This is a genomic window from Novosphingobium sp. BW1, from assembly GCF_008107685.1.
Lineage (GTDB): Bacteria > Pseudomonadota > Alphaproteobacteria > Sphingomonadales > Sphingomonadaceae > Novosphingobium.
In genome coordinates this window covers 1-55462 of sequence record NZ_VIRF01000089.1, presented here as the reverse complement: position 1 = coordinate 55462, position 55462 = coordinate 1, and the positions used below count along the sequence as shown (strand labels likewise).

The 55462-nt window shown below is 66.2% G+C and carries 56 protein-coding genes (1 of these 56 cut by a window edge); 35 read left to right on the top strand and 21 right to left on the bottom strand.

Annotation, left to right across the window (positions count from 1 at the left end):
* Positions 1 to 331: the start of a triacylglycerol lipase gene (locus FMM79_RS17170; protein WP_148628744.1), read on the bottom strand. Its footprint begins 410 nt before the window's first position; only the first 331 of its 741 coding nucleotides appear in the window; its start codon is at positions 329 to 331; its stop codon lies off the left edge, out of view.
* Positions 332 to 408: 77 nt separating this feature from the next.
* On the bottom strand, positions 409 to 990 hold the full coding sequence (locus FMM79_RS17165) for a DUF3617 domain-containing protein (RefSeq protein ID WP_162528538.1): 582 nt from the start codon (positions 988 to 990) through the stop codon (positions 409 to 411).
* Positions 991 to 1159: 169 nt separating this feature from the next.
* On the opposite strand from FMM79_RS17165, the gene uvrB reads away from it, so the two are divergent.
* From uvrB to FMM79_RS17140, 5 genes are all read left to right on the top strand, one after another.
* Positions 1160 to 3349: an excinuclease ABC subunit UvrB gene (gene uvrB, locus FMM79_RS17160; protein WP_148628661.1), complete on the top strand. Its 2190-nt coding sequence runs from the start codon at positions 1160 to 1162 to the stop codon at positions 3347 to 3349.
* Positions 3350 to 3478: 129 nt separating this feature from the next.
* Complete coding sequence (locus FMM79_RS17155; RefSeq protein ID WP_148628660.1) at positions 3479 to 4228, top strand: SDR family NAD(P)-dependent oxidoreductase; 750 nt, start codon at positions 3479 to 3481, stop codon at positions 4226 to 4228.
* Positions 4229 to 4399: 171 nt separating this feature from the next.
* Entirely contained in the window at positions 4400 to 5578 is a 1179-nt protein-coding gene (locus FMM79_RS17150; protein WP_148628659.1) for a helix-turn-helix transcriptional regulator, read from the top strand.
* A 130-nt stretch (positions 5579 to 5708) separates the two neighbouring features.
* Positions 5709 to 7214, top strand: coding sequence for an acetyl-CoA hydrolase/transferase family protein (locus FMM79_RS17145; protein WP_148628658.1), 1506 nt, complete (start codon positions 5709 to 5711; stop codon positions 7212 to 7214).
* Between the two features lie 119 nt (positions 7215 to 7333).
* Positions 7334 to 8866: a S10 family peptidase gene (locus FMM79_RS17140; RefSeq protein ID WP_148628657.1), complete on the top strand. Its 1533-nt coding sequence runs from the start codon at positions 7334 to 7336 to the stop codon at positions 8864 to 8866.
* 212 nt (positions 8867 to 9078) lie between these two features.
* Here the strand turns inward: FMM79_RS17140 and FMM79_RS17135 are convergent, their stop codons facing one another.
* The 6 genes from FMM79_RS17135 to tsaD form a co-directional block, all read right to left on the bottom strand.
* Positions 9079 to 9801: a hypothetical protein gene (locus tag FMM79_RS17135; protein ID WP_148628743.1), complete on the bottom strand. Its 723-nt coding sequence runs from the start codon at positions 9799 to 9801 to the stop codon at positions 9079 to 9081.
* A gap of 230 nt (positions 9802 to 10031) precedes the next feature.
* Positions 10032 to 10763 carry an OmpA family protein gene (locus FMM79_RS17130; protein ID WP_148628656.1) on the bottom strand — a complete coding sequence of 244 codons (732 nt, stop codon included), beginning with the start codon at positions 10761 to 10763 and terminating at the stop codon, positions 10032 to 10034.
* A 48-nt stretch (positions 10764 to 10811) separates the two neighbouring features.
* Positions 10812 to 12452: a von Willebrand factor type A domain-containing protein gene (locus FMM79_RS17125; protein ID WP_148628655.1), complete on the bottom strand. Its 1641-nt coding sequence runs from the start codon at positions 12450 to 12452 to the stop codon at positions 10812 to 10814.
* 104 nt (positions 12453 to 12556) lie between these two features.
* Positions 12557 to 14077, bottom strand: a complete 1521-nt coding sequence (locus tag FMM79_RS17120; protein ID WP_148628654.1) for a lipopolysaccharide biosynthesis protein — start codon at positions 14075 to 14077, stop codon at positions 12557 to 12559.
* Positions 14074 to 15093, bottom strand: a complete 1020-nt coding sequence (locus FMM79_RS17115) for an NAD(P)H-dependent glycerol-3-phosphate dehydrogenase (RefSeq protein WP_371710952.1) — start codon at positions 15091 to 15093, stop codon at positions 14074 to 14076. The genes FMM79_RS17120 and FMM79_RS17115 overlap by 4 nt, the downstream gene beginning before the upstream one ends.
* Positions 15090 to 16130 (bottom strand): tRNA (adenosine(37)-N6)-threonylcarbamoyltransferase complex transferase subunit TsaD, encoded by a 1041-nt coding sequence (tsaD, locus tag FMM79_RS17110; RefSeq protein WP_148628653.1) that lies wholly within the window; start codon positions 16128 to 16130, stop codon positions 15090 to 15092. The genes FMM79_RS17115 and tsaD overlap by 4 nt, the downstream gene beginning before the upstream one ends.
* Before the next feature lie 74 nt (positions 16131 to 16204).
* Between tsaD and hemC the strand changes: the two genes are divergently transcribed.
* Genes hemC through FMM79_RS17090 form a run of 4 tightly spaced genes read left to right on the top strand, consistent with a single transcriptional unit; the run spans position 16205 to position 20037 of the window.
* Positions 16205 to 17152, top strand: a complete 948-nt coding sequence (gene hemC / locus FMM79_RS17105; protein ID WP_148628652.1) for a hydroxymethylbilane synthase — start codon at positions 16205 to 16207, stop codon at positions 17150 to 17152.
* Positions 17149 to 17901, top strand: coding sequence for a uroporphyrinogen-III synthase (locus tag FMM79_RS17100; RefSeq protein ID WP_240339280.1), 753 nt, complete (start codon positions 17149 to 17151; stop codon positions 17899 to 17901). The genes hemC and FMM79_RS17100 overlap by 4 nt, the downstream gene beginning before the upstream one ends.
* Positions 17901 to 18875, top strand: a complete 975-nt coding sequence (locus FMM79_RS17095) for a hypothetical protein (RefSeq protein ID WP_148628651.1) — start codon at positions 17901 to 17903, stop codon at positions 18873 to 18875. Before FMM79_RS17100 ends, FMM79_RS17095 begins: the two co-directional genes overlap by 1 nt.
* 19 nt (positions 18876 to 18894) lie before the next feature.
* The gene (locus tag FMM79_RS17090) at positions 18895 to 20037 is read left to right on the top strand and encodes a sensor histidine kinase (RefSeq protein ID WP_162528537.1); all 1143 of its coding nucleotides are present in this window, start codon (positions 18895 to 18897) and stop codon (positions 20035 to 20037) included.
* Between the two features lie 230 nt (positions 20038 to 20267).
* On the opposite strand, the gene FMM79_RS17085 is transcribed toward FMM79_RS17090, so the two are convergent.
* Both FMM79_RS17085 and FMM79_RS17080 read right to left on the bottom strand, forming a co-directional pair.
* A complete protein-coding gene (locus tag FMM79_RS17085) occupies positions 20268 to 21515 on the bottom strand; it encodes a UbiH/UbiF/VisC/COQ6 family ubiquinone biosynthesis hydroxylase (protein ID WP_148628649.1) in 1248 nt (415 codons plus the stop codon).
* On the bottom strand, positions 21512 to 23170 hold the full coding sequence (locus FMM79_RS17080; RefSeq protein WP_148628648.1) for an alkaline phosphatase family protein: 1659 nt from the start codon (positions 23168 to 23170) through the stop codon (positions 21512 to 21514). Before FMM79_RS17080 ends, FMM79_RS17085 begins: the two co-directional genes overlap by 4 nt.
* 107 nt (positions 23171 to 23277) lie before the next feature.
* Between FMM79_RS17080 and FMM79_RS17075 the strand changes: the two genes are divergently transcribed.
* Positions 23278 to 25329: a protein-disulfide reductase DsbD gene (locus tag FMM79_RS17075; RefSeq protein ID WP_148628647.1), complete on the top strand. Its 2052-nt coding sequence runs from the start codon at positions 23278 to 23280 to the stop codon at positions 25327 to 25329.
* A gap of 148 nt (positions 25330 to 25477) precedes the next feature.
* On the top strand, positions 25478 to 26086 hold the full coding sequence (locus FMM79_RS17070; protein WP_148628646.1) for a hypothetical protein: 609 nt from the start codon (positions 25478 to 25480) through the stop codon (positions 26084 to 26086).
* A gap of 101 nt (positions 26087 to 26187) precedes the next feature.
* Here FMM79_RS17070 and FMM79_RS17065 read toward each other — a convergent pair whose 3' ends face one another.
* On the bottom strand, positions 26188 to 26808 hold the full coding sequence (locus FMM79_RS17065; protein ID WP_148628645.1) for a YceI family protein: 621 nt from the start codon (positions 26806 to 26808) through the stop codon (positions 26188 to 26190).
* A gap of 37 nt (positions 26809 to 26845) precedes the next feature.
* Entirely contained in the window at positions 26846 to 27448 is a 603-nt protein-coding gene (locus FMM79_RS17060; RefSeq protein ID WP_148628644.1) for an FMN-dependent NADH-azoreductase, read from the bottom strand.
* A 188-nt stretch (positions 27449 to 27636) separates the two neighbouring features.
* Here FMM79_RS17060 and FMM79_RS17055 point away from each other — a divergent pair, with 188 nt between their 5' ends.
* The gene (locus FMM79_RS17055; protein WP_162528536.1) at positions 27637 to 28518 is read left to right on the top strand and encodes a LysR family transcriptional regulator; all 882 of its coding nucleotides are present in this window, start codon (positions 27637 to 27639) and stop codon (positions 28516 to 28518) included.
* A 55-nt stretch (positions 28519 to 28573) separates the two neighbouring features.
* Positions 28574 to 29029, top strand: a complete 456-nt coding sequence (gene trxC / locus FMM79_RS17050) for a thioredoxin TrxC (RefSeq protein ID WP_148628642.1) — start codon at positions 28574 to 28576, stop codon at positions 29027 to 29029.
* 532 nt (positions 29030 to 29561) lie between these two features.
* Here trxC and FMM79_RS17045 read toward each other — a convergent pair.
* The 8 genes from FMM79_RS17045 to FMM79_RS17010 form a co-directional block, all read right to left on the bottom strand.
* Positions 29562 to 30326, bottom strand: a complete 765-nt coding sequence (locus FMM79_RS17045; protein WP_148628641.1) for a sigma-70 family RNA polymerase sigma factor — start codon at positions 30324 to 30326, stop codon at positions 29562 to 29564.
* Entirely contained in the window at positions 30323 to 32452 is a 2130-nt protein-coding gene (locus FMM79_RS17040; RefSeq protein WP_148628640.1) for a flagellar biosynthesis protein FlhA, read from the bottom strand. Before FMM79_RS17040 ends, FMM79_RS17045 begins: the two co-directional genes overlap by 4 nt.
* The gene (locus FMM79_RS17035; RefSeq protein WP_240339279.1) at positions 32449 to 33387 is read right to left on the bottom strand and encodes a lytic transglycosylase domain-containing protein; all 939 of its coding nucleotides are present in this window, start codon (positions 33385 to 33387) and stop codon (positions 32449 to 32451) included. The genes FMM79_RS17040 and FMM79_RS17035 overlap by 4 nt, the downstream gene beginning before the upstream one ends.
* A gap of 73 nt (positions 33388 to 33460) precedes the next feature.
* Entirely contained in the window at positions 33461 to 33793 is a 333-nt protein-coding gene (locus FMM79_RS17030) for a flagellar protein FlgN (RefSeq protein WP_240339278.1), read from the bottom strand.
* A gap of 1 nt (position 33794) precedes the next feature.
* Complete coding sequence (locus FMM79_RS17025) at positions 33795 to 34109, bottom strand: flagellar biosynthesis anti-sigma factor FlgM (RefSeq protein WP_148628639.1); 315 nt, start codon at positions 34107 to 34109, stop codon at positions 33795 to 33797.
* 124 nt (positions 34110 to 34233) lie between these two features.
* Positions 34234 to 34737: a flagella basal body P-ring formation protein FlgA gene (locus tag FMM79_RS17020; protein WP_148628638.1), complete on the bottom strand. Its 504-nt coding sequence runs from the start codon at positions 34735 to 34737 to the stop codon at positions 34234 to 34236.
* A gap of 85 nt (positions 34738 to 34822) precedes the next feature.
* Complete coding sequence (locus FMM79_RS17015; RefSeq protein WP_148628637.1) at positions 34823 to 35257, bottom strand: hypothetical protein; 435 nt, start codon at positions 35255 to 35257, stop codon at positions 34823 to 34825.
* Positions 35254 to 35931 (bottom strand): MotA/TolQ/ExbB proton channel family protein, encoded by a 678-nt coding sequence (locus tag FMM79_RS17010; protein WP_240339277.1) that lies wholly within the window; start codon positions 35929 to 35931, stop codon positions 35254 to 35256. The genes FMM79_RS17015 and FMM79_RS17010 overlap by 4 nt, the downstream gene beginning before the upstream one ends.
* Positions 35932 to 36196: 265 nt before the next feature.
* Here FMM79_RS17010 and flgB point away from each other — a divergent pair, with 265 nt between their 5' ends.
* From flgB to FMM79_RS16940, 14 genes are all read left to right on the top strand, one after another.
* Positions 36197 to 36544: a flagellar basal body rod protein FlgB gene (gene flgB, locus FMM79_RS17005; RefSeq protein WP_148628635.1), complete on the top strand. Its 348-nt coding sequence runs from the start codon at positions 36197 to 36199 to the stop codon at positions 36542 to 36544.
* Positions 36545 to 36546: 2 nt separating this feature from the next.
* Complete coding sequence (gene flgC, locus FMM79_RS17000; protein WP_148628634.1) at positions 36547 to 36954, top strand: flagellar basal body rod protein FlgC; 408 nt, start codon at positions 36547 to 36549, stop codon at positions 36952 to 36954.
* On the top strand, positions 36951 to 37316 hold the full coding sequence (locus tag FMM79_RS16995; RefSeq protein WP_148628633.1) for a flagellar hook assembly protein FlgD: 366 nt from the start codon (positions 36951 to 36953) through the stop codon (positions 37314 to 37316). Before flgC ends, FMM79_RS16995 begins: the two co-directional genes overlap by 4 nt.
* Before the next feature lie 25 nt (positions 37317 to 37341).
* A complete protein-coding gene (locus FMM79_RS16990; protein WP_148628632.1) occupies positions 37342 to 38157 on the top strand; it encodes a flagellar hook-basal body complex protein in 816 nt (271 codons plus the stop codon).
* Positions 38158 to 38182: 25 nt separating this feature from the next.
* Positions 38183 to 38950, top strand: coding sequence for a flagellar basal body rod protein FlgF (locus FMM79_RS16985; RefSeq protein ID WP_148628631.1), 768 nt, complete (start codon positions 38183 to 38185; stop codon positions 38948 to 38950).
* A 33-nt stretch (positions 38951 to 38983) separates the two neighbouring features.
* Positions 38984 to 39772, top strand: coding sequence for a flagellar basal-body rod protein FlgG (gene flgG, locus FMM79_RS16980; protein WP_148628630.1), 789 nt, complete (start codon positions 38984 to 38986; stop codon positions 39770 to 39772).
* Positions 39772 to 40449, top strand: coding sequence for a flagellar basal body L-ring protein FlgH (locus FMM79_RS16975; RefSeq protein ID WP_371710951.1), 678 nt, complete (start codon positions 39772 to 39774; stop codon positions 40447 to 40449). The genes flgG and FMM79_RS16975 overlap by 1 nt, the downstream gene beginning before the upstream one ends.
* A 32-nt stretch (positions 40450 to 40481) precedes the next feature.
* Positions 40482 to 41573, top strand: coding sequence for a flagellar basal body P-ring protein FlgI (locus FMM79_RS16970; protein WP_240339288.1), 1092 nt, complete (start codon positions 40482 to 40484; stop codon positions 41571 to 41573).
* Entirely contained in the window at positions 41570 to 41932 is a 363-nt protein-coding gene (locus FMM79_RS16965) for a rod-binding protein (RefSeq protein ID WP_240339276.1), read from the top strand. The genes FMM79_RS16970 and FMM79_RS16965 overlap by 4 nt, the downstream gene beginning before the upstream one ends.
* Before the next feature lie 3 nt (positions 41933 to 41935).
* Positions 41936 to 43276 carry a flagellar hook-associated protein FlgK gene (gene flgK, locus FMM79_RS16960; protein ID WP_148628628.1) on the top strand — a complete coding sequence of 447 codons (1341 nt, stop codon included), beginning with the start codon at positions 41936 to 41938 and terminating at the stop codon, positions 43274 to 43276.
* 11 nt (positions 43277 to 43287) lie between these two features.
* Positions 43288 to 44208 carry a flagellar biosynthesis protein FlgL gene (locus FMM79_RS16955; RefSeq protein ID WP_148628627.1) on the top strand — a complete coding sequence of 307 codons (921 nt, stop codon included), beginning with the start codon at positions 43288 to 43290 and terminating at the stop codon, positions 44206 to 44208.
* 67 nt (positions 44209 to 44275) lie between these two features.
* Positions 44276 to 45139 (top strand): flagellar motor stator protein MotA, encoded by an 864-nt coding sequence (gene motA / locus FMM79_RS16950; RefSeq protein WP_148628626.1) that lies wholly within the window; start codon positions 44276 to 44278, stop codon positions 45137 to 45139.
* A 2-nt stretch (positions 45140 to 45141) separates the two neighbouring features.
* Positions 45142 to 45975: a flagellar motor protein MotB gene (locus FMM79_RS16945; RefSeq protein WP_148628625.1), complete on the top strand. Its 834-nt coding sequence runs from the start codon at positions 45142 to 45144 to the stop codon at positions 45973 to 45975.
* Between the two features lie 206 nt (positions 45976 to 46181).
* Positions 46182 to 46805 (top strand): YceI family protein, encoded by a 624-nt coding sequence (locus tag FMM79_RS16940; RefSeq protein ID WP_148628624.1) that lies wholly within the window; start codon positions 46182 to 46184, stop codon positions 46803 to 46805.
* A gap of 495 nt (positions 46806 to 47300) precedes the next feature.
* Here FMM79_RS16940 and FMM79_RS16935 read toward each other — a convergent pair whose 3' ends face one another.
* Positions 47301 to 48122 (bottom strand): flagellin, encoded by an 822-nt coding sequence (locus tag FMM79_RS16935; RefSeq protein WP_148628623.1) that lies wholly within the window; start codon positions 48120 to 48122, stop codon positions 47301 to 47303.
* A gap of 271 nt (positions 48123 to 48393) precedes the next feature.
* On the opposite strand from FMM79_RS16935, the gene FMM79_RS16930 reads away from it, so the two are divergent.
* From FMM79_RS16930 to FMM79_RS21645, 8 genes are all read left to right on the top strand, one after another.
* Positions 48394 to 49689, top strand: a complete 1296-nt coding sequence (locus FMM79_RS16930; protein WP_148628622.1) for a sigma-54-dependent Fis family transcriptional regulator — start codon at positions 48394 to 48396, stop codon at positions 49687 to 49689.
* Entirely contained in the window at positions 49686 to 50078 is a 393-nt protein-coding gene (gene fliE, locus FMM79_RS16925; protein ID WP_148628621.1) for a flagellar hook-basal body complex protein FliE, read from the top strand. Before FMM79_RS16930 ends, fliE begins: the two co-directional genes overlap by 4 nt.
* Positions 50079 to 50087: 9 nt before the next feature.
* Positions 50088 to 51818, top strand: coding sequence for a flagellar basal-body MS-ring/collar protein FliF (gene fliF / locus FMM79_RS16920; RefSeq protein ID WP_148628620.1), 1731 nt, complete (start codon positions 50088 to 50090; stop codon positions 51816 to 51818).
* The gene (fliG, locus tag FMM79_RS16915; protein ID WP_148628619.1) at positions 51818 to 52828 is read left to right on the top strand and encodes a flagellar motor switch protein FliG; all 1011 of its coding nucleotides are present in this window, start codon (positions 51818 to 51820) and stop codon (positions 52826 to 52828) included. The genes fliF and fliG overlap by 1 nt, the downstream gene beginning before the upstream one ends.
* Positions 52821 to 53462, top strand: coding sequence for a FliH/SctL family protein (locus FMM79_RS16910; RefSeq protein WP_240339275.1), 642 nt, complete (start codon positions 52821 to 52823; stop codon positions 53460 to 53462). The genes fliG and FMM79_RS16910 overlap by 8 nt, the downstream gene beginning before the upstream one ends.
* A gap of 8 nt (positions 53463 to 53470) precedes the next feature.
* A complete protein-coding gene (locus FMM79_RS16905) occupies positions 53471 to 54811 on the top strand; it encodes a FliI/YscN family ATPase (RefSeq protein ID WP_148628618.1) in 1341 nt (446 codons plus the stop codon).
* Positions 54812 to 54814: 3 nt separating this feature from the next.
* On the top strand, positions 54815 to 55240 hold the full coding sequence (locus FMM79_RS16900) for a hypothetical protein (protein WP_148628617.1): 426 nt from the start codon (positions 54815 to 54817) through the stop codon (positions 55238 to 55240).
* 34 nt (positions 55241 to 55274) lie between these two features.
* Positions 55275 to 55462 (top strand): hypothetical protein (locus FMM79_RS21645; RefSeq protein ID WP_205466709.1); only part of this gene is annotated, 188 nt, incomplete at its 3' end.

The window sequence follows — 55462 nt, the reverse complement described above, 5'->3', positions numbered from 1 at the left end:
TCCGCGCCAGCCCTCCCACCCGCTTCATCAGGAAGGAAAAGTTCTCCGGTGTCGGTCCGAAATTGACGCCAAGTCCCCATTCGTGGACCTCGTGTCCCGCCGCGCCCAGCGCATCGGCCATCGGCTTCATCCGCTTGGGATGTGCGCCGAAACCGGGAAGCAGCATCACCGGCTGGGGATGGCGCGCCGGAGCGACCCGGGGGTCAGCCCCGCGCCCGCGTCCCCATAGCGACGCGAACTCCCGCGCGAAGAGGCCAAGCGCGGGCTTACGCACTCCGGGGGGATGCGGCTGGCGGGCCAGCGCCGCACGGCGCAGCACTTCCCCGCGCATATCCCCCCATGTGTCCCACGTCGGCTGCTTCACTTTCGCGTTATCCTTTCCTGCCTTGCGCGTTCAGATCCGGCGGTTCAATCGGCGCAATCCCCGGTCCGCTCGGAGACCATCCGCATCGTCATGTTCATCTCGGACATCGGCGCCTGACCGCCCGTCACCTTCATTTCCATCAGGATATTGGATGTGGTGGCACTGGCCGATCCGCGCAACGTCATGACCGCCGTTCCCTGACTGGGATGTGCACAGGTCATCTGCGCATCGAGCGCCTCGCCCGAGACGGCAAAGCGGTCGTAGGAGCAGTTGGAGGTCTCCCCGACGTTGTCGAACATGTCGCGAAAACCCTCCTCGGCCTCCGCCTTGGTCAGGCAAAAATTCTCGGTCCGGTCCTTGGCCATCATGCCCTTCACCTGCCCGGCGATCTCGGCAGGCAGACCCGGCGCCTCGAAGTTCTCGATCGTGATCGTGCGCGCATAGAGGCCGGGTTCGGGCTTCACCAGATCTCTTGCGGCCTCCTTCATCTTGGCCAGCGAAGGCGGCTCGCCGCGCCTGGCCGCGTCCGCCGAACCTGCGTTATCATCACCGCTCGAACTGCAGGCCGCCAGTGCCAAGCTCGCCAGCGTCAAACATGCGTAAAAACGAACTCTGCCCTGTGCCATCGTCCTGTCCTCCTCGCTCGAAACGCCCCGCGCGCCGCGCCGAACCCGCGCCTTGCGGGACTGCGCGGCTAGCACCCCGGGGCGCCTCTCTCCAACCATTACAGTTCAATGACACACTCTTGTCAGCAAGAGATTGAACGGCCGCTCTCCCGTCTCCATATGTTCCGCCATGACCGAACTCATCATCCGTCGCGGACTGGACGAGCCGGATACCTCGGGCTCGTTCACCCCGCACAAGCCCCAGCGCCCCGAAAAATCCCTCCCCGGCAAAACCTTCCGGATTGAATCCGAGTACGAGCCGGCAGGCGACCAGCCCACCGCGATCGCCGAACTGGTGGAAGGCGCAAGGGCCGAGGACAAGACCCAGGTTCTTCTGGGCGTGACCGGTTCGGGTAAGACCTTCACCATGGCCAAGGTCATCGAGGAGCTGCAGCGTCCAGCCCTAATTCTCGCGCCCAACAAGATTCTCGCCGCCCAGCTCTACGCCGAGATGAAGGACTTCTTCCCCGAAAACGCGGTTGAATACTTCGTATCCTACTACGACTATTACCAGCCGGAAGCCTACGTCCCGCGTTCGGACACCTACATCGAGAAGGAAAGCTCGGTGAACGAGGCAATCGATCGGATGCGCCACTCGGCCACCCGCGCCCTGCTGGAGCGCGACGACGTCATCATCGTCGCCTCGGTCTCGTGTCTCTACGGTATCGGCTCGGTCGAAACCTATTCGGCGATGACCTTCGATGTCGTCTCGGGCACCGAGGTCGACCAACGCGAACTGATCCGAAAGCTCGTCTCGCTCCAGTACAAGCGCAACGATGTCTCCTTTGCGCGCGGCTCGTTCCGGGTGCGCGGCGACAACCTGGAAATCTTCCCCTCGCACTATGAGGACACCGCCTGGCGCGTGTCGTTCTTCGGCGATGAAATCGAGGAAATCTGCGAGTTTGACCCCCTCACCGGCAAGAAGGGGCCGACCCTCGACAAGGTGCGCGTCTTCGCCAACTCGCACTACGTGACGCCCGGCCCGACGATGAAACAGGCAAGCGAGGCGATCCGTTTCGAACTCGACGAAAGGCTCAAGGAACTCCACGCCGAAGGCAAGCTGCTGGAGGCCCAGCGCCTGGAGCAGCGCACCAACTTCGACCTGGAGATGATCGCGGCAACCGGCTCGTGCAACGGTATCGAGAACTACTCGCGCTTCCTCACCGGGCGCCTGCCCGGCGAGCCCCCGCCAACGCTTTTCGAGTACCTCCCCGACAACGCGCTCCTCTTCGTCGATGAGAGCCACCAGACCGTGCCGCAAATCGGCGCGATGGCGCGGGGTGACCACCGCCGCAAGATTACGCTTGCCGAATATGGCTTCCGCCTGCCCTCGTGCATCGACAACCGCCCGCTGCGCTTCAACGAATGGGACGCAATGCGCCCGCAGACCTTCGCGGTCTCGGCCACGCCGGGCGGCTGGGAGATGGAGCAGACCGGCGGCGTCTTTGCCGAACAGGTCATCCGCCCGACCGGCCTGATCGACCCGCCAGTCGAGATCCGCCCGACTGAGGACCAGGTCCAGGACTGCATCGCCGAATGCAAGGCCACCGCCGAAAAGGGCTTCCGCACGCTCGTCACCACGCTGACCAAGCGCATGGCCGAGGATCTGACCGAGTTCATGCACGAGGCAGGCGTGCGCGTTCGCTACATGCACTCCGATGTCGAGACGCTGGAGCGCATCGAGTTGATCCGCGACCTGCGCATGGGCGTTTACGACGTGCTGGTGGGCATCAACCTCCTGCGCGAAGGCCTCGACATTCCCGAGTGCGGGCTCGTCACCATTCTTGATGCCGACAAGGAAGGCTTCCTGCGCTCGGAAACCTCGCTGATCCAGACCATCGGGCGCGCGGCGCGCAACTCGGAAGGCCGGGTCATCCTCTACGCCGACCGCATGACCGGCTCGATGGAGCGTGCCATCGCAGAGACCGACCGGCGCCGCGAGAAGCAGCAGGCCTACAACGAGGAACACGGCATTACCCCCCGGACGATCAAGCGGCGCATTGCCGACATCGTCGCGGATACGGCAAGCCGGGACGGGGTTACCGTCGACATCGAGACCCAGGACGGGGCCAACAACCTCGTCGGGCACAACCTGCGCGCCTATATCGAGGACCTCGAAAAGAAAATGCGCGCCGCCGCCGCCGACCTTGAATTCGAGGAAGCCGGACGCCTGCGCGACGAAATTCGCAAGCTGGAAGCGAGCGAATTGGGCCTACCCGAGGGCGAGCATAAGGCCCCGCTGGTCGGCCGCTCGAACGAAGGCAAGCCGGGCACACGCAAGATGCGCTATGGCAAGCAGACCAAGAAGTGGGGCAAGTAGGCCTGCCTAATCTCCAGAATATATATGTGAAACAAGGATATGGCCTGATCGTTCAAGGGGTGTAACGCAAGGCGCGCGGCCACGCCGCCGCCCCCCTGCGCAAACATGCCAAGACAAAGGAGACCCCACGTGGAATTGCAGGACCAGGCCATCATCGTGACCGGCGGGGCGAGCGGCATCGGCCGTGAAACCTGCCTCGCCCTTGCCCGCATGGGCGCAAATATCGTGGTGGCCGACTTCAACGCCGAGGGAGCAGCCAAGGTCGTGGAGGAAGTGAAGGCGCTGGGGGTTGCCGCGCACAGCTTCAGGGTCGATGTCTCGGTCGCACAGGAGGTCGAGGCACTTGTCGATTTCACCGTCGAGACGCTGGGCACCTTGAACGGCCTATTCAACAACGCCGGGATCGGGCTGGTGAAGCCTTTTCTCGAAATGGACCCGGCCTCCTACCTCAAGGTCATCGAGGTCGACCAGCACAGCGTCTATTATGGCATGTACTACGGCGCGAAGAAGATGGTAGAGCTGGGCACGAAGGGCACCTTCGTGAACACCGCCTCGATCTACGGCTCGGTCGCCTCGCGCGAGAACTTCAACTACAACGCAGCCAAGGCCGCGGTCATCGCCATGACCCGCTCGGGCGCACTGGAACTGGCCGAACACGGCATCCGCGTGGTCGGCATCGCGCCGGGCTACATAGATACCCCGATCCTGGGTACAGATGCAGGCGTGAAAGAACAGCTTGCCGCGCAGCACATGCACAGGAAACTGATTGCGCCCGAGAAGGTCGCAAGCGTCGCGGCCTATCTCTTCACCGACGCAGCCCAGGCCGTCAACGGCGCCACGGTGCCCGTTGACGACGGTTTCCTCGCCTTCAAGGAATAGGCCACAGTCCCTGAAAAAATACCCGGAGGCTCCCAAGAGCCTCCGGGCAGTGCAAGGATTGGCCGAAACCAGCCCTCGGGTCGCATGGATACAATGTCTGCAAATTGCAGACTTGGCATGCCACGATCATGGTATGGGAACGGCTTCGGACCCTAGTTTCCCTTGCGCACAATGCCTGATCCCGACACATTTGCCGGTGTGGGGCAGAAAAAGTGCATAGACAGCGAATCGCTAGCGCACTTACGCAGCGCGATTGAGCAGGCCCCCTTCCATCCGGAGGGGTGGCGTCATGCACTCTACAGCCTGGCCGAAGCGACCGGCTCCCCGCGCGCGCAGATCCTGGCTCTTGGTGAGCGGCACTTGGCCTTCAACTGGGTCAACAAGACGCCTGATGATTTCGAGACGGTCATCCAGGATATTGACGCCTATCGCCCCGATGCGAACTACCGCATCGCCGCGATGGGCAAGCCCATGGAGCTGACCTGGGAGGACCACTACGACGCTGTCCGGGCCAATCACACCGATGAGCGCTATCTCGAGATGGCGCGCCGCTACGATTTCGAACTTGGCGCGCAGATGGTCCTCTCGCAAAAGCCCGGGCTGTTCTTCGGCGTCGCGATCATGCGCAGCGAACGCGAAGGGCGCACCACCGAACATGAACGGGCCATCCTGGCCCAGGTCGCGCCGACGATCCTAGCCGCCATCCGCACCCAGGAAGCGATCGAGCACGCCGGCGCGAAACTGCTCCACGGCTCGCTCGAGGCGATGGACACCGCCGCGATCCTGCTCGATGGCCTTGGCAAGACAACCTTCGTCAGTCCTGCCGCCCAGCGCCTGCTGGGCCCGGAGACCCTGCAGGTATCGGGCGGCGCGCTGCACGCCCAGCGCCCCGAATTCGACCGCCAGCTTGGCCGGAAGATCGGCAAGGCCCTCGCTGGCGAGGATCCCGGCCCCGCCGACCTGTGGATCCGCACAGGCAAGGGACTCATGCTGGTCGACGCGCGTCCCCTGCCCCATGGCGACTGGCACCTAGGCCCCAGCGCCCGCGTCATCGTCAGCCTGAGGCCCCTACGACCCTCCGGGATGGGCCACGACCCCGCTGAAAACGCAAAAAAGGTTGGGCACATGGGCAAGCAGCTGGGTCAGGCGATGGGGCTGACCAAGACCGAAGGCGAAGTCGCCGCGCTTCTCGCGCAGGGGCTTTCACGCAAGGATATTGCCGCACTGCGGCAAGTCAGCCCGCAAACGGTAAACAGCCAGCTGCGCACCATTTTCCTCAAGTGCGAGGTCAATCGCGAAGGCGAACTTGTTGCAATTGCAAGATCTATTCTCGACGCGATCGGCAGCTGACCCTCCCCTGTCACGGTCCCGAAAAGGGGCAAGACTCGTGCATCAGGCGCAAGTCACAAGTCCCGCTTTTCACTGTTCTTTCCTGTGTGTGAGAGCAAACCGACCCCAGACACGGTGAATTGGAGAGGCCATGCGCATTCGTAACAACGCCCTACGTTCCAAGATCATGTCGGCCGAAGACGCCGCCCGCCTCATTGCCAACGGCAACACGGTCGGGATGAGCGGCTTTACCGGCTCCGGTTACCCCAAGGCCGTCCCCCAGGCCCTCGCGTCCCACATCGAGGCCGAGCACGCGGCCGGAAATCCTTTCAAGGTCCGCATGTGGACGGGGGCCTCCACCGGCCCCGAACTCGATGGCGCGCTCGCCAAGGTCGACGGCATCGACATGCGCCTGCCCTACAATTCCGACCCCATCGCCCGCGAGAAGATCAACTCGGGCCAGATGAACTACTTCGACATGCACCTCAGCCAGGTGGCCCCGATGGCCTGGCAGGGTTTCCTCGGCCCACTCGACGCCGCGGTAATCGAGATCGTCGGTATCCGCGAAGATGGTTCGCTGATCCCCTCCTCGTCGGTCGGCAACAACAAGACCTGGCTCGACCGCGCCGAAAAGGTGATCCTCGAGGTCAATTTCTGGCAGAGCGAGGCGCTCGAAGGCGTCCACGATATCTATTACGGCACCGCGCTTCCCCCCGCGCGCATCCCGATCCCGCTGACCCGTCCCGACCAGCGCATCGGCGAGGATTGCCTGCGCGTCGATCCGGCCAAGGTCGTGGCCATCGTCGAGACCGACTCGCCCGACCGCAACGCCCCCTTCACCCCGCCCGACGAGAACGCGAAGATGATCGCCGGGCACATCCTCGAATTCCTCACCCACGAGGTGAAGGTCGGCCGCATCCCCAAGGAACTGCTGCCGATCCAGTCAGGCGTGGGCAACATCGCCAACGCAGTGCTTTCGGGGCTGATGGACGCCCCCTTTGACGGCATGACCGCCTACACCGAGGTGATCCAGGACGGCATGCTCGACCTCCTCGCCGAGGGCAAGCTGCGCATGGCGAGCGCCACCGCCTTCTCGCTCAGCCCCGATGCGGCCGAGCGCGTGAACCGCGAGATGGAGTTCTTCCGCGACAAGATGATCCTGCGCCCGCAGGAAATCAGCAACCACCCCGAGTTGGTGCGTCGCCTGGGCTGCATCGCGATGAACGGACTCATCGAAGCCGACATCTATGGGGCGGTGAACTCGACCCACGTTATGGGCTCGCGCATCCAGAACGGCATCGGTGGTTCGGGTGACTTTGCCCGCAACGCCTTCATCTCGATCTTCGTCACCCCGTCCGTCGCCAAGCAGGGCGCGATCTCGGCCATCGTCCCGCAGGCCAGCCACGTCGACCACATCAACCAGGACGTGCAGGTGATCGTCACCGAGCAGGGCCTCGCGGATCTGCGCGGTCTCAGCCCCAAGGAGCGCGCCAAGGTCATCATCGCCAACTGCGCGCACCCGACCTACCGCCCGATGCTCCAAGACTACTTCGCGCGCGCGCAGAAGGAATCGTTCGGCCAGCAGTCGCCGATGATTCCGTCCGAAGCCCTTTCGTGGCATCAGCGCTTCATCGACACCGGTTCGATGTTGCCCTGACGCCGCGCTAAGAGGCCCGCAGTCCCCCATCCCTCTGTGCGGGCCTTGTCGCTGTGAAGCGACACGGTAGAGTGCCTCGCTTGCCAACCCCATCCCGGCAAGCGAGGTACCTACTCACCATGCGACGTGCAAAACTGGCCCTCGGGCTGCTCCTGGCGACCAGCGCCCTCCTTCCCGCCGCGCAGGCGCTCCACGCCGCCGACCAGAAGGCTTCCGCCAGCTCCTCGACCAAGGCCGACGAGCCCGCAAGCGAGGACTCGCTCCCGCCCCTCCCCGAAGACGCCTCGGTACGTCAGAGCGCCGTCATCGGCGGCAAGAGTGTGTCCTACACCGCCACCGTCGGCACGGTCCCCGTTCACGACGCCAAGGGCAAGCTGATCGGCGAAGTCGTCTATACAGCGTACACCCTGCCCGGAAAGCAGGCCAAGAACCGGCCCGTGACTTTCGCCTTCAATGGTGGGCCGGGCGCGGCGTCGGTCTATCTGAACCTTGGCGCCATCGGCCCCAAGCGTGTCGCCTTCGGCGCCCAGGGCGATTCCCCCAGCGACCCGGCCGTGCTTCAGGACAATCCCAATTCGTGGCTCGATTTCACCGACCTTGTCTTCATCGATCCGATCGGCACCGGCTTCTCGCGCTCGCGCGCCGACGAGAAGACCACCAACGCCGAGTTCTACGCCGCCGACGCGGACATCCACTACCTCAGCCGCGTCATCTATGACTGGCTCGTCAAGGAAGAGCGTCTTGCCAGTCCCAAGTACCTGACCGGCGAAAGTTACGGAGGCTACCGCGTGCCGCGCCTCGCCTACTATCTTCAGACCCAGATCGGCATCGGCGTCAATGGCATGGTGCTCGTCTCGCCCTACCTCGATCCAGCGGCCATCGGCGATGACACCGCGCTATCGCCGCTTCCCTGGATGCTGAACTATCCTGCCATGGCCGCAGGCCACTTCGAGCGGCAAGGCCAGCACCTCGACGAAACCAACATGGGACCTGTCGAAGAGTACCTGCGCACCCAGTTCCTGGCCGATTTCATCGCCGGGCCGCGCGACAAGGCGGCCACCGCGCGCCTGTCCGCCCGCATCGCCGAGTTCACCGGCCTCGATCCCGAACTGGTGCAGCGCATGGACGGACGCATCGACATCGGCACGTACCTGCGCGAAATCCGCCGAACGCAGGGTCTTGTAGGCTCTGTCTACGACAGCAACTTCACCGCCTACGACCCCTTCCCGGCCAGTTCGCGCGCGCAGTACAATGACCCTCTCCTGACCACCCTGATCGCGCCCACGACCTCGGCCATGGTCGATTTCGTCACCCGCCAGGTCGGCTGGAAGGTCAATGCGCGCTACAACGCGCTGTCCTACGAGGTGAACCGCGTCTGGGACCGCGACAACACCGACAGCCCGGTCCAGGACCTGCGCAAGGCGATTGCCATCGACCCAAAGATGAGCGTCGATATCGTACATGGCTGGGACGATCTTTCCTGCCCCTATTTCGCCTCGCAGCTGATCATCGACCAGATGCCCGATTTCGGTCAGGCCAGCCGCGTGAATCTGCACAAATATCCAGGCGGACACATGTTTTATTCCCGCTTGGACAGCGGGGGGGCGATGCGACGTGACATTCTTGAAAGTTACGCCAGACGCAAATATTAAGTAAACACAATGTTAAATTAAATAAATCAGCTTTTCAAAATTGGAATGTTACTATAAACAGACCATCGAGCGAGCCCCAAAAGCCCTCGCGGTCGTCCAGATTAGACATCTGCAAAATACATAAAGAAAACATGAAGCTTCACTCATGTTTTTCACCAAACTAAAAAAGGGGGCAAAAGCCCCCTTTTCTTCATCATCGGATCAGGTAAAACTCAGAGTTTACCGAATTCAGCCTCGTAGGACTCCGTATTGCCCTCGGCCAGGAGGCGGGCCTGCTCGACCCACTTGTCGCGGCGCGGACGCCCGGCGAAGGCGCCGAGCTTGTCATCCAGCTCATCGAGATCCGCCTCGCTCCAGGCCGCGATCTGCGCGTACGTCGTCACGCCGAGCGACACGAGGAGCTTCTGCATCTTAGGCCCTAGCCCCTTGATCTTGCGCAGGTCATCGCTCTGCGCAGCCGAAGCGGGAGCAGTTTCGACCGGCTCGGGCTCAGGCTCCACCGGCGCGGGGGCAGCTGCGGGCGTATCCTCAGCCTTGTGCGCCTCGGCTTCAGGGGTCGGTTCCTGTGCCTTCGCGGCCTCCTCATCGGCCTTGTAGCTGCGCCCCGCGTCCGCCTCTTCCTGCGCGGCAACCGCAATCACCTCGCCAATCCCGGCCATGGTTCCGGCCGCGGCGGGCGGGTCGATATGCGCGGGCTGCTTCTCACGCGTGTCGGCATCGTCAACGCCGGGCACAGGCAGGTCGTATTGCGAGGCAGGGCTCGCGGAATCTATGAGCGCTTGGTTGCGCTGTGCGGGCGCCGCACCTTCGTCCAGCACATCCGGACGGTGCGTGCGCTCGCCCGGCTTCTTCGATCCATGCGCGAAGATCCAGAAGGCGACCACGATCCCGATCACCAGGGCGGCAACGAAGATCAGCCAGTTGGCCTCGATCATTTGCAGCACGATATTATCCTTTTCGTTTCCATATGAGCCAGCCGATGCCCAGGCCCAGACCATACGTGAGCAGCACCGATACGGCCAGTTCCAGCCACAAGGGCATCAGAAGTCCTTTCCAAGCGTCGATTTCCGTGAAATCCCGGAGTTGGGGCCGCGCATAGCAATCCGCCCGCCCGATCCCAATGCCCTTGCTGGCAGGCCTCGGCTTCGGAGCAGCCCTGCGCGCATCAGCCAGGCCCAGGCGTGTCGATGGGGGTGGGCTTGACCGGTGCGGACACGATCACCGAAAACTCGATCCGGCGGTTGGCCGGGTCACTCGGGCTGAGCCCGGAGATGGGCTGGCTTGCACCCACGCCCGCTGCCCGCAAACCATCGGCCGGGATCCCGCGCCCGATCAGAGCCCAGCGCACCGCTTCGGCACGTGCGAGGGAGAAGGCCTCGTCGACCTCGGCGTTGCCTCCCTCATCGGTGTGGCCAGTGACCGCGATGATACTGCCGACACAGGGGCGCAGCGCGCGCGCAACCTCGTCGAGCAACCGTCCACTGGCCGGATCGAGACGCGCCGAGGACTGGGTGAAGCGGATCGTGCGGGTTTGGAGGATGCGCTCAACATCGCTCTGGCAATGGACCGCCTCGGGATTGTCGGCGCGCGTGCTCGTGCGCGACCAGCTGATCCCGCCGATACCCGGCACCGCCGCGATCCCGGCAGCCACCTGCTGACGAAGAACCTGGGGCAGATCATCCCCGCCCGACAGGATCGGGTGGCGCGTCAGCCAGCCGTAGCGGTCCTTGAAGGCCAGCTCGACCCCCTCGCCTCCCTCGACACCGCTGCGCGCGGCCTGCGCCTCGCGTTCGAGCCCGGCGACAAAGCCGGGGCCGTTCAGAACCATACCAGCGGCGGAAAGGAGCAGGCACAGGGCGGCACCTGCCCCGGCAATCAAGGCGTTACGCGGATTCATGGGCCGAGCCTAGAGCGATAGTGCCCCCCTGTCAGCCTCCAAGACTGCTCAATCGCCCTTCAATGCCCCGGCAAGTCCCACCAGCTTCACAAATTCCTGGCGCCAGTAGTCGCCCGGCTGCTCGGCGAGACGCGCCACGTTCCCCTCATCGAACCCGTTGAGGAGCGTATCCCCGCGCAGCCCCTGCCCGAACGCCGCGACCGCAGCGGCGAAGGCGAAGTCGCCGCGCGGCGCCTTGGCGCTCGCCACGAGGCTTGCTGGGACCGGCCGCTCGATCAGCTTCGAGGTCGTGCCGTCCGGCAACTTGTAGCGCAGTTTGACGAACGCCAGTTCCTGCGCACGGTCCTGTGCGGCCGTGTCCGGCGTATCCTCGTAGCGCCGTTCAGGTAGCCAGCCCTTGGCGCCTGTCGGTACGATCTCGTAGAGCGCCGTCACCTGGTGCCCCGCCCCGATGTCGCCTGCATCGACCGCATCGTTTTCGAAATCCTCCTCGCGCAGCGCGCGGTTCTCGTAACCAAGCAGCCGGTACTCGCTTACGAGCGTCGGGTTGAACTCAACCTGGATCTTCACGTCCTTCGCGATGGTAAAGAGCGTAGAGGCCATCTGATCGCCCAGCACCTTCTTCGCCTCGAGCGCGCTGTCGATGTAGGCGTAGTTGCCATTCCCATGGTCAGCGACCTGCTCCATCAGCGCCTCGTTGTAGTTGCCCTGCCCAAAGCCGAGCGTGGTCAGCGTGATCCCGGCGTCGCGCTCCTTTTCGATCTTTGCGATCATGTCATCGTGGTTGGTCATCCCGACGTTGAAATCGCCATCGGTGCCAATGAGAATGCGGTTGACGCCCCCATCGATAAAACTGTCACGCGCGATGTTGTAGGCCAGCTTGAGGCCCGCTGCCCCCGCCGTCGAACCGCCCGCGGTCAGCGTATCGAGCGCGGCGCGGATCTTGCGCGTATCGTTGGTGGGAGGCAGGACCAGCCCTGCAGCCCCGGCATAGACCACGATCGACACACGGTCCTGTTCGCCCAGTTCCCCGGCCAGCCCGGAAAGCGCGGTCTTTAATAGCGGCAGCTTGTCCGGCGCGCTCATCGAACCCGAAACGTCGAGCAGGAACACGAGATTTGCCGGAGGTCGGCTTTCGCGCGCGATGTCATAGCCGCGAAGACCGATGCGCAGCAGGCGTGTTTCGGGGTTCCAGGGGGTTTGCGCCATGTCCGTGGTGACCGAGAACGGAGCCTCGCGGCTGTCGGGCGCCGGGTAATCGTAGCGGAAGTAGTTGATGAACTCCTCGGTGCGCACCGCTCGCGCCGGGGGCAACTGCCCCTGCTTCAGGAAGCGGCGGGTGTTCGTGTAGGCGCCGGTATCGACATCGACCGAAAAGGTGGAGACAGGTTCTTGCGCCACGCGCTTCACCGCCGCGACCTCCGTACCTTCGTACTGCTCATGGCCGGGCTGGGTGGGGACCTGTACGGGCGGTACGTACCGGCCCTCCTGCTTCGCTTCCGCAAGCCTCGCCCCGGTTACGGTGACGGCCGAGGGCGCCGGAGCAGTTGCGACTATACCGGGAGGGGGTGGTGGCGGAGGAGGTGGCGGCGCGTCCGCGACTTCCCCACAGGAGGCGAGCAGGACAAATCCTGACAGGACCAGAAACCGGGTTACCGCGCGCGCCGGATTCTCTTTGCAAACCACCATAAACACCCCCCCTCGTCCCGTTGCAGGAACGCGAGAACGCCACCCCAGGTGTTAATCGCGACTGAACGAGGCCTACCCACGACGATACGAAACTGGAGTCGCGATCAGTTCGATTTGGTCTTCTGGAACAGCTTGCGGTCCTCGGGTCCAAAGGCCTTCTTCCATATGACAAAAAGGTACGAGCCCAGGATCGCAGGGATACCAAAGGCCAGTTCCACCCACTCGGGCAGATACTGCGTGAAGACAAAGCCGATCGCCACGGCCGGGGCCGCCGCCCAGAGCAGCGGCCAGCGCCAGTTGTTAATCGAATGGCCAAGAAACTTCGTGAGCATCTTCGCCTTCACTACCGAGGCGAGCCCCAGCGCGATAAAGAGCGCGCCCGCCGCGGCCGCGGCCTGGAACAGCGAATTGTAGCCCAGCTGCTGCATGAGCAGAATCCCGCCGAACGTCAGGACCGCCTGGAAGCCGATGGTGGCCAGCGACACTCCCAGATTGCGCACACGTTGCACGTAGATGAGCGCCGCCTCGCTGACGACGGCGGTCGAGGCCACAACTTCGGCGGCAAGAAGCAACGCCAACGCGCCTGTTCCGCCCACGAATTCACGCCCGATCAGACCCATGACACCCTCTCCGGTGATGCCCAGCGACAGCGCAATGGCAGCCTGCGCGGCCATGATCCAGAAGCCCACCTGGCTGACCTGGCGTGCAATCGCCCCGTAGTCCTTGCGCTTGAGTGCACGAGTGATGACTGGCCCCAACACCGGCTCGAAGCTGGTCTTGAGCTTTTGCGGCAGGCTCGCGACCTGCTGCGCGGCGTAGTAGACGCCGACCGCAGACGGCGGCGCGAGGAAGCCCAGCAGCAGCACGTCGACACGGCGCGTGCCCCACTCGATCGTATCGGCGAGCGCAATCGGCATCGAGCGCACAGCGAGGCGACGCATCACGCCCGCGCGCGGACGCCAGCCGCGCGGCCGCCCATAGGCGCGAATGAAAGGCACGAAGGCGGTAATCGCAGCGGCAAAGATCGAGGCGATATAGGCGAGAGAAAGCCCGCTTTCGGGCGCGACGAAGATCATCAGCCCCGCCATGATCGAGATCGTCCAGGGCTCGACGATGGCACGCGACCAGACCGTTGGGCTGATCTGGAGGCGATAGGCGAGCGCGGCCAGCCATATCTCGGTCAGCGCCAGCGGCGGGATCGCGATCACCATGAGGCGGTCGATCTGGGTATAGGTGCCGCCCGGGAACATCGGGGCGGGCACGAACCAGAAGAACAGCGCTGCCGCACACGAGGCCAGAAGCGAGACCGCCACGCCATCGAAGACGGTGTTGGCCGGCAGTTCCTTGCCTTCCGCCTCGCTCATACGCTGCGCCAGCCCGCGCTTTTCGCCCATCGTGCAGACCATCGCGGTCAGCTCGATGATAACGAGCGCAGAGGCAAAGCGTCCGAGCGCGGCGGGACCGTAGGCCGACGCCCGCCCGGCGATGAACAGGAAGGGAATGCGCGCGGCAAGACGAAGGAAAAAGCCCAGAAAATTGGTACGCCCGCCCTTGGCCAGAGCGGCGATGTCATCGCCATCCTGCTTGTCCCGGCCAGCCTCGGCGCGCGAAACGGTGTCGTTCAACCCAGACGCTCCTGCTCCGAGCGCAAGGGGCGCGAAAGGATATCGGCGACGACTTCGTCCGCAGGTGCGGCGCCTTCAAGAAGACGGCGCGCGGCCGCGACGATGGGCATGTCGATACCTTCGCGTCGGGCAAGATCATCGAGAATCGGCGCCGTGGCCGCGCCTTCGGCCACCGAACTCTTGCCCGCGAGCGCCTCGGCCGCGCTCTGCCCCTGCCCGAGCGCCATTCCTAGCGAGAAGTTCCGGCTCGAAGTCGAGGAACACGTCAGCACCAGGTCGCCCAGACCGCACAGGCCCGCCAGCGTCTCAGCACGGCCTCCGCGCGCAAGACCAAAGCGCTGCATCTCGGCATAGCCGCGCGCGATCAGCGCCGCGCGCGCATTCTGACCAAGGCCCAGACCTTCGGCAACGCCGCAGGCAATCGCCAGCACGTTCTTGATTGCGCCGCCAATCTCGGCCCCGATCACATCATCGGAATAGTAGGGACGGAACGCCGGACTCGCGATCAGGGGCGCGAGCCGCTGCCACTGCCCCTCCCCCCCCGAACAGGCGAGCGTGATGGCCGTGGGCAGACCCGAGGCGACTTCATGCGCGAAGGTAGGCCCCGAAAGCACTGCAAGACGGCTACCCGGCGCAGCCTCCGCCGCGACCTCGGCCATCAGCCGCCCGCTGGACGCCTCGATCCCCTTGGCGCAAAGCACCAGATCGCGCTCTGCGGCGGGGAGTTGCCCAATCACCGAAGCCAGGAACTGCGCAGGGACCACCGCCAGCAGCACCGGAAGCTGCGCCATTTCGGCAAGGTCCGAGGTCGCCCGGATCGCCGGATCGAGCTCGGCACCTGGAAGATAGGTGTCGTTGACGCGGGTTTTATTGATGCGCGCGGCGAGATCCGCCTCCCGCGCCCAGAGCTTCACCTCTCGGTTCCCCGCGCGCGCCAGCGCCTGTGCGAGCGCAGTGCCCCAGGCACCCGCGCCAATGACCCCGACCGCCAGACCGCTTGCATTCATCGTTGTCATGCCTTCACTCCGGCTCCGCGCACCGGCTCGGCGTCCGGATCGAGCGGCCAGCGCGGCCGCGCGGAAACGTCGAGCGGATCGCTCTGCCCCAGCGCATGGCGTTCCACACCGGCCCAGGCGATCATCGCCGCATTGTCCGTACACAGCTTGAGTGGCGGGGCGATGAACGGCAGCTTGAAATCGGCTGCCAGCCCCTCCAGCGCCGTGCGGATCGCGGTATTGGCCGCCACCCCGCCCGCAACGACCAGCGCAGTTGGCTTGATATCCGCGATGCTCCTGAGCGCGCGGCGCGTGCGGTCGATGATGCACTCGATCGCGGCCTCCTGGAACGAGGCGGCAATATCGGCATCGCTGTACTCGCCCGACTGGTGCGCGCGCAGAACCGCGCTCTTGAGGCCGGCGAAGGAGAAATGCGGCTCCTTGCTACCCTTCAAGGGGCGCGGCAGCGGCACGGCCTTGGGATCACCGCTCGCAGCCAGGCGCTCCAGCGCCGGACCGCCGGGATAGCCCAACCCCAGCACCTTGGCCGACTTGTCAAAGGCCTCGCCCAGTGCATCGTCGATGGTTGTTGCAAGGCGGCGAAATTTGCCCACCCCTTCCACGAGCAGGATCTGGCAGTGCCCGCCCGAAACGAGCAGCAGGAGATAGGGATAGGCTAGGCTCGCATCGGCAAGCCGAGGCGAAAGAGCATGACCTTCCAGGTGGTTGATCGCGATAAGAGGCTTACCCGTCGCCATGGCCAGCGCCTTGGCCGAGACCAGCCCGACCATGACCCCGCCAATAAGGCCCGGACCTGCCGTGGCGGCAATCGCGTCGACATCGTCCAAGCGCATCCCTGCATCGGCCAGCGTGCCCTCGATCAGCGGCGCAAGACGCTCGACATGCGCGCGCGCGGCGATCTCCGGCACGACGCCGCCAAAGGGCTTGTGCTCCTCGTCCTGCGACGCGATGCGCTGCGCCAGGATCGTACGGTCCGCCGTCACCAGCGCCGCTGCGGTCTCGTCGCACGAGCTTTCTATTCCGAGGACAATGGTCATCCTCACGCTACCTCGCTCACTTTGGCCGAACGACCTTTTCCTTGAAGCGCCCAGGCGCTAGCACGGTTTCCACGATGACTACCCAGACCACCGCGCCCAATCCGCGCTTCCGCCTCGGCACCCGCCGCTCGCCTCTTGCCATGGCACAGGCCGAAGAGGCCCGCGACCGCCTGGCTGAGGCGCATGGAATCAATCCTGCGCATATAGAGATCGTGGCCGTGACTGCTAGCGGAGATCGCATCCAGGACCGCGCTCTGGCTGAAATCGGGGGAAAAGCGCTCTGGACCAAGGAACTCGACGCCTGGCTGTCTGAAGGGAAAATCGACTTTTCGGTGCACTCAGCCAAGGATGTGGAGACGCTGCGCCCCGAAATGTTCGCCATCGGCGCAGTTCTTCCGCGTGAGGACGTGCGCGACGTGCTCGTGGGCGCAGCCAGCATCGCCGCGCTGCCCTCGGGCGCCGTCGTGGGGACGAGCGCGCCGCGCCGCGCCGCGCAGCTCCTCCACGCCCGGCCGGACTGCAAGGTGGTGACGTTCCGCGGCAATGTCGCCACACGGCTTGCCAAGCTCGCTGCGGGCGAGGCCGACGCGACCTTCCTCGCCGCCGCCGGCCTCAAGCGCCTGGGCGAAACCGGCACGGGGCACCCCCTCGACGAGGAGGACTGGTTCCCGGCCCCCGCGCAGGCCGCGATCCTGATCGAGTGCCGCGCTGATGACGTGCGCACCGCCGGCTTCCTCTCGGCCATCGACGATGCGCCCAGCCGCGCGGCCGTGCTTGCCGAGCGGGCGTTGCTCGAAGGGCTTGGCGGCAATTGCCACAGCCCGATTGCCGTGCTTACCCGCCATGAAGGCGAACAGCTCCACATGCGCGCGGCGATCTATGCGCCGAACGGCGGCGAGCGGATCGAGGGCGACGTCCGCTTCGCCTCGGGCGACTTAAAGGGGCCCGCCGAGCTTGCCGCCGACCTCCTGTCGCGCGCAAGTCCGGCCGTCACCGTGCACTTCACCGGCCCGCCCGCGTGAGCGCCCCAGGCGCCTCCCTGCCCCTCCCCGTCCTGATCCTTCGGCCAGAGCCGGGCGCACAGGAAAGCCTGGAGGCCGCACGCAAGTTGGGCCTCGCCGCCGAAGCCTACCCGCTCTTCGAAGTACGCCCGCAAGCCTGGGAGGCCCCGCCCCCGACCGAGATCGACGCGGTCATCCTGGGAAGCGCGAACGCGCTGCGCCATGGCGGCGGCGCGCTGGACCTCTATCGCGGCAAACCTGCCTACGCGGTCGGGCAGAAAACGGCCGAGGCCGCGCGGGCCGCCGGGCTCGACGTGGTCTGTACCGGCCGTGGCGGGCTCCAGTCCATCCTCGATGCGCTCCCTCCCGAACACCGCCGCCTGCTGCGCCTTGCCGGGCGCGAGCGGGTGGCGCTTCACCTGCCGGACCGCGTCACCATGACCACGCGCGAGGTCTACGCCAGCGAGGCGCTACCTGCCCCTGTGGCCCTGCAGCAACGCCTGCGCGATATGGCGCAGAGCGCTGTCCTGGTTCTTCTCCACTCGGGCGAAGCGGCGGTTCGTTTCGAGGATCTATGCCGGGAATGGGGACTTGCGACAGGCGCCATTCATCTCGTGGCCATCGGCCCGCGTGTATCCGCGCGGCTCCATAGTCCGTGGGGGAGTGTGCGCTGCGCCCCCGAGCCCCGCGACGCCGCCTTGCTGGCCTTGGCCGCACAGATGTGCCAAGAGGCTTTCTCGGGATCGATACAAGTAGACAACCAGACCTGATGCAGGACTTCGAAACACAACCACTCGTGCGCGAAACCGTGCCGGGACCACGCCCCCGTTCGCGCGGCGGCATGATCTTCGTCGCATTCGTGGCCTTCCTGCTGGGCGCCGCCTTCGTCGCCTGGGCGTCCTCACGCGGCTGGCTCGAACAGGTCCTGCCCACGGCCGAAGTGTCCGAGGCACCGGCTGCGGAAACGGCCGTTGTCAGCGAAGCCGTCGAAATCCCCGATCCCCTGCCCCTGCCGAGCCCCGGCGATGGGCGTCCTTCGCCAGAGCAACTTGCCGCGCTCGGCACGATGGAAGGGCGCCTCGCCCTGATCGAGAACCGCCTCTCGCGCATCGATTTTGAGACCGACGCCGCCTCGGGCAATGCGGCGCGCGCGGAAAGCCTGCTGATCGCCTTTGCCGCACGCCGCATGGTCGATCGCGGCGAACCACTTAGTTACGTCGCCGACCAGTTGCGTCTGCGCTTCATGGACGCCCAGCCCCGCGCGGTCGAAACGATCATCGCCTTCTCCAAGGAGCCGGTCACGATCGACGAACTGAGCGCGCGGCTCGAAGCCCTCTCACCCGAACTGAGCGTTTCGGGCCGCAACGTCAGTTTCTGGGACCGCGCCCGGGGCGAGCTCTCCTCGCTGTTCACGGTGCGCCGGGATTCCGCCGCTCTGGTCTCGCCGCGTGCCCGGATCGAGCGCGCGCGCATCATGCTGACCGCGCGCCGCATCGACGGGGCCATCCGCGAAGTGGAACGCCTGCCCGGCGCAGGGGCCGCGCACAACTGGATCGCCGATGCGCATCGCTACGAGAGCGCCCAGAAGGCGCTGAGCCTGCTCGAGACGACCGCCATGCTCGAGCCCCGGCGCCTCAAGGACGCCGAGGGCCGCGCCATCGACCAACCCAGCCCGCTTGCAACGCCCAACCAGAAAAACCCGGCGCAAGCAGCTGAGGATAATGCCGGATCGAGCGAAGACTGAGCCCGAGAGAGCACCGGACATGAGCGACACATCAAACCAGAGCCGGGCCGATCCGCAGGAGGACGCCCGGCTTGAGGCGCTTGCTCGCTATTCCCTGACATCCGAACCGGAACAGGATTTCGACGACATCGTGGCCATGGCCGCGGAAATCTGCGACGTGCCTGTCGCGCTGGTCAATATCGTCGAAGCCGAGCGCCAGTTCTTCAAGGCGCGCATCGGGATAGATATCTCGGAAACCCCACGCGATGTCTCGATCTGTCAGTTCGCGATTCGCGAAAACGTGCCCTTCATCATTGCCGATGCCCGCCGTGACCCGCGCTTCGCGGACAATCCGTTCGTGACCGCAGAGCCTGGCATCCGCTTTTACGCAGGCTTTCCCCTCGTGACACGCGACGGGCATGCGTTGGGCACACTGTGCGTGATTGACCACGAGCCACGGACCCTCGATGCGCAGCAGATGCGCATGCTTCGGATGCTCGCGCGACAGGCGATGTCGCAGATCGAACTGGGCGCCGCGCTGGAAAAAAGCCGCGCCGCCCATGCCGAAGCCGAGCGCCTGCGCGCAGGCCAGCACGAAATCGCCATGGAAATGACCCACAGGGTCAAGAATACGCTCGCCATCGTGCAGTCCATCGTGGCGCAGACACTGCGCCGCAGCCCCGATGTTGAGCAGGCGCGCCGCGCCATCGATGCACGCCTACTGACATTGGCACGGGCACAGGATGTGCTGACCCGTTCGGCCCTTGATGACATAGACGTGCGCGCCCTCATTTCTGCAGCCCTGGGTCCGCACATGCAGGGCGAGCACGACCCGCGGTTCGTGCTGTCCGGCCCGCCGCTGCTCCTCGGTGCACGCCAGGCCCTCGGCCTCGCGCTTGGCCTCCACGAACTGGCCACGAACGCCACCAAGTACGGCGCGCTCTCCAAGACGGGCGGAACCATCTCGCTCACCTGGAATGGCGCGGACGCCGCCTGCACGCTCGAATGGACCGAGCGCGGCGGCCCGCCGGTTGAGGTGCCCACCCAGCGCGGCTTCGGCTCCACCCTCATCGAGCGGATCGTCGCAGGCTATTTCGAAGGGGAAGCACAGCTGACCTTCGCCCCTGAAGGTGTGCACTTCACGCTGTCCGGCCGGGCGCGTCAGCCTGAACCCCGGAGCTGACGGAGAACCGCGCGCAAAAGCCAAACTTGCGTGAAAAAATGTAAGATCAGAGACATACCCGAGTACCATCGCCCTCGGGCTCCCGAAAACATCAAGCTCACCTGTCATATGCGGCCTTGGCTGAGAAAGGTGAGGTCGCCGGGTTTGGGGTCAAGGGGTTTTACCCCCTTGAGAAATTCACTTCCACCTACCCCTTGGCGGAGACTCTGAACGCCGGGGCGTCCTCTTCCCTAACCTTGCAAAAGCTCGGGAAGCTTGCCCGACATTCCCCTCGCCTCGTCCATGAAGAAGCGCTTAAGGGCAGGCAGGCGCTGGACCGCGCCCATGCCCAGACGGCGCACCGCACTTGGCACGCGGCCCGGAATGCCGAAGAGGCGCGTGAGCGTGTCGGTCGCGGCCATGACCATGACCGAATCGAGGCTACGCCACTTCTCATAGCGCGCCAGCAGCTGCGCATCGCCCGGCTCAAGCCCCAGGCGCATGCCCTCGCTCAGAACTTCGACCAGCGCGCCCACATCACGCAGGCCCAGGTTCAGGCCCTGCCCCGCAATCGGGTGCATACCATGCGCGGCGTCACCGATGACCGCGAGGCGCTCGTCGACCACGTTCACCGCGTGATGGAAGCGCAAGGGGTAGCTCATGCGCGGCGCCGAGAGTTCGATATCGCCAAGGATACCGTGCATCTTCTCGGCGACTTCGCTGAGGAACATCGCATCGCTCATCGCGATAACGCCCTTGGCGTCCTTCTCGGCGACCGTCCAGACCAGCGCACTGCGGTGGCGCCCCTCTCCATCATCGAGCAGCGGCAGCAGGGCGAAGGGCCCCGCAGGATAGAAGATTTCCCAGGCTGTGCCGCCGTGCGGCTTGGAGTGGAACAGGCCCGTCACCATTGCGCGGTGCTGGTAGTCCCACTTGGCCATCGAGAACCCGGCTTCATCGCGCGTGGGCGACTGGCGCCCTTCGGCCGCGACCAGCAGCGAGGAGGTGAGGATGCGCCCGTCACTCAGCTCGACTTCGACCCCGTGGGGGCCGCGATCACGGCGCACCGCCTCGGTCTTGACGTGCCAGGCGATGTTGGGCTCGTCCTTGGCCGCCTCAAACAGCGCGAGGCGCAGATCACGATTGGCGTACATGCGGCCCAGCGTGCCCTCGTCGGGCTTGGGCTGGAAGTCGATCCGGCCCGGCTTCATGCCATCGGTCACCGCGATCGAATCGATCGCGCAGCCCAGCGGCTCGAGCCGCTTGCCAAGACCGATATTGCAGAACAGGTTCCAGCTCGCGGTGGAGACCGCCGAGGCACGGCCGTCCGCGCCCTCGGCAACGAGGTCCGCCGGGTCGGCACGGTCGATCACGTGGCTGGAGATCCCGGCCCGGGCCGCAGCCAGCGCTAGCGTCATGCCGACGAGACCGCCGCCCAGGATGATGAGATCGCGGCGCTCCTTTGCGCCAGTCGGGATGCGTATATCCGAGTCGCTCATGAAGAGCAGCTATCGGCCTCCGACGCATCAATGTCGAGACATCTTCCATCCCACGTCCCCTCCGGAGCGGAGAGCCCGACGGTGGCGGCAAGAGTAGGCGCGATATCAACGGTTTCGACCGGATCGGGCTGCTCGAAACCCTGGATCCCGGCACGCCAGAACAGCATCGGCACGCGGCGGTCATAATCCCACGGGCTGCCATGGCTGGCGACCTTGAAGGGCTTGGCCTTGCCCGGAACCAGGCCCCGGCGGGTCAGCATCTGCACCTCGCCCGAGCGCCCCGGCACATAGGAGGCGCGCACCTTCTGAAGGTCCGTCCAATCCTGCGGGGCGCCTTCGGGCATCGGCTCGGCCATGATCTCCTCATGCGCGAAGGCGGCCTCGATCTGCGGGTTGGCGCGCAGGACGTCGAGCAGGCTTGCCACCACGGTCTGCTTGCTTTCTCCCTTGAGGCCGGGCGCGAGCCACACGCTGCCCGATTCCCCTGCGCCGTACAAGAGGTGCCCGCTCGGTACGCTCACGCCCGTGCGTCGGGTCACTTCGGCCTCGAGCGCGGCGGCCCTCAGCGAGGGATCGACGCGGCCCGCATGCGGGTTGCCGCGCAGCTGCTGACGCTCAGGCGCATCGAAGCCGCCATGGTCGGCGCTCAGCACCACCTCGTAGTCGATCCCGCGCGCGTCGAGGGCATCGAACAGCGTACCGAGCGCGGCGTCGAGCGTGTTCATCTGGATGCACATTTCCACACCTTCGGTGCCGAAGGCATGGCCGACCTTGTCGGTGGAGGAGAAGCTGACCGAAAGCAGGTCGGTGACACCGTCCTTCCCCATGCCCAGCTCATCGACGAGGCGCACGGCCATGTCGGCGGTGGCGAGATCGCCGCGCGGGCTCTGCGAGAAGGCTTCGTAGTCGCCCGCCTTCAGCGGGAACTTGTAGGTACCGATGGTGAAGTCGCCGATCGGCGTAGCGCGGTCGAGGCGGGTGCATTCGCCGGGGACCGGCATTGCGGGGGCCCCGGCCGCGACCTTGCGGGCGATCTCGGCATTGTATTGCGCCACGTTTTTGGAAACCTTGCGGTCGAGGAAGGTCGTGTAGCCCTCTTCGCCAAACCAGTAGACGGCATCGGTGTCGTGACCGCTCATCATCACGGCGGCCCGATCCTTGACCGAGACCGCCGCGTTGATCGTGCGGGAATCGCGCTTCTTCATGAGGTCGCCCAGCGTCGGCGCCTTGAGATGCACAGGGCTGACCACCGGCTTGTCGGACGAGCTACGTGGATCACGCTCGTCCTCGACACAGTAAATTTCCTTGTCGGCGCGCGCGAGCGCGGGATCCATCCAGCCGTTCGCCGGAATGCCGGTGCGCGCAGGATGAACGCCGGTCAGCAGCGTGGAGTGGCCCGGGCAGGTCTCGGTCGCCGCGTGGGACTGGTAGCCCGAGGGGAACACGACCCCATCCAGCAGGCGCGTGAAGCCCTTGGAGAAGCGCTGGCGGTATTGCGCGAAAAGATCGGAAGAGAACTGGTCGACCGAGATCGCAACGATCAGCTGGGGCGCGGCCTGGGCTTCGGGCGCGGCGTCCCGAGCAAGGGCCGGTGTGGCCATTGCGGCTGTGGCAAGGCCGGTCGCAAGAGCGAGGGTAGAAAGACGCAGGCGCATGGGTGTTCCTTGAATTGTCGGCGCGCACCGGGCACAGGCGGGAGGGCCGCCAATTCCGAAGGGAGCGAACGGCAGGAAACTCGCACATGGGGCGCAAGGTAAGTTCTATGAATTCGCGTCGTTATAGCCTGTTTTTGACACGTATATGTCAACTCCTTGCCGCGCTAACCCTGCTTGTCTCGGCCTCGGTCGTCCTCGCCGCCCCCAACCATATCGCGGCCAGACTGGTGGCTGCGCCCGGCGCCAAGGCGGGCCAGGAGACGACCTTGGCCATCGCCATGAGCCCTGAAAAGGGGTGGCACGGCTACTGGCTCAACCCGGGCGATGCGGGTCTTGGCATGCAGCTGGAGTGGAGCCTTCCCGAAGGCGCACGCGCAGGCGAGCAGCACTACCCGGTGCCCCACACGTTGCTGGTCGCGGGCCTGATGAACCACGTCTACGAGAGCGATTACGCGGTGCTCGTGCCCCTGACCGTGCCGGCCGACGCCAAGCCCGGTGCGCGCATCCCGATTCGCGTAAAGGCGCAGTGGCTGGCCTGCACCGAGGAAATCTGCGTCCCCGAACGCGCAGAACTCGCCACCGAGGTCGTGCTAGGGCTGGCCGATCCCAAGGCCGAGGCCCGCTTTGCCAAGTGGCAACGCGCGCTACCCGCCCCGCTCGATGCGCCTGCGACCAAGGTGCTGGACGCCAAGGCGCTGCGCCTCGCGGTCCCGCTCCCCGCTTCGGTCGAGCTGGAAAACCCGCATGTCTTCCTCGCCCAGGACAAGGTGGTCGACTACGCGGCCCCTCAGATTTTCGCCCGCAAGGACGATACCCTCCTCGTCACCATCCCGCGTGCCGACTTCGCTCCGCGCGACCCCGAGGTCCTCGACGGCGTGCTCAAGCTCGACGGTTTCGGCAATGGCCTCGCCTTCACGGCCAAGCCGGGCACCGTTCCCATCGGCGGAACCCTGCTCAAGAACGCGGACACACCTGAGTTGCCCGCTCTGCCCTGGCTGCTGCTTGCTGCGCTGGCAGGTGGCCTCATCCTCAACGTGATGCCCTGCGTATTCCCGATCCTCTCCTTGAAAGCCATCTCGCTGGCGCGGGCGGGGGAGAGTGAAGCCCATGCCCGGATTGAGGGGCTGGCCTATACGGCAGGCGTGGTGCTGGCCTGCCTTGCCCTTGGCGGCATTCTCCTCGCGCTTCGCGCCGGGGGCGAACAGGTGGGCTGGGCCTTCCAGTTGCAGGAGCCGGTCGTGGTCGTTGCGCTGCTGCTGCTTGCCGCCACGATCACAGCCAATCTCCTCGGTCTCTTCGAGTTTGCCGTTCCCGGCTTTGCCAGCGAGGGTAGCCCGCAAGGGGCCTTTGCGACCGGACTTCTGGCTGCCTTCGTAGCGACGCCCTGCACCGGCCCCTTCATGGCGAGCGCGATGGGCGCAGCGCTCCTGCTGCCGGTGGTGCCCGCCCTTGCGCTCTTTGCCGCGCTGGGGCTGGGGATTGCCCTTCCGTTCCTGGCGGTTGCCTTTGTGCCCGCTCTGCGCACCCGCCTGCCCCGCCCAGGCAAGTGGATGACCACCTTCCGGCGCTGGATGGCGCTCCCCATGGGTCTGACCGCGCTCGCGCTCGGCTGGCTGGTCTGGAAGGTCGGGGGCGAGGTCTACTTCGCCGTCACGCTGCTGTTCGCAGTGCTGCTGGTACTGGCGCTATTCGGCGTGGGGCGCGCGCAGCGCAAGGGTCGCAAGGCCCGCCCGGCGGCGCTGCTGGCGCTGTTCGACGCGCTTGCCTGCCTTACGCTCCTGCCCGCCGCCGCGCCCAAGCCTGTCGAGGCCGCCTCGATCCTGGCCACCCGCCCCTTCAGCGCTGAAGCGCTGGCCGCTGCGCGTAGCCAGGGCAAGCCGGTCTTCGTGTGGATGACGGCAGACTGGTGCCTGACCTGCAAGGTCAACGAGAACGTCGCCATCGAGCGCGAGGAGACCCGCGCGGCCTTCCAGGCGGCCGATGTCGTTGTCCTGCGCGGCGACTGGACCCGGCGCGATCCCGAAATCACCCGCTACCTGACCGAGCAGGAAGCCGCTGGGGTTCCGCTCTACGTCTGGTACCCGCCGCAAGGTCCGGGCGAAGTGCTGCCTCAGGTACTGACGCCCTCGCTTCTGGGCGAAAGAGCGGCCGGCGGCTGAGTGCTTGAAGGCGCATACTGGGGGCGAAGTGCAGGCCTTGCGGGAACCCCACGGCCATCCTGCGGTTGCATTGAGTAGATCACGAAATAGCGCTGCCCGTTTTTCCCGCGTTTGCCGGATCGCGCCGCGCTCTACCTGGAGGTGTGCCGTGACCGACCTGCCCATGGCCGAATGGCTTGCCAACCTGATCCTCGCGACCGGTGTCGCGATGCTGTTGGGGAGCGTGGGCCTTGCCACATTAGGCTACTTGCGCGCACGAAAGCGCATGGCCAGCCTTCTCGCGACAAAGCCCAATGTCGCTTGGGCGCCTCTATCCCGAGATGAGGAAGTTCGCCTGCTTGCGCCCCTGCTGCCCGAGCAGCGCCAGCGCTTCATCCACGACTGGCGCGTCGTTCAGGCTCGCGCTGCCGAGAGCCCGGCCAACGCCCTGATCCTTGCCGATGTGCTGGTCGCGCAAGTCCTGGATGCCTGTGGCCATCCCCTCATGCTCGAGCGCGCCCATGGCACCCTTGCCGCGAGTGAAAGTATGACGCGCGAGGAAGAGATCGCCCACACCTACCTGCTCGGCCACGCCAGCGTCACGCGCCTCGCCCGCGGCTGGCCCGGCGAAGACGAAATCCGCATCGCCCTTGCACGCTATCAACTGGTGTTCGACGAACTCATCAACGAGCCGGACGAGGAAGCCCCTGCCTTCACGTTGCAACGAGGACGGATCGTCGCGCTCGACAGCCCGGTCGCGCCGCGTTTCGACGGTTAGTCCACCTCACCCGCACCAAAAGAAAAGGACATGGCCTCAACCGGGAAGCCATGTCCTTTTCCGTATCCAGCCTCAGAAAAGGCGCGTGTAAGGAAGGGGGATTACTCGCCCTTCTCGAAGGCTGCACTGATGCGAAGGCTCACTTCGTCGCCCACGGCGGGGACGTAGTTCTTTACCCCGAAGTCCGAACGGGTGATCGTACCCGTCGCATTGAAACCCAGGGTGTAGGCCTTGCTCATCGCGTTCACACCGCCCGCATTGAAGCTGGCGTGGAGCGTCACCGGCTTGGTCACGCCGTGGAAGGTCAGGTTGCCGGTCACGTCGGCGGTACGCTCGCCGGTGCGCTTCACCTTGGTCGAGACGAAGGTGATCGTCGGATAGCCCTCGGCGTCGAACCAGTCGGCCGAGACGAGCTCCTCGTCGAGCGTTGCGTTGGTGGTGCTGACGGTTTCGACGGGGATCGAGACGGCAAGCTTGGTTTTCTCGATCTTGGCGGGATCGATCGAGAGCGAGCCGGTCACGTCGGCGAATTCACCGTACCACTCGGTAAAACCGAAGTGCATGACCGAGAAGCCCACGCGGGTGTGCGAGGTCTCGACCTTGTAGGAGCCGGCCTGCGCGGCGGCGGGCGCGGGATCGGCGGCCTGGGCGTGGAGGATGGCGGGAACCGAAGCCAGCAGGGCAGCGGGGATCAGGGCGGACTTCAGGAACGAACGGGTCATGTGCAAAAACTCCTTAAGGGGGGCTGGGCTGACAGGCTCAGGCGAGCTTGGCAATCGCGGCCTTGGCGTCGGCAATGGCGCTGGCGGCGGCTTCGGGACCGAAGGCCATGCCCTCGGCGGTCACGACTTCGACGTCGGTCACGCCCATGAAGCCCAGCAGGCCCTTGAGGTGCGGCATGCCGAAGATGACGCCCGCGTCATCGTCGTACTTGCCCGCGCGCGACTGGGCGACAATCGCCTTGGTCTTCTTCACCAGGCCCTCAGGGCCCTGTTCAGTGTACTGGAAGGTGGTCCCGGCGCGCAGCACGTAGTCGAACCAGGACTTGAGCGTGGAGGGAAGCCCGAAGTTGTAGATCGGAAGACCGATCACCAGCACGTCGGCGTCCATCACTTCGGCGATCAGCGTGTCCTGCAGTTCGCGCGCTTCGAACGAGGCGTCGGTCATCGTGTCGCCGACGGGCGCGGCGCGGCCAATGCCGACCAGGCTGCCCGAATTGATGTGCGGAACGGGGGCGGTGTCGAGGTTGCGCTCAACAACGACGGCGTCTTCGCCCAGCTCGGCAAGGTAGGTGTCGATCAGCTGGTTGCTGACGGACGCGGCGCCGGTGGCGGCCGAACGAACGACGAGGTACTTGGTCATGATGCTTCTCCGAAATTGGCAAATGGCGGCAAACAGTTGGAAGGCGGTTGCGGGGGGATGCGTTTACCGCCGGGGCTTCGCTGGAAGCTTGTCCATGGAGATAGTCCTTCTGGTTTTGCATGACCATTGGCGATATGAGCATAGTCTCCATGCAAAAACGGATAGAAGGTACCACTGGGGGTGGGACGATGAACTGGGACGACATCCGCACTTTCCTCGCCATAGCACGGGCGCGCAGTCTTTCGGGCGCCGCGCGCGAACTCGGCCTGAGCCAGAGCACGATGAGCCGCCGTCTCGTTGCGCTGGAGGAGCGCAGCGGCGCGCGCCTGCTGCTCAAGACCCCGCACGGCTACAAACTCACCCCGCTGGGCGAAAGCGTGCTCGCCAACGCCCAGCGCATGGACGAGGACGCGATGGCGCTGGAACGCGTGGTGCAGGGACGCGACGTCGCGCTGTCCGGACTAGTGCGCCTCACCACGGTCGAGACACTCGCCAACCGGCTCATCCCCGTTGCCGCGGCCCGGCTGCGCGAGGATTATCCGGGCATCGCCATCGACCTGCTCTCCGACACCCGCTCGCTCAGCCTGATCGAGCGTGAGGCCGACATCGCCATCCGCATGGTGCGCTTCGAGCACAACGAACTGATCTCGCGCCGCATGGGTACGATGGTCTGCGCGCTCTACGCCAGCCCCGACTATCTCGCCGCGCACCCCGAGCCGCTCACCGATCCCGGCCATTGCCTGATCACCGTCATGCCCGATATGGCTCACCAGGCCGAAGCGCGCTGGCTCCTGGAAAAGGCACCCGAGGCGCAGGTGGTCTACCGCAGCAACAGCCGCGACGCGCAGGCAGGCGCGGTGCAGGCAGGGCTCGGCATTGCATGCCTGCCGCAGTACCTCGCCGAGACGATGCCGGGTGTCGTGCGCCTGAAGGAGCAAGGGCTTGGCCCCGCGCGCGAAATCTGGCTGGGTGTCCACCGGGACTTGCGTGACATGCCGCGCATCCGCGCCGTCATCGACGCGCTCGACGCCGCCTTCAAGGCCGAACGCCTGCGCTTCCTCGTCGCCTGAGCGCCCTTCACAGCCGCGCCGCGCCAGCCCATATCATAGTCAAGGAGATCACCCCATGACCACGCCCGAAAGCAAGATCGTCGTCTGCCCCTCCTGCGGCGCCTCGAACCGAGTTCCTACCGCAAAGCTGGGCGCAGGCGGCACCTGCGGGCGCTGTCACGCGGCTCTGTTCAACGGCAAACCGCTGGTGCTGACCTCGGCCAACTTCGATGCTCATGCAGGAAAGGGAGACCTTCCCCTGCTCGTCGATTTCTGGGCGAACTGGTGTGGCCCCTGCCGCCAGATGGCGCCTGCCTTCGAGGCTGCCGCCGCCCGGCTCGAACCCATGATACGTCTGGGCAAGCTCGACACTGAAGCCGAGCAGGCCATTGCCGGGCGCTGCGTGGTCCGCTCGATCCCCACCCTAGTGCTCATCCACAAGGGCCGCGAAATCGCGCGCCAGTCGGGCGCGATGCCGCCTCAGGCCATCGTGCAGTGGGCGCAGGGCACGATGATGGGAATGGCAGACTAAGCCGCCGATGCCTGAGAAATGGACGACGAAGGCCCGCTTGATCGCCATTAGGGCCTTCTGGATCGTCTGGTGCTCGATCCCGGTAGCCATGAAGGCCTTTCTGCCTTCGCTGGAGGACAACTTGCTCGTGATCCTGCCGTGGGCCGGGTATATCTACCTCAGCTCCCGATTGCTGGCGCCACACTGGCTGGCCTTCCTTGCGACCTCGAAACCGGGAAGATCTCGCCATGGACTATGGCGGAGAACGAAGCTGGGACGCCATGTAGCCGAGCGAGCGCATCGCGCATCTTCTGTGGCCCATTGCTCTCCTGATCCCGGTCGGCGCGTTCCTGATCCATCACCCACCGTTCGAGGACGGGCTGGTCCACTACAACATCGGCTATCTCGAAGAGACCGCCCAACTGCCGGGCGGTTTTCCATGGCGGGACGTGATCGGACAGACCTTCCGCGTCCTGCCCGGGCTCGGTTTCGTTGCGCTCGGGCTGTTCAAGATGCTCCAGCGCTGGCGCTGGCAACATGGTGATCCGCTGGATTAGAGAATGTCCGCCACCCCGGAAAGGCTCTCCCTCAGCTTGGTGAGCGCCTGCGCCTTCAACTGGTGCACGCGCGGGACGCTGACCTGCAGGACCTCGGCGATCTCGGAGAGGTTCAGTTCCTCCACGAAATAGAGTGAGATGACGAGGCGCAGGCGTTCGGGCAGATCGCCCAGCGCCGCGATCACCGCCTCACGCATTTCCGCGTCGGCCAGAATATCGAGGCTGTCGCGCTCCTCGGTGGCAAAGGCCAGGTTCTGGTCGGAATAGACCTCATCAATGGATTCAAAGCGCATGGGCTGGCTGGAATCCTGCATTGCAGCGAGGTCCATTTCGGCCATGCCCAGCGCCTCGGCCAGTTCGGCAAGCGAAGGTGCACGGCCCAGCGCGGCGCGCAGTTCTTGCTCCTTGGCATCGATGTGGCGGCGGCGCTCGCTGGCCCCGCGCGACATCGGCACGGTCTTGCGGACAAGATCCACCATGGCCCCGCGCACGCGCATTTTGGCGTAGGCGGCAAAGCCGTCCTCGGTCGGCCCTGAATGCTTCTGCGCGCACTCGGTCAGCGCGACGAGCCCCGCCTGCATCAGGTCTTCCAGTTCGATCCCGGGACGGCCCGTGCCGTTGACGTGCCAGGCCAGGCGGCGAACCATCGGGAGAAAGCGGCGAACGCGGCCGGCCACTTCCTCCCGATGCCCTCCCAGGCGCGGACTGCGCGCACCGACCGAGTACGTCGGCGGCGTGAATACGGTCTGATCCTGTTTCATGCCGCCAGACTTTCAGGCGACGATGCCCCCGTCCCGTCCGGCCCGGGCAGACCCGGCGCAGGCGCACGCGGCGCGCCCACCACGTCAATGACCTCGATGGGCTGGGTGGGCGGAAGTTCGGCAATCGAGAGGACGAGGCAGCTGGGCGCGCGCAGGCGAAGCAGCTGGGCGAGCGCGCGGCGCGCGCGCGGCTGCACGACGAGCGCAAGCGGGATCGCCTGCGCCCCGCGGCTGTCGAAAAGTTCGGCGATGCGCTGGCCGATGGTGGCCGCGAGGTCGGGCTCGATCACCGGCTGCCCGGTGACCGGGTCCATCATCCCCGAGACAATCGCGCTTTCGAGCCCGGCATCGAGCGTAACCACGGGCAGGCGCATGTTAGGCGGGCACACCCGGCCCACGATCAGCGCCCCCAGATCCGCGCGCACCAACTCGACCAGACGGTCATGCTCCACCGTCTGCTGCACCGCGCGGCTGAGTGAGGCGAGGATCGGCAGCGGGTGCGCGATGGGAATTCCGTCCTCCAGCAGGTTGCGCAGAAGGCGCGTCAGCGCGGCAAGCGAAAGCGGCTGCGGCGTGATCGTCTCGATCAGGCTGGCCGCGTGGTCTTTCAGCGCATCGATCAGCATCCGCACCTCGTCGGGGCCGAGCAGGTCCTGCGGGCGCTCGGCCAGAAGCTGGTTGAGGTGGGTGGCGATCACGGTCCCTGCGTCCACCGTCAGGAAACCTTCGGCGATGGCGTGGTCGCGCGCGGCGGGATCGATCCAGAGCGCGGGGCAACCAAAGCTGGGGTCCTGCGTCTCCTCGCCCTTCAAAGTGTGCCCCTTGCGCGCCTCCCCCGCGTCGATGGCGAGCACCCTGTCGGCGCGCACGCTCGCCCCGCCCAACGTCACGCCGCCCAGCACGATGCGATAATCGTGCGGCGCCATGTCGAGCGCGTCGCGCACACGAAACTGTGGCACGATGAAGCCGAACGCCTGGCTCAGCTGCTTGCGCACGCCCGTAACGCGGCTGACCAGCGGCGAACCGTGGCGCGCATCGACCAATTGCACGAGGCCGTAGCCCAGTTCGATGGTGACGAGGGTATGGTCGGAGACGTCTTCCAGCTCGATGCGCGCCGGATCGACCGGCTCGGGCACGACCTCGGGGGGCAGGGCCGCGCGTGCGGCGCGTATACGCAAGGCGTGCCAGAGCCACAGAGCGAGCCCCGCGGCCGGCAGGAAAATCGTCTGGGGCATGGCCGGGATGAGGCCGATGGCTCCCAGTACGACACCCACCGGCAGCCAGGTCTCAGGGCTGGCGAACTGCCCACCGATCTGCCCGGCAAGGTCACGCGTGTCGGCTACGCGGGTGACGATGACGGCGGCCGCAATGGAGAGCAGCAGCGAGGGCACCTGCGCCACCAGCGCATCCCCGATGGCGAGCGTGATGTAGGTCTGCGCCGCATCGCCCGCCGACATCTCGTGGCTGATCATGCCCAGGCAGAAGCCCGCGATGATGTTGACGCCCAGGATCAGCAGGGCGGCGATCGCATCGCCCTTCACGAACTTGGATGAACCGTCCATCGAGCCATAGAAATCAGCCTCGGTCGCCACTTCACGGCGGCGCGCCTTAGCTTCGTCGGCGGTGAGGAGCCCGGCGGCAAGGTCCGCGTCGATGGCCATTTGCTTGCCCGGCAGCGCGTCGAGCGTGAAGCGCGCGGAGACTTCCGAAACGCGCCCTGCCCCCTTCGTCACCACCACCAGATTGATGATGACAAGGATCAGGAAAACGAAGATGCCGACGGCGAAATTGCCACCGATGAGAAAGGCGCCAAAGGCCTCGATCACCTTGCCCGCGGCCTCCCCGCCCTCGTGCCCGTGGACCAGCACGACACGTGTCGAGGCGACGTTGAGCGCGAGGCGCAGAAGCGTCGCGAAGAGCAGGACCGAGGGGAAGGAGGAGAAATCGAGCGGCTTGTCCGCGTTCATCGCCGCCATCAGGACAGCGACCGAAAGCGCAATGTTGAGCGTGAAGGACAAGTCGAGGACAATTGCCGGGACCGGCACGATCATCAGGACAATGAGCGTGAGAATGCCGATGGGAAGCGCCAGGGCGCCCGGGTCCTGGATACGCTTGAACAGGTTCACAGGCCGAACCTCGCAAGTTTTCCGTAGGCGTTCTTCACGTTACCCGGCAAGGCCGCCTCCGAGGCCCCAAAGGCACCTTTGAGTGTTTCGGCCATGGAGCGGGCGGGGACGTGCGGCGCGGCGGCGGCCGGGCTGGCCCCGCTATGAAATTCACGTGCGAGCGGCCCCAGGTTGGCAGGCGCCGAACCGGCACTCCGCGCGGCAAGAAAGGCACTGGCCGACGGCATGTCCTTGCCGGACCCGGCAAAGATGGTCGGATCGTACGCCAGCCGCGCCTCTCCGCCGCTCTCCCCCATGGCGCTCGCCATGCGCGCGCGCAGGAGGTTCATCACGCCGCCAACCGAACGGGCCGCGCCCGTGCCGTCATAGAAGATCGCGCGGTTCGCGGCGGCGGCCTTGGGTAGCAGCACCGCAGCGCTCTGTCCGGGGTTGCGGGATAGGGCGCCGAGGAACTCGCTTGCACCTGCCGCGCCAAGGAAATGTGCGAGGTAGAGCTCGGTCGCATCGGGTGCGCGGCCCAGCACAGCCGTCAGCTCCGCGCCGTTGTCGCGCGCGAGTTCGGCAGCCATGCGCGCGGAGGCATCCGCATCGTAGCGCAGCCCCAGGACCTGGCTGCGCAGGCCGGGATCGCGGATACGCCCACCCTCGATGGCCTCACTGACCCATGAGAGGCCGTGGCGCGCACCGTGGCGGTCCAGCGTGCCGAGCCAAGTGCCATTGGTGAACTGGAACAGCCCGGCCGCACTCGACGTGCCAGCCCGGGCCGTGGGATCTAGGCCGGATTCAAGCCGGGCCTGCGCCATGAGATACTGAAAATCGACGCCGGTCGCATCGGCGGCGCGGGCAATGGCCTCGCGCGCCTGCGCGCGCATGGGCGACTGGGCGCGCAGGGCGGCCCCCGCAAAATTCCCGCCGACTGTATCTGGATCGCTCAAGGATGAACTCCCGAATGTCTACTTCGGGACGAGGTCAGCAAGGGCCGTGCCAGATGCACCACCAGCACGCCCCTCAGGCGCGGGCGCCCGTAACGGCGTAAGTGCCCGACGCGCGGTAGAGCTGCGGGCTGCCGGTCAGGGCATCGAGACGGCGCGTGACATTGGCGGCCAGGATGTTGCGCACCTGCCGGTTCACCTCGTTGAGGCGCCGTGCGGTGTCGAGCAGGCCGCGGCATTCCTCGTCGAGGTCGGCGCGCTGCAGATGGTCAAGCTCGCTGCACAGGCGGTCCTTTGCGCCCGTCGCACCGACGATGCCGTCAAGGTCGAGCGCGGCAAGCGCCTGCCGCTCGGTTTCGAGCACGGCAAGCATCTGCCGCAAGGTGCCGGAAAGCTCGCCCCCGGTCATGTTACTTGGGTGTCCGCAACATGACGCCCGCCGCGATCATGGCGTCGGCGATCTGGGCGGGAACGAGGGGGTAGGTGCCGGCTTCCACGGCCTTGCGGATCTGCGAGACGCGGTCGATGTCGACCGGCGCATCGCCGGGATCGAGCGCCGCCGAAGTCTCGACGGCGGGCAGGCTGGGAGCCGGGTTCGCCTCGGGCCGGGCCGAGGCCGGGGCCGACGAGGCGGCCCCTAAAAGTTCTTCACCGCCCGACGGGCGGGCCGGACGCGACGGGATCGATCCGATCGACTGCGCAGGTCCCACTTCGATAGGTGGCATTGTACCGCTCCTTCAAAAAGTCTGCTGCTCAGAACGGCGGCTTCCATCCCGCTTTAAGGCCCCTTCAGAGCGATGATCGAAACCTTGCGTCATCGTTTGCTTTCAAACTCCAATCCCGACGCAATCACGGCAGGGGCACACTGACGAGACCCGGCCGCACGATCCGCGCGCGCATTTCCTCGCCCCGGCCCCGCTGCGCCGTCGCTGGGCGCACCCGGATCCACGCGCCGACAGGGCCCGATTCCAGGGCCTCGCCTGGCTGTGAGACGCTAAAGCCCTGCCCCGTCACCGCGATACTGAGGGCATCCCCGCGATTGACCGCGTCGGGCTGCCGCACGGGAGGCTGGAAAGCGGGCGGCGGCGCACTGCGCACGGGCACGAAAAGACGCCAGCCTCCGACATCGGCGCACTGGACGACGACGCTGTCCTTGGAAGGGCCGCGCCAGGACAGCGCGAGGCTGCTCTGGCAGCGCTGGAGGCGCAGGCGCCGGTCGAGCGGCGTGATCGCTCCCCCGACCGCGCCCACAGGCGCACCTGTAAAGGCCGCGACCTGCCGGTCGATCGCGTCGAGATCGGCGTAGGCAGCGCCTCCGGCAGCCAGCGCCATCAGGATCGTACTCAAGCTCATGCGCGGGACGTGTTTCCTTGCGAACGGACATTTCGTCCCGGCCAGTCAGCAATCTTCATGCCAGATGCCGCCACCCGCGCCGCCTTCAGCGGGGCAGTCCGGCGGCATCGAAAGCAAGCTCCGCCCGGATCATCCCCTGCCCCGGTTCCAGCACGATACGTGCGGCCAGACCTGCCTCGCGCGCCTCGCCCGCCAGCGCCAGCGCCGCTTCGAGCGCCGCGGCCCGGCTCTGCACCCGCGCGGCTTCGTAAGGTGCGGTAATGGTCAGCTGCTGGCGCGGGTCGGGCGCCTGCTGTGTCAGCCAATCGCCCAGTGGCGGCGCATCGGGAAGCGCGATGTAGATCGAGAGCGGCTCGGCCCGTTGCGAACGACCGGCAATCTCTTGCCGCATGGCCGCCGGCGCCTTGCCGCCCGGTTCGGGCGAAGGCGCCGTGCTGACCGCTGCGGCGGTGACCATGAACAGGATCAGCGAGAGATCGGCCAGCGAGGTCTGCCAACTGACCGTGGCGCGCCCGCTCACTTGCGGCGCCCCTGTCCGTTCACAGGCGCATGCCCCTCCTCACCGTGACGCGGCAGGGCAACGCCGACCTGGCTCTCCAGCCAGTCGAGCACCTCCTGCCGCGCCTGCTCCTCGTCCGAGGCGCGGCGCGCGACTGCGCGAGCGAGCGGGGCAAAAACCATGTTGCCCAGAAGAAGGCCATAAAGCGTCGTCAGCACGGCCATGGCGATCGCGCTGGTGAAGCTGCCGTCCTGCCCGCCGCTCGCCGGAAGCTGGCTGAGTGAAATCAACGTGCCGGCCAGCCCCAGCACGGGCGAAAGGTCGGCGGCCTGGTTGAGCGTGCGCACCGCGCGCATGGAACGCGCGGCTCGGCGGCGTTTGTGGGCGAAGTGCGCGGCGTGGAGCGAGGCCACCGAACGCGAGCCGATCAGGGCGCCGGTCGCCTCGTCGAACTCCGCATCGCCGGACAAGTGCGGCTCGGTGCGGATCACGCCGTCCTGGCGCAGATCCTGAACGTGAACGGCCAGTTCCGCCTTGAAGTTCGCCGCATCGAAGCGTTTGCGCAAGAGGCGGCGCAGCGCGACGCAGGCCGCCCCGCTGTCGGTGAACCCGCAACGCAGCAAAGTCGCGAGCAGCGTGCCGCCACCCACAATCAGCGCGGACGTCGCATCGACGAGATTTTCGGGATTGATCACGGGCCGGGCTGTCCTTTGACGACGGGTCTCTTCAGCCAAGAACGGCTCGCACTGGTGTTTTTCAGGCCTGCCCCTGCATTTGCCGCCCTTCCGGCAAAGGCTTGCCGCGCACGGGCCACACGCGGGCCGCAACGCCCAAGAAGGCCCGAAATCGCGCGCCCAGCGCAATTGGCACGTGCCTTGCGAATACCGGGCCGAACCGCCGCGCCACCCTGCGGCAACGTCCACCCCGGCCTGCGACAGGCTGGCACACGAAGGAGCGATCATGCCGCAGGACCTCTTCGGCATTCACGGCAAGGCCCTCGAACTGCGCTCGCAGCGTATGGGCCTCATTGCCTCGAACATCGCGAACGCCGCGACGCCGGGTTACAAGGCGAAGGACATCGACTTTGCCGCCGCGCTCGGCGCCGCGCAAAACGGCACTGCGCTCAAAACCGCGGCCGAGCACGCCACGCGCTACCGGGTGCCAGTGATGCCCGCGCTCGATGGCAACACGGTGGAGCTGCCCAACGAGCAGCTCGCCTTTTCCGAGAACGCGGTCGGCTATTCGACCACGCTCGAATTCATCCGTGGTCGGGTGGACACCCTCAAGCGCGCGCTGCGGGGAGACTGACCATGGCCAATTCGCCCATGACCCTATTCACCCTCGCCCAGCGCGGCATGTCTGCGCAAATGGTGCGGATGAACGCGGCGGCCTCCAACCTTGCCAACGCGGGCACCCTCTCGGCCAGCGAGGGCGAAGCCTACAAGCCGATCCGCCCGGTCTTCGCCGCCGACCTCGACGCCGCGAGCGGCCTCGCCTCGGTCGATGTACGCGGCGTGGTGCGCGAGAACGCCGCCGCGCTGCGCCAGCACACCCCCGAGCACCCGCTTGCCGATGCCAACGGCGACGTCTGGGCCGCGCCCGTCGATGAGAACGCAGAGATGGTCGAGATGCTCGAAGCTTCGCGCCAGTACCAGAACCTGCTCGAGGCCCTTTCCACCGCCAAGCAGCTCATGCTCGAAACGATGAGGCTCAAATGACCATCACCTCGATCAACACCGGCCAGCCCTCGACGCCGACCACGGCAACCCGCGATACGCCGCGCAATTCGCTTGGGGATCTGGGCCAGGCCGATTTCCTGAAACTGATGATGACCCAGCTCCAGCAGCAGGATCCCTTCGAGCCGATGGACCAGACCGCCATGCTGGCCCAGATGGCGCAGTTTTCCTCGCTCGCGGGGACCACTGCGATGGGCGACACGCTGACACGGATTTCCGCACAGATGGAGACGCTGAATCAGACCGGCGTCGCCACCCAGCGCGCCGTCGCAGCCCTCGCCACACAGGTCGAGGCGCTCAACGCCGCGTCCACTTCCTCTTCCCAGACCACCCCCGCCGCCTGAGCGCGCGCAACGAAAGTCACGCCCGATGTCCTATTACACCTCGCTGACCGGCCTCAAGAACGCGCAGACCGACCTCAACGTCATCTCGCACAACATCGCCAACGCCGAAACCACCGGCTTCAAGAAGAGCGATACGGCCTTTGCCGATATCGTCTCCTCCTCGATCCTGACCGACCCCTCGCTCACCACCGGCATCGGTGCACGGGTCAGTGCGATCATGCAGGAGTTCTCGCTTGGCCCGATCGAACAGACCGGCTCGGCACTCGACGTCGCGGTCAACGGCGAAGGGTTCTACACCGTCGTCTCGCCGCTCTCGGGCGAAACCATGTACACCCGCGCCGGCTCGTTCTCGGTCGATGGCAGCGGCTACATCCGCAACGCACAGAACATGCGCCTCCAGGTCTTCCCGGTCGATGCCGCGGGCGCGATTACCTCGCTGGCCACGCTTCAGGACGCGCAGATCCCCGCGCAGAACGGTACGGGCGAGGACTTCGCCGGGGTCACCATCACCTCGGACGGCTCAGTCGTCGCGACGTATGCCGATGGATCGAACGAAACCGTGGGTGTGCTCGCACTCGCCAACTTCATCTCGCCTCAGGGACTGCGCCAGGAAGGCAACGCCAGCTGGACGGCTACAGGCGTCTCGGGGGTTGCCAGCTATGGCCAGCCGGGCTCGGGACTCTACGGGTCGCTCATGGCCGGATCACTGGAACGCTCCAACGTCGAGATCGCCGAGGAACTGGTCTCGCTGATCACCGCGCAGCGTAACTTTCAGGCGAACGCCAAGGCGGTCGATACTGCGACGCAGCTGTCGCAGACCATCATCAACCTGCGCACCTGATCCGCGCCGTGACCGGACCTGAGCGATGGACCGCCTGATCTACACCGCCCTTTCGGGCATGGCCAATTCGATGACACGCGAACGCGTGATCGCCTCGAACATGGCCAATGCCCAGACCATCGGCTTCAAGGCCGAGGTCCTCAACGCCACGCCCATGACGCTCGAAGGCCCGCAGCTCCAGGTGCGTGCCATGTCGAGCGCCGACGTCAAGGGCGCGATGATGAAGGACGGCGCCGTGGTCAACACCGGCAACCCGCTCGACGTGGCGCTGTCGGGCGACACCATGCTGGCCGTTCAGGCCGATGACGGGGGCGAGGCTTATACCCGCCGCGGCGACCTTTCGGTCACCGTGACGGGCGTCCTCCAGAACGGCGACGGATTGCCGGTGATCGGCCAGAACGGTCCGATCACCGTCCCCCCCGGCGCGCGCATCACGATCGGCCCGGACGGCGCGTTGCTGATGGCCGATCCGGCGGTGCCCGAGGCACCGCCAGCCCGGCTCGACGTGATGAAGCTGGTCTCCACCAACGGCTCGACGATCACCAAGACGCTTGCCGGACAGTTTCGCGTTCCCGGTGACGGCATCCCGGGCAGCCCGACCGAGTTCGGCGTGCTGCCGGTGGACGCCAACGCACGGCTGATCCCGCAGTCGCTCGAACAGTCCAACGTCAACGCCTCCGAAGTGCTGGTCGAGATGATCTCGGCCCAGCGCCTCTTCGATCTTCGCACCAAGCTCATCGAAACCGCCCGCCAGCTCGACGAAGGCGGCACGCGGCTGATGCGCCTCGACTGATAGCCCCCTCACCGCCTCCACAGGAAACGTCCCATGCCCTCATCCGCCCTCCAGGTCGCCCGCACGGGTCTCGAAGCGCAAGACACGCGCATGCGCGTGATCGCGAACAACCTCGCCAACGTCTCGACCACAGCGTTCAAGCGCGACCGCGCCAATTTCGCGACGCTGGCCTATCAGGACGCGCGCGTGGCTGGTGCCGCCTCCTCGAACGAGACGACCTACGCCATCGGCCTGAACCTCGGCACAGGCGTGGGCATCCAGTCGACCACACGCATGGAGACACAAGGCTCGCTCCAGATGACGGGGAACAGCCTTGATCTCGCGCTTGATGGCGATGGCTATTTCCAGATCACCCTGCCCGGCGGCCAGCTTGCCTATACCCGTGCAGGCAATTTCAGCCGTTCGTCCGAGGGTCTGCTTGTCACCTCGCAGGGCTATGCCGTGCAGCCACCGGTGACAATCCCCGAGAACGCGACCACCATTTCGGTTTCGGAGGACGGCACCGTGTCTGCGCAGCTGGCCGGGCAGGCCGATCCCTCGCAGATCGGCCAGATCACCATCGCCAGCTTCACCAACCCGCAGGGGCTTCAGGCGATGTCGGATAACTTCATGCTGGAAACGGCCGCAAGCGGCCCAGCGCAGATCGGCGTCGCGGGCACCGAAGGGCGCGGCGCGCTGCGCCAGGGCATGCTCGAGGCCTCCAACGTCAACATCGTCGAGGAACTGGTAGACATGATCGAGACACAGCGCGCCTACGAGATTAATTCCAAGATGATCTCGGCGGTCGATGAAATGCTGCGCAATGCGAACCAGACGCTGTGATGATGTCCCGCCACCTCTCCCTCGCTCTCGCGCTTCTCGCCCTTACCCTTCCGCTCCAGGCGGAGGCCGCGAAGAAACCCGAGTCCTCCGGCTTCGAAGCCACTCTGCCAATCGTGGAAGCCGCTGGCGCCGGTGCGGTGCCGACTGGTGGGATCTTCTCCGCCTCGGTCGGCTATGCTCCCCTCTACCAGGGCAACCGTGCTACGCGTGTGGGCGATCCGCTGACCATCATCCTTCTCGAAACCACCACCGCCTCCAAGGCCGTGTCCTCCAGCAACGGCAAGAGCGGGGGTGCTTCGATCATCCCGCCCACGGCCGGTCTCCTCTCTTTCCTCAACCCCAACGCCCTTAACGCCAGCTCCTCCTCGTCGTTCAATGGTCAGGGAAGTGCAGCGCAGACCAGCAGTCTCGTCTCCACGATTTCCGTCACCATCGCCGAAGTGCGCGCCAATGGCACCGCACTGGTCAAGGGAGAAAAGAAGATGCTGCTCAGCCAGGGAGACGAATGGGTCCGCTTCTCGGGTATCGTGCGCCTGGCCGACATCGATCAGGACAACGCCATCGCCTCGACCCGCGTGGCCGATGCCCATGTCGAGTATTCCGGCAAGGGCGCCCTCCAGAGGGCCAGCAAGCAGGGCTGGCTGGGGCGCTTCTTCAACCTCATTTCGCCGTTCTGATGGGGGGCTGGATGCAGCGTAATCTTCCCTGGATGCTGGCCGCGCTCTTCGCCGGGCTCACCGTCTACCTGGCGCCCGTGCACGCCCACGCCGAGCGCGTGCGCGACCTTGGGCAGTTTCAGGGCGTACGCTCCAACCAGCTCACCGGCTACGGCATCGTCGTAGGTCTGCCGGGCACGGGCGATGACAACCTCGAATACCTGACGCAGGCCATGAAGGGCGTCTCGGGCCGTATGGGCCTGACCCTGCCCGCAGGCGTTGCGCCCGGCCTCAAGAACGCGGCGGCCGTCATGGTCACCGCCGACCTGCCCGCCTTTGCCAAGCCCGGCCAGCGCATCGACGTCACCGTCTCGACCATCGGCAAGGCCAAGTCACTGCGCGGCGGCGCGCTCATCATCACCCCGCTCTACGGCGCGGATGGCCAGATCTACGCGATGGCCCAGGGCAACCTCGCGGTCGGAGGGCTGGGTATCTCGGCCAACGACGGCTCCAAGCTGACGGTCAACATCCCAACCGTAGGCCGCATCGCCGAGGGCGCCTCGGTCGAGCGCGCGGTCGCAACCGGCTTCGATAGCCAGCAGACGCTGCGCTGGAACCTCTTTGCCGCTGATTTCCTCACCGCCTCGCGCGTGCGTGATGCGATCAACCAGCGCATGCCCGGCACCGCCTCAGTCGAGGACGGGGTGACGCTCGCGCTCACTCTTCCCATCGAATCGAACACCCGCGCCAGCGTCATGGCGGCGATCGAGATGATCGAGATCCAGCCTGCCGAAACGCCCGCGCGCGTCATCGTCAACTCGCGCACCGGGACCGTCGTCATCAATTCAGCCGTGCGCCTCGCGCCCGCCGCGATCAGCCACGGCAAGCTCACCGTGCGCGTCGACGAGAACCCCACCGTGGTCCAGCCCGCCCCCTTCAGCCGCGGTCAGACCGCTCTGGAACCCAATTCCGATATCTCCACCGAGGAAGAGGATCGCGCCGTCGCGCTGTTCCAGCCAGGTGCCTCACTCTCGCAGGTGGTCGACGCGCTCAACCTCCTGGGCGTCACGCCCTCGGACCTTGTCGCAATCCTCGAAGCGCTCAAGCAGGCCGGTGCCCTCAAGGCCGAGATGGTGGTGATATGATCGGCCCGTCCTCCCCCTCGACCAGCCTCATCTTCTCGCCCGAAAAGGGCATGGAACGCACGCCCGGTGCCACCGCACGCGAGGAACTGGCGCAGGCCGCGAAGCAGTTCGAGGCGATCTTCGTGCGCCAGATGCTGGCCGAAGCGCGTAAGACCCATTTCGATCAGGATGGGATCTTCTCCAGCGGCGCGCTCGACACGTTCCGCCAGATGCAGGACGAGCGCTTTGCCGAGATCGCCGCGCAGACCGGTGCGCTGGGCCTTGCCAGCGTGATCGAGGCGCAACTTGCGCGCCACCTGCCGCCCGAGGTTCCTGCCGAGCCTGCTGCTGAAAGCCCTGCCACCTCCGGAGATCGCTAAGCCATGCCGTCCGACCTCATCTCGATGGCCCGCAGCGGCACCCGCGCGGCCCGCACCGCGTTGGAGATCACCTCCAACAACATCGCCAACGCCTCCTCGGAAGGCTACGTGCGCCGCTCGGTCTCGCTCGCCGAAGTGGCCGTGGGGACGGTCAGCTCGACACCCACCTCGATCAACCTCGCGGGGGTTGCAGTGGCGGGCATCGTGCGCAACGCCGACCAGTTCCGCCAAGGCGAAGTGCGCCGGACCGGGGCCGACGCGGCGCGTGCCGCCGCCGAGGTGCAGGGGCTGGAGAATATCGAATCCGCTGTCGAGCAGACCGGAGTCTACACCTCGATCGTCGATTTCGAAGCGGGCCTGCAGGCTCTGCTGTCCGATCCCACCGACGGACCTCTGCGCGCAGGCGTCCTCGAACAGGGGCGCACCCTTTCCGAAACACTCAACGTTGCGGCCTCCAGCCTTGATGCAGTGGGCGATGGGTTGCGCTTCGAGGCGGGCGAAGGGGTCGAGAACGTCAACCGGATCGCGACCGAACTTGCCCGCGTGAACCTGCGCCTTGCGCGCGCCTCGGACGCCTCGAGCGACCAGACCGCCCAGCTCGACCAGCGCGACACCCTGCTCCAGGAACTCTCACGCTACGTCGACACGCGCACCAGCTTCGCGCCCGACACCGGCGTGGTCACCGTCACGCTGGGGGGCGCAAGCGGCACCGATCTCGTCGACGGCGGCGCGACTCGCAGCCTCGCCATGGCGACCGCGGCCGATGGCACAATCTCCTTTATCCTCGATGGCACACCCACCGCGATTGCCTCGGGCGAATTGGCAGGCAAGAGCCTCTCGCTCACCCAGGCGGCCGCCACTCGTAGCGAACTTGACGCGGTCGCCGCCGAGATCATCACCACCGTCAACGCCGCGCAAGCCGCTGGTGTCGATCTTGATGGCAACCCCGGACAGCCGCTCTTCTCGGGCACCGGCGCGGCCGACATGCGCATGATCGCGACCAATGGCGCGGCCGTCGCCACCGCGCCTGCCGGCGCCAGCGCGAACAGCCGCGATGTCTCCAACCTCGAAGCCATGCGCAGCGCGCTGTCCGCCGCCGATCCGGCGGGCGACATGGACACCCTGCTCTTTGGCATCTCCAGCGCGGTTGCCGGGCGCCGGGTGACGCGCGATGCGCTCGATTCCATCGCCAGCACCGCGCGCGTTGCGCTCCAGGCTCAGGCCGGCGTCGATCTCGACCAGGAGGCAGTCAACCTCGTGCGCTTCCAGCAGGCCTTCGAAGCGAATGCGCGCGTCATGCAGGTCGCCACCGATATCTTTGATTCCATCCTGGCCATTCGCTGAAGGGTCTAGCCATGCCGATCGTCTCTACCAGTACCAGCGCCTTCTACGAACGGGCCCGCGCCGACATGAAGGATCTGCGCTCACAGGCTGAAACGCTGCAGGCGCAGCTGGGCAGCGGCGAGAAGCTGACCCGCTCGTCCGACGATCCGGTCGCGGCCTCACGCCTGCGCGCGCTGGGACGCTTGGAAAAGCTCTCCGAGATCGACGCGGCCAACGCCAGCCGCGCCAACGCCGACCTGACGCTGGCCGATGCGGCGATGTCGGACATGGCCGATGCTATCATCCGCGCGCAGGGGCTGGCCGCGCAGGCCGCCAACGGCACCATAACCGACAGCCAGCGCACCGCCATCGGGCAGGAGCTAGAGCAGATCTTCGGCAACCTCGTGGGCCTCTCGAACGCGCGCGATTCCAACGGCCACGCCCTCTTCGGAGGCGAAAGCGCGGGCGATGCCTATGGCCTCGATGCCGGGGGCAACGCGGTCTATGTCGGCACGCCCAACACCAGCGAGCTGCCGCTGGGCGAAGGGCAGAGCGTAACCCGCTCCATGCCCGGGCCGCAGTTCCTCTCATTTACCGACACCGCAGGCAATCCCAGCGACACGATGGCAACCATCAAGGCGCTCGCCGTGGCGCTGCAAAGCGGTACGCCCGATCCGACCAGCGCTGCACGCGAGGCGCTGGGCAACCTCCAGACCGGGCTCGACACGCTCACCACCGGCCAGACCGTGATCGGCACGCGCCTCGCCTGGATCGAGCTGACCGACAACCGCCGCATCGACCTCCAGGAACTGCGCCAGACCGAGGAATCGAACATCGGCGCGACCGACATCGCCACCACCATCGCCACCTTGCAGGAAACGCTCACCGTCCTGGAAGCCAGCCAGGCCAGCTTCACCAAGCTCGCCGGGCTGTCCCTGTTCGACAAGCTCTGATCCCGCCCGCCGGCCCGGCCGCTTCCCAGAAGCGCGCCGGGCTTCGCCTTGACGAGGAAGATTAACCATGTTCGCAATCATCGGGATCGTGATCCTGCTGGTGATGGTCTTTGGCGGTTTCGCCATAACGGGCGGTGCGCTCGGCCCCGTGATGCACGCCATCCCCCATGAAATGCTCATCATCGGCGGCGCGGCTGTGGGCGCCATCGTCACCGGCAACTCGATGCACGAGCTCAAGGTCCTGGGTGGAGGTTTCGCGCGCGTGCTCAAAGGGCCCAAACACAACAAGCAGGACCATATCGACGTCATCGTCCTGACCGTGCGACTGATGAAGATCCTGCGCTCGGAAGGGCCGGTGGCTCTGGAGAGCCACGTCAACGAGCCCAAATCCTCCTCGCTCTTCGCGGAATTCCCGCGCATCCTTGCCAACCACGCGCTGACCGACCTCATCTGCGACACGTTGACGCTGATCGTGGTCTCCTCTGGTACGCTGGAGGTCCACGCGGTCGAAGACGTGATGGACAACGCGATGAAGACTCACTTCCACGAGTTCCACGAGCCCCAGCACGCGATCCAGAACCTCGCCGATTCGCTGCCCGCGCTCGGCATCGTCGCGGCCGTGCTGGGCGTGGTGAAGACGATGGGCTCGATCGACAAGCCACCTTCGGTCCTGGGTGAGATGATCGGCTCCGCGCTCGTCGGCACCTTCATGGGCGTGCTGCTGGCCTACGGGATTGTCGCGCCGATGGCCGGGCGCCTCAAGCAGATCAACGACCAGGACGAGATGATCTTCCACTGCGTGAAGCAGGTCATCATCGCCAGCCTGCACGGCTGGCCCCAGCCACTCGTCGTCGAAAGCGCGCGTTCGGGCCTTGGCCATGCCTTCCGTCCGGGCCTTTCCGAGCTGCTCGACGCGATGCGGGGACGCTGATCGTGGCCAAGAAGAAGGAGGAGCCGCTCGCCCCGATCATCGTCAAGAAGGTCACGGTGGTCGAAGGCGGCCACCACGGCGGCGCCTGGAAGGTGGCCTATGCCGACTTCGTGACCGCGATGATGGCCTTCTTCCTCCTTCTGTGGATCCTGGGCGCGACCACCGAGAAGCAGCGTAAGGGCATAGCCGACTACTTCACGCCGACCCTGGTGCAGACGCGCAAGCAGTCCGCCGGTTCGGCAGGCGGCCTGCTGGGGGGCTCCTCGCTCACCGACGCCGACAATTATCCCCACGCCATGGGCCAGACCGGTACCAAGGCGCTGACCATCCCGCGCGGGCCCGAGGGCGGCCCCAAGGAGGGCGGCTCGAAGGTCAAGCGCACGACACGCGCCAAGGAATCGCTCGAGGCCAAGTTGCGCTCGTCCGAGCGGCTGCGCCGCCTCGCCAAGCAGGTGCGGCTTGTCGACACCACGCAAGGGGTGCGCATCGACCTTGTTGACGACGCCGATTTTGCCATGTTCCGCCTGGGCACTACGGTGCTGACACCCGATGCCAGCGAACTGCTGGGCGCTATCGCGGAAGCTGTGGGCCCCAATGCGGCCGAACTCACCATTCGCGGGCACACCGATGCCCTGCCCTTCCTGCCCGGCACCAAGGGCAACAACTGGTCGCTCTCGGCCGGACGCGCCGAGGCCACTCGCCAGGCTCTCCTACGCGACGGGTTGCCCGAAGACCGCTTCCGCCGGATCGAAGGCGTCGCCGACAAGGAACTGCTGATCCCTGGCGATCCCAACGATCCGCGCAACCGGCGTATTTCGATCACTTTGCTGGACTGAAGTACACGCCCATTCGGCAACAAGAATGCAGGCAAAATGGCACTGCACAGCATTGCAATGGATACTATTGCACGCTTCCCCTTGCGCAGGCCCTCTACGCCCTCCTAAGTCCCGGTCTCCCCGCCCGAAAATCGGCGCGGGACTGGCGCGCTGCCGAAAGGCAGCTCGCCCGGTGACTGCGACCTACCCCTCAGGAGGATCTACCGATGCGCCGCCTTTTTCTTGCTCTGCCCGCCAGCGCCGCCCTGCTCGCCGCCGCCTGCTCCTCTGCCCCTGACGAAAGCGCGCCCGAACCGCTCGCGGGGAGCTGGGAGTTGGACAAGGAAGCCTCGCGCCTTGCCTTTGTCACGATCAAGGCGGGCCAGGTCGTCGAGGCGCACAGCTTCGGGGATCTTTCCGGCTCGGTATCGCCGGAAGGTTCGGCCAGCTTTGCCGTCGACCTCGCCTCGGTGAACACCAACGTCGACGTGCGCGACCAGCGCATGCGGGACATCCTCTTCCAGGTTGCCGACTTCCCGCAGGCCAAGGTGAGCGCGCAGATCGATCCCGCCACGCTGTCTGGCCTGGGCCTTGGTGAGCAAACCATCGTTCCGGTCACCGCCACCCTCGACCTTCACGGAGAAAAGGCGCCGATCGAAACCCGCCTCGCCGTGACCCGGATCGCGCCCGACAAGGTGGAAGTGGAAACGACCAGCCCGATCATCCTGGACGCGGCAAACTACGCACTCGGCGATGGCCTTTCCCAGTTGCAGGAACTGGCTGGGCTCCCGGCGATCACCGCGCAAGTCCCTGTCACCTTCTCACTTGTTTACGGCAAGTCCGACGACTGAACTGAGACACTGTTGACTTTATCTCCAGGCAGGCCCGCCAATGGGCCTGCCAGACAATGTATGCCGCTGAAAATAAAAATTATAAATCACAACGCTTGGTTCGTCTAAAATATTTTAGGCACAAAAGAAAACCTTGCGCGCGATCATCCCTACCATGTGATTAACCCTCGCCAGCCACGATTCATCGTGCCTTCCAGCCCCCTAAGTGCAAGGTTTTCCATGTTCAAGCTGCCCCAAGTCATCCGCTGCCGCTTGGGGCGTCATGCCCCCATCCGCTTCGAGGTAGTCTGGGACGGTCTGCACTTCGTGGGCACATGCGAGAAATGCGGGACGTCCATCCGCCGGGTGAGCCGCGGCAAGTGGAAAGCCGATTGGCTGCCGGACTGAGACGATGCGCTCCCGCCGAACACAAAAGGGCCCGGCGGTCTGGGGAAACACCGCCGGGCCCAACTTGAGGCCTGCCTGGTCAGGGCAGGCCATGCACATTCATAAAAATTAACGCAGCAGCGAGAGCACGTTCTGCTGGCTCTGATTGGCCTGCGCGATCATCGCGGTCGAGGCCTGGCTGAGGATCTGAGCCTTGGCCATCTGCGTGGTCTCGCTCGAGTAGTCGGCGTCCTCGATACGCGAACGTGCGTCCGAGAGGTTCGTCACGTTGTTGGTGAGGTTGTTGATCGCCGAGTCGAGGCGGTTCTGGCCTGCACCCAGCGAGGCGCGGGTGGCGTTGACGTCGGCCAGCGCGGCGTCGACGTTGTCGAGCGTGGTGGTCGCCGCCGCTGCGGTCGACACGTCAAGCGCGGTGCCCAGGTTCGTACCGTCAATCGCGGTCGAAGTCAGGGTGATGGTCTCACCCGAATTCGCACCGGTCTGGATGTCGAAGGTGACGTCGGTACCCGAAGTGGTCGAGAACAGCGTGTTGCCGTTGAACTTGGTCTGAGTGAGAACGTCATCGATCTGCTCGGTCAGCGCGGTTACTTCCGACTGCATCGCGGTGCGGTCCGAATCCTGGTAGGTGCCCGAAGCCGACTGGATGGCCAGTTCGCGCACACGCTGGAGCATGTTCGAGACTTCCGACAGACCGCCTTCGGCCGTCTGGGCAAGGCTGATGCCGTCGTTGGCGTTGCGGATACCCTGGCTCATGCCCTTGATCTGCGAGGTCATGGAGGTAGCGATGGCCAGACCGGCCGCGTCGTCCTTGGCCGAGTTGATGCGCTTGCCGGTCGACAGGCGCTCCATCGCGGTGCCCAGCATCTTGTTCGCCGAGTTCGACGCGTTCGAAGCCTTGATCGCACTGATATTGGTATTGATGACTGACATTGTAGTTAGCTCCCGTTGGCTTGTCCCGAAGCCGGACGAGCCACCCGGCCCATCCGGACTGGCTGTCAGGACCTAGACCGGCAGGACGGCACGAAGTTTAAGCAAAAAAATTCGCCGCGTTTGCCCCCTTCGTGCTGCACTGCAGCCATCCTTCGCGATGGTTTCGCGGGGTTACGGGAATCCACAAGGCCTTAAATTCTCAAAACGTTGGCCGTTCTCGCGCGATACCCGCCTCTTGGAAATTGGTTGCTTCCACGGGGATAATAGAATCATGCCAGGTCTGACCTTCAGCCCGGAATTCGGCCGCCTTCACGGCCCGCTCGTCCAGCGCGCCAGCGCGGTCGCCGGAGGCCTGATCGACCACACCGACATCGATCTGCGCGACTGCGCCAATACCGCGCCCGCGCGCTCCAGCACGCGCACCGTCACGCTCAAACGCGGCTCTGAGGCCAGCCTGTCCCACGAGGCGCAGCGCGTGGATATCGGCTACGGCGATCCGCTGGGCGAGACCGCGCTGGCCATGCTGCTCGCCGCCATGGCCGCGCCCGGCGAGCCGATTGCCGCCGATCCGCTCAGCCTCTCGGTCCTGGCGCTGGCCGAACGCATCGCGGTCAGCAACATTCCCGTGCTCATTAACGGCCCCACCGGCACCGGCAAGGAAGTGCTGAGCCGCTTCATCCATGCCCGCAGCGCGCGCCGCAAGGGGCCCTTCGTGGCCGTCAACTGCGCCGCGATGCCCGAGACCATGCTCGAGGCCATGCTGTTCGGCCACCGCAAGGGCGCCTTTACCGGCGCGACCGAGGCGAGCGAGGGTTTCATGCGCGCGGCCAACGGGGGCACGCTGCTGCTCGACGAAATCGCCGAACTGCCGCTTTCGCTGCAGGCCAAGCTCCTGCGCGCGCTCCAGGAACAGGAAGTCGTGCCGATCGGCTCGACCCAGGCGATCCCGCTCGACGTGCGCGTCATCGCCTGCGCCAACCGCGACCTTCCCACCGAAGTCGCCGAAGGCCGTTTCCGCGCCGACCTTTTCTACCGGCTCAATGTCTTTCCGCTCGAACTGTCCGCGCTCAAGGCGCGGCCCGAGGACATCGCGCCGCTCGCCTACGCGATGGCGCTGCGCCACGCCGAGACTCCGGGCGTGATCCCCTGCTTCAGCGAAGCTGCGCTGGTCATGCTCAAGCTCCACGCCTGGCCGGGTAACGTGCGCGAACTGGAGAACGTGGTGCGCCGCGCCCTCCTGCTCGCCTTCGACAGCGATGTCATTGCCCCGCACCACATCATCTTCGACAGCCCCGCACGCCTGCTCTCCCCTTTCGAGGACGAGCGACGCATCGCCGAGGCCGCAGGCGATGCCGTGATGCCTGACAGCAAGGGGCGCCTTTCCAACATCGTCCAGCAGTCCCAGGCCCGCGCCATCGTCGAGACACTCGAAACCTGTGGCGGAAACCGCCAGCAAGCCGCCCGCGAACTCGGCATTTCGGAGCGTACCTTGCGCTACCGTCTCGCCTCGCTGCGCGAAGCCGGTATCGAGATCGGCCGCACCCGCGCCGCCGGAGGCCGTCGATGAGCACGATCTCCCCTGTCGGTGCCCGCGAGGGCGGCATCCAGCAAATCATGGACATGCGCGCGCAGATCATCGAGCGCAACCAGACCCTGCGCGCGATCCATTCGCCCGAAGGCCCTGCGGTGGCAGGCACTGGCCTCCTTCCCGCACCCACCGGCAACGGCGCGCCCGCCCCCGGCTTTGCCGACACCCTGCGCTCCGCCCTTGAGGGCGTCAATTCGGTGCAGTCGCGCGCCGAAACGCTCTCCAGCGCGTATCAGACCGGCGAGGTTACCGACGTCGCGCAAGTCATGCTCGCGCGCCAGGAAGCGGGCATCGCCTTCGAGGCGACCATGCAGGTGCGCAACAAGCTCCTGAGTGCGTACCAGGACATCATGCGGATGGGGGTCTGACGTTAAGCCATGGCCGACCTCGTACCCGCCCCCGCAAGCGGCGCGCAACTGCCCGCCGCACCTTCGCTCCTCGCCCCCTTTACCGACCCTGCCGGCGGGCCGGTGCTCACCCGCCTCTCGGCCTTCACCGCGCAGCCTGCGGTGCGCAAGGTCCTGCCGGTCTTCGTCGGGCTTGCCGCGATTGGCGCCGCGCTCCTGACCTGGGATGCGATGGCCCCCGATCCCCAGCGCGTGCTCTACGCCCAACTCGGCGACAGCGAACGCGCCAGCGTCGCGGCCGCGCTCGACCAGGCCGCGATCGATTACCGCATCGACAATTCCACCGGCGCACTGACCGTGGCCGAGGGCGACTTCTACCGCGCGCGCATGCTGGTCGCCTCGGACGGCGCGCTCGCCGTACCCGAAAGTGGCGCGCAAATGCTCGACAGTCTGCCGATGGGCGCCAGCCGCACACTCGAAGGTGAACGCCTGCGCGCCGCGCGCGAGGCCGACCTGCAGATGACCATCCGCGAGATCGATGGCGTCGAAGGCGTTCGCGTGCACCTGGCCGCAGGTGAAAAATCGGTCTTCGTGCGCGACAACGTGCCCCCGTCCGCCTCGGTCATGGTGCGCCTCGCCCGGGGCCGCAGCCTGACCGACGGGCAGGTCAGCGCCGTGGTCAACCTTGTCGCGGGCTCCGTGCCGGGTCTTTCGCCGGATGCCGTGCGCGTGATCGACCAGCACGGGCGCCTCCTCTCCCAGCTGGGCCAGGGTGTCGATTCCGACCGGCTCGACATGCAGGCCCGGATGGAGGCCAAGCTGCGCGAACAGGTCGCCCAGTTGCTTTCTCCCATGCTCGGCGAAGGCAACTTCACCTCCGAGATCCAGGTCGATCTCAACATGGACGAGGTCACCTCCGCGCGTGAGAGCTACGACAAGGACGGCGTCGTGCGCAGTGAGACGCAGCAACAGTCGCAATCCAGCACCGGAGGCGCCGCCGTGGGCGTACCCGGCGTGCTGGCCAACACGCCCCCGCCGCAGACCCAGGCCCAGCCCGGTGCACCGCAGGGCACGCAGGGACAGGCCCAGGGTGCGCAGACACCGCCCCCGACAAATGGCGAGAGTTCCTCCAGTCGCACCTACGAACTGGGCCGCGAAGTTTCGGTTTCGAACACCGGTCCCGGCCGCGTCCAGCGCCTCTCGGTCGCCGTCGCGATCAGCGCGGAAGCCATGAAGGGCGCCAACCAGCAGCAGATCGCCGACCTGGAGGCCCTCGTCAGCGCGGCCGTCGGCGCGAACCCGCAGCGCGGCGACGTCGTCAAGGTCATCACCCGCGCCTTTGAGGTCGCGCCCGAAACCGCCCTGCCCTTCTACGAAACCAGCTGGTTCGCCATGCTTGTGCGCAACGGCGCGGCCGTCATCGCCGTACTCCTCGTCCTGCTCTTGGGCGTGCGCCCGATGGTCAAGGCCGTTCGCGGCGACAAGGTCCGTTCGGCCAAGGGCAAGAAAGGCAAGAAGGCCAAGGGCCTCGCCGAGGACGAGAACGAGCCCGCCGCGCTTGAGGCTCCGGCCATCCCCGCGGAACGCCCGGTCATCCCCGGCACCGAGGAGGAAGAGGAATACGTGCCGCGCGCCGAGCTCCTCAACCGCCAGATCACGCTCGCACGCGGGCTCGTCGCCGAGAACCCGGGCGGCGCGGTGCAGGCGCTGCGCCAGATGCTCAACCATATGCCCACCGAAGATGAGGCGAAGGCGGCCTGATGAGCGAGGCAGCCCCCTTCGAGGCGGCCGACAACGCCGCCGTGATGATGATGTTGCTGGACGAGGAGCAGACCAGCCGCATCCTCGCCGAACTGGAGCCCGACGAGTTGCGGCTCCTGGGCGAAAAGATGTGCGCGCTGGGCGACATCGGCCCGGACGTCATCGCCGAGGCCCTGACCGGGTTCCTGGAAAAGACCGAGGCTCTCGGCCTGCCCTCCCACGACCGGGTGAGCCAGGTGCGTACAATGATGCACCGCGCGCTGGGCGAGGTGAAGACCGACAACCTGATGCAGCGCATCGTGCCACCCAATGCGCCCAAGGGTTCAATGGTGGAGCTGGCGCGCTGGCTCAATCCGTCCGCGCTGATCCCGCTCATCAAGGACGAGCACCCCCAGGCCATCGCCGTGCTGCTGGTCCAGCTCGACCCGCTTGTCGCCGCCGAGGTTCTCCACGGCCTGCCGCCCGAACAGCACTCGGAAATCATCCACCGCGTGGCAACGATCGGCCCGGTCTCGCCCCAGGCCATCGCCATGCTGGAAGAGCTGCTGAGCCAGCGCATCACCCAATGCCACGGCAGCCGCCCCCTTCAGATGGGCGGCATGAAGGAGGCGGCGGAAATCATCAACGGAGTGGGCAAGGTCATCGAGAAGCGCGTGATGAGCGAGATCGCCAAGAAGGACAAGGCGCTGGCCAAGAAGCTGGAAGAGGAGATGTTCAAGTTCGAGCACCTCTTCGTGCTCGATCCCCAGCAGATGGGCGTGCTCCTGCGCGATGTCGGCAACGACACCCTCATTGATTCGCTCAAGGGCATTTCGGAGGAGGAGCGCGAGTTCTTCTTCCGCGCCATGTCCAGCCGTGCCGCGGACGGCGTCAAGGACGAGATTGCCGCACGCGGGCGCACCAAGCTTGCCGACGTGGTCGCGGCGCAAAAGGAAGTTGTCGCGATTGCCCGCAAGCTGGTGGCCGACGGCTCCCTGATCCTGGGGGCGGGAGACGGCGAATATGTCTGATATGGGCTTTGCCTTCCCCCGTCCCGGCTTCAAGCTGATCGAGCCCTATGCCGACCGGCGCGGCTTCACGCCCGACCTGCGTTACGGCGGAAATCTGCGCGGCTCGGAAGCGGAAGATGCCTCCGTTTCCTCCCGCGAGGATAACGCGCCCGAGGAGCATACCCCGGACCCGCTCGCAGAGGCCTTCACCCAGGGCTTTACCGCCGGTTTCGAACAGGCCCAGCAGGCCGCCGCGCAAAAGCAAGGGGCCGACGAGGCCGCGCGCGAGGCCCTGTGCCTGTCGCTCACCCGGCTCGATGCCGAACTCGAAGAACAGCTGCGTCTGCGCCTGCGTGAAACGGTCGCGGCGCTGTGCGAGAGCGCGCTGGCCCCGCTCGCTCTCGATACCGAAGCGCTTGAGCGGCGTGTCGCCAACGCTGTTGCCATGCTTGCGCGCGCCGACGACGAGCGCGTGATCCGCCTCAACCCCGAGGACATGGCGCTGGTCTCCCCCCGCCTTGCCGAGCAGTGGACGCTTCAGGCAGATCCCAAGCTCGAACGTGGGGCGCTGCGTATCGAGACCGCGAGCGGCGGGATCGAGGATGGCCCGGCCGTCTGGCGCCAGGCCATCGCCGAAGCCTTGCACGACTGCTGAGCGGCCTCATGCTGGACATGTGCGAAGCCATCTTGCGCGACCTGGCCACAGAGCCGGTCGACCTCGCCGCGCGCCGCTTTGGCTATGTCACCGCCTGCGACGGAGGGCTGCTCGAAGTGAGCGGCCTGGCAATTCCCGTGGGCGCCATGTGCCGGGTCGCGGACGGGCGCAAGGCGCCGTTGCTCGCTGAAGTCATCGGCTTTCGCAACGGGCGCACGATGATGATGATGCTGGGCGACACGATCCTGCTGCGCCCCGGGGCTCGGGTCATCCCCGAGGGGCGCCCGGGCATGCTGCCTGTGGGTGAGGCGTTCTTGGGCCGTGCGGTCGATGGCGAAGGGCTGCCCATCGACGGCGGCTTGCCCATCCACACGCGCGGTGAGTGGCCCGCTGGCGGCGTGCGCACCTCGGCGCTCGACCGCAGCCCGGTGCGCGTACCCTTCGACACCGGCGTGCGCGCGCTCAACGCGCTCACCACCTTTGGCGTGGGCCAGCGCATGGGCGTCATGGCCGGCTCGGGCGTGGGCAAGTCGGTGCTGATCGACATGATAGCACGCGGCGCCTCGCTTGCCCGCAATGGCGCGGACGTTGTCGTGGTCGGCCTTATCGGCGAGCGCGCCCGCGAAGTCTCCGACTTCGTCGAGCGGCACATGAACGCCGCCATGAAGGAGAAGACCGTGGTCGTCGCGGTTCCGGCCGACCATGCCCCCAACCTGCGCCTGCGCGGGGCCATGCTGGCGACTTCGATGGCCGAACATTTCCGCGCGCGCGGGCGCAAGGTCCTGCTCATCATGGACAGCCTGACGCGTGTCGCCCACGCCGCGCGCGAAATCGGCCTGCTGCTGGGCGAGCCGGGCGCGGCGCGCGGCTATCCCCCGTCCGCGCTCGCGACGATCACCAAGCTGGTCGAGCGTGCGGGCAACTCGGCGGCCTCCAATGGCTCGGTCACCGGGCTCTACACCGTGCTCGCCGATGGCGACAACCAGGACGATCCGGTCGTCGACACCGCGCGTTCGATCCTCGACGGGCACATCGTGCTGAGCCGCGAACTGGCCCAGCGCGGGCAATATCCGGCCATCGACATTGCCGCCTCGCTTAGCCGCGTGATGAACGACATCGTGCCCGAGGAACACCAGAAGCTCGCCCGCACCTTCCGCGCGCTGACGGCCAGCTACGAAGCCAACCGCGATCTCGTGCTGATGGGGGCCTACCGCCCCGGTGCCGATGCCCAGCTTGATCGCGCGATCGCCATTACCGGCAAGTTGACGGCCTTCCTCGCCCAAGGGGCCGGTGAGGTCGTGCCGTTCAAGGACAGCGCCGCCCAGCTCGAAGCGCTGCTCGGAAGCTGATCCGTGACCGACGCCCACACGCGCCTCGCCCGCCTGCGCCGCCTTGAAAAAGTGCGCGAAATCGCCCGCCAGACCGCCGCTGCCGAAGCCGCACGGGCTGAGGGGACCCTGGCCCAGCTCCGGACCCTGACCGAGCGCACCCGACGCCTCGCCGAAGACTACGCTGGGCGCCGCACCGCGACCGATGGCGCGGCGCTGCACCAGATCGGGCGCTTCGTCTCCGGGCTCCAGACCCTTTCGCGCACGACCCAGGGCGACGCCGAGCGCGCCCACGCCATTGCCGATGCCAAGCAGAAGCACCTCGCGGAAGCCGAGCGCCGCCGCGCCGCCATCGAGGAGCGCGCGGCCCTCCAGGAACGCATGATCGCCAAGCAGGCGGCAACGCCCGTTCTCTCCGCCCGCCGCGCAGCTGGCACGGAGCTTGAATAGTCCTTCCCATGGTAAGCCCAAGGACCGGTATTCGATGATCCCTCCGCACGCACCTTCCCAAGGCCTCGGCCTTCTCCGGACGATCCTCAACGGCCCCGCCACGTCGGACGAGGGTTCTGGCGGCGTACCCGGAGAGCGCGGCGCCGGCGCGAATTTCTCGGCTACATTGCAGGGACTTGCCTCGCTGGAGGGGGATACGGCCCCGGCCCCTGCCACTGTTCC

Excerpts from the sequence above, each read along its gene's own strand:
- FMM79_RS17165 (WP_162528538.1), bottom strand. The coding sequence starts at position 990 with ATGGCACAGGGCAGAGTTCGTTTTTACGCATGTTTGACGCTGGCGAGC.
- uvrB (WP_148628661.1), top strand. The coding sequence starts at position 1,160 with ATGACCGAACTCATCATCCGTCGCGGACTGGACGAGCCGGATACCTCG.
- FMM79_RS17150 (WP_148628659.1), top strand. The coding sequence starts at position 4,400 with ATGCCTGATCCCGACACATTTGCCGGTGTGGGGCAGAAAAAGTGCATA.
- FMM79_RS17145 (WP_148628658.1), top strand. The coding sequence starts at position 5,709 with ATGCGCATTCGTAACAACGCCCTACGTTCCAAGATCATGTCGGCCGAA.
- FMM79_RS17140 (WP_148628657.1), top strand. The coding sequence starts at position 7,334 with ATGCGACGTGCAAAACTGGCCCTCGGGCTGCTCCTGGCGACCAGCGCC.
- FMM79_RS17135 (WP_148628743.1), bottom strand. The coding sequence starts at position 9,801 with ATGATCGAGGCCAACTGGCTGATCTTCGTTGCCGCCCTGGTGATCGGG.
- FMM79_RS17130 (WP_148628656.1), bottom strand. The coding sequence starts at position 10,763 with ATGAATCCGCGTAACGCCTTGATTGCCGGGGCAGGTGCCGCCCTGTGC.
- FMM79_RS17125 (WP_148628655.1), bottom strand. The coding sequence starts at position 12,452 with ATGGTGGTTTGCAAAGAGAATCCGGCGCGCGCGGTAACCCGGTTTCTG.
- FMM79_RS17115 (WP_371710952.1), bottom strand. The coding sequence starts at position 15,093 with ATGACAACGATGAATGCAAGCGGTCTGGCGGTCGGGGTCATTGGCGCG.
- tsaD (WP_148628653.1), bottom strand. The coding sequence starts at position 16,130 with ATGACCATTGTCCTCGGAATAGAAAGCTCGTGCGACGAGACCGCAGCG.
- hemC (WP_148628652.1), top strand. The coding sequence starts at position 16,205 with ATGACTACCCAGACCACCGCGCCCAATCCGCGCTTCCGCCTCGGCACC.
- FMM79_RS17095 (WP_148628651.1), top strand. The coding sequence starts at position 17,901 with ATGCAGGACTTCGAAACACAACCACTCGTGCGCGAAACCGTGCCGGGA.
- FMM79_RS17090 (WP_162528537.1), top strand. The coding sequence starts at position 18,895 with ATGAGCGACACATCAAACCAGAGCCGGGCCGATCCGCAGGAGGACGCC.
- FMM79_RS17085 (WP_148628649.1), bottom strand. The coding sequence starts at position 21,515 with ATGAGCGACTCGGATATACGCATCCCGACTGGCGCAAAGGAGCGCCGC.
- FMM79_RS17080 (WP_148628648.1), bottom strand. The coding sequence starts at position 23,170 with ATGCGCCTGCGTCTTTCTACCCTCGCTCTTGCGACCGGCCTTGCCACA.
- FMM79_RS17075 (WP_148628647.1), top strand. The coding sequence starts at position 23,278 with ATGAATTCGCGTCGTTATAGCCTGTTTTTGACACGTATATGTCAACTC.
- FMM79_RS17065 (WP_148628645.1), bottom strand. The coding sequence starts at position 26,808 with ATGACCCGTTCGTTCCTGAAGTCCGCCCTGATCCCCGCTGCCCTGCTG.
- FMM79_RS17060 (WP_148628644.1), bottom strand. The coding sequence starts at position 27,448 with ATGACCAAGTACCTCGTCGTTCGTTCGGCCGCCACCGGCGCCGCGTCC.
- FMM79_RS17055 (WP_162528536.1), top strand. The coding sequence starts at position 27,637 with ATGAACTGGGACGACATCCGCACTTTCCTCGCCATAGCACGGGCGCGC.
- trxC (WP_148628642.1), top strand. The coding sequence starts at position 28,574 with ATGACCACGCCCGAAAGCAAGATCGTCGTCTGCCCCTCCTGCGGCGCC.
- FMM79_RS17045 (WP_148628641.1), bottom strand. The coding sequence starts at position 30,326 with ATGAAACAGGATCAGACCGTATTCACGCCGCCGACGTACTCGGTCGGT.
- FMM79_RS17030 (WP_240339278.1), bottom strand. The coding sequence starts at position 33,793 with ATGACCGGGGGCGAGCTTTCCGGCACCTTGCGGCAGATGCTTGCCGTG.
- FMM79_RS17025 (WP_148628639.1), bottom strand. The coding sequence starts at position 34,109 with ATGCCACCTATCGAAGTGGGACCTGCGCAGTCGATCGGATCGATCCCG.
- FMM79_RS17020 (WP_148628638.1), bottom strand. The coding sequence starts at position 34,737 with ATGAGCTTGAGTACGATCCTGATGGCGCTGGCTGCCGGAGGCGCTGCC.
- flgB (WP_148628635.1), top strand. The coding sequence starts at position 36,197 with ATGCCGCAGGACCTCTTCGGCATTCACGGCAAGGCCCTCGAACTGCGC.
- flgC (WP_148628634.1), top strand. The coding sequence starts at position 36,547 with ATGGCCAATTCGCCCATGACCCTATTCACCCTCGCCCAGCGCGGCATG.
- FMM79_RS16995 (WP_148628633.1), top strand. The coding sequence starts at position 36,951 with ATGACCATCACCTCGATCAACACCGGCCAGCCCTCGACGCCGACCACG.
- FMM79_RS16990 (WP_148628632.1), top strand. The coding sequence starts at position 37,342 with ATGTCCTATTACACCTCGCTGACCGGCCTCAAGAACGCGCAGACCGAC.
- FMM79_RS16985 (WP_148628631.1), top strand. The coding sequence starts at position 38,183 with ATGGACCGCCTGATCTACACCGCCCTTTCGGGCATGGCCAATTCGATG.
- flgG (WP_148628630.1), top strand. The coding sequence starts at position 38,984 with ATGCCCTCATCCGCCCTCCAGGTCGCCCGCACGGGTCTCGAAGCGCAA.
- FMM79_RS16975 (WP_371710951.1), top strand. The coding sequence starts at position 39,772 with ATGATGTCCCGCCACCTCTCCCTCGCTCTCGCGCTTCTCGCCCTTACC.
- FMM79_RS16970 (WP_240339288.1), top strand. The coding sequence starts at position 40,482 with ATGCTGGCCGCGCTCTTCGCCGGGCTCACCGTCTACCTGGCGCCCGTG.
- FMM79_RS16965 (WP_240339276.1), top strand. The coding sequence starts at position 41,570 with ATGATCGGCCCGTCCTCCCCCTCGACCAGCCTCATCTTCTCGCCCGAA.
- flgK (WP_148628628.1), top strand. The coding sequence starts at position 41,936 with ATGCCGTCCGACCTCATCTCGATGGCCCGCAGCGGCACCCGCGCGGCC.
- FMM79_RS16955 (WP_148628627.1), top strand. The coding sequence starts at position 43,288 with ATGCCGATCGTCTCTACCAGTACCAGCGCCTTCTACGAACGGGCCCGC.
- motA (WP_148628626.1), top strand. The coding sequence starts at position 44,276 with ATGTTCGCAATCATCGGGATCGTGATCCTGCTGGTGATGGTCTTTGGC.
- FMM79_RS16940 (WP_148628624.1), top strand. The coding sequence starts at position 46,182 with ATGCGCCGCCTTTTTCTTGCTCTGCCCGCCAGCGCCGCCCTGCTCGCC.
- FMM79_RS16935 (WP_148628623.1), bottom strand. The coding sequence starts at position 48,122 with ATGTCAGTCATCAATACCAATATCAGTGCGATCAAGGCTTCGAACGCG.
- FMM79_RS16930 (WP_148628622.1), top strand. The coding sequence starts at position 48,394 with ATGCCAGGTCTGACCTTCAGCCCGGAATTCGGCCGCCTTCACGGCCCG.
- fliE (WP_148628621.1), top strand. The coding sequence starts at position 49,686 with ATGAGCACGATCTCCCCTGTCGGTGCCCGCGAGGGCGGCATCCAGCAA.
- fliF (WP_148628620.1), top strand. The coding sequence starts at position 50,088 with ATGGCCGACCTCGTACCCGCCCCCGCAAGCGGCGCGCAACTGCCCGCC.
- fliG (WP_148628619.1), top strand. The coding sequence starts at position 51,818 with ATGAGCGAGGCAGCCCCCTTCGAGGCGGCCGACAACGCCGCCGTGATG.
- FMM79_RS16910 (WP_240339275.1), top strand. The coding sequence starts at position 52,821 with ATGTCTGATATGGGCTTTGCCTTCCCCCGTCCCGGCTTCAAGCTGATC.
- FMM79_RS16905 (WP_148628618.1), top strand. The coding sequence starts at position 53,471 with ATGCTGGACATGTGCGAAGCCATCTTGCGCGACCTGGCCACAGAGCCG.